This is a genomic window from Cupriavidus sp. 10L45 (genome assembly GCF_056395225.1).
Genome location: NZ_JBFTJC010000007.1, coordinates 56,326 through 111,628 on the forward strand (window position 1 = coordinate 56,326; position 55,303 = coordinate 111,628).

Annotated in this window: 53 protein-coding genes and 5 tRNA genes (2 of these 58 running past the window's edge); 27 read left to right on the forward strand and 31 right to left on the reverse strand. The window is 66.4% G+C overall.

Annotation, left to right across the window (positions count from 1 at the left end):
* The 6 genes in view from rnc to nagZ are tightly spaced (at most 30 nt apart) and all read left to right on the forward strand, a layout consistent with a single transcriptional unit that may run on beyond the window.
* Positions 1-109, forward strand: the end of a protein-coding gene (gene rnc / locus AC1DFU_RS14145; protein ID WP_092290014.1) for a ribonuclease III. The gene continues 662 nt to the left of window position 1, outside the view; the window shows 109 of its 771 coding nt (coding positions 663-771); its start codon lies beyond the left edge, outside the window; it ends in the stop codon at positions 107-109.
* Complete coding sequence (gene era, locus AC1DFU_RS14150) at positions 106-1,044, forward strand: GTPase Era (protein WP_092290013.1); 939 nt, start codon at positions 106-108, stop codon at positions 1,042-1,044. The genes rnc and era overlap by 4 nt, the downstream gene beginning before the upstream one ends.
* A 5-nt stretch (positions 1,045-1,049) precedes the next feature.
* Positions 1,050-1,934 carry a DNA repair protein RecO gene (gene recO, locus AC1DFU_RS14155; protein WP_092290845.1) on the forward strand — a complete coding sequence of 295 codons (885 nt, stop codon included), beginning with the start codon at positions 1,050-1,052 and terminating at the stop codon, positions 1,932-1,934.
* Between the two features lie 4 nt (positions 1,935-1,938).
* Complete coding sequence (gene pdxJ / locus AC1DFU_RS14160) at positions 1,939-2,721, forward strand: pyridoxine 5'-phosphate synthase (RefSeq protein WP_092290012.1); 783 nt, start codon at positions 1,939-1,941, stop codon at positions 2,719-2,721.
* Complete coding sequence (gene acpS, locus AC1DFU_RS14165) at positions 2,718-3,134, forward strand: holo-ACP synthase (RefSeq protein WP_092290011.1); 417 nt, start codon at positions 2,718-2,720, stop codon at positions 3,132-3,134. The genes pdxJ and acpS overlap by 4 nt, the downstream gene beginning before the upstream one ends.
* Positions 3,135-3,164: 30 nt before the next feature.
* Complete coding sequence (gene nagZ / locus AC1DFU_RS14170; protein WP_092290005.1) at positions 3,165-4,217, forward strand: beta-N-acetylhexosaminidase; 1,053 nt, start codon at positions 3,165-3,167, stop codon at positions 4,215-4,217.
* A gap of 72 nt (positions 4,218-4,289) precedes the next feature.
* Here the strand turns inward: nagZ and efp are convergent, their stop codons facing one another.
* Entirely contained in the window at positions 4,290-4,850 is a 561-nt protein-coding gene (gene efp, locus AC1DFU_RS14175) for an elongation factor P (RefSeq protein WP_092290000.1), read from the reverse strand.
* A gap of 124 nt (positions 4,851-4,974) precedes the next feature.
* Positions 4,975-6,144 (reverse strand): elongation factor P maturation arginine rhamnosyltransferase EarP, encoded by a 1,170-nt coding sequence (earP, locus tag AC1DFU_RS14180; protein WP_441590528.1) that lies wholly within the window; start codon positions 6,142-6,144, stop codon positions 4,975-4,977.
* Between the two features lie 108 nt (positions 6,145-6,252).
* On the opposite strand from earP, the gene uvrC reads away from it, so the two are divergent.
* The 5 genes from uvrC (at position 6,253) to AC1DFU_RS14205 (ending at position 9,574) form a co-directional block, all read left to right on the forward strand.
* Positions 6,253-8,298 carry an excinuclease ABC subunit UvrC gene (uvrC, locus tag AC1DFU_RS14185; protein WP_441590527.1) on the forward strand — a complete coding sequence of 682 codons (2,046 nt, stop codon included), beginning with the start codon at positions 6,253-6,255 and terminating at the stop codon, positions 8,296-8,298.
* 132 nt (positions 8,299-8,430) lie between these two features.
* Positions 8,431-9,030, forward strand: coding sequence for a CDP-diacylglycerol--glycerol-3-phosphate 3-phosphatidyltransferase (gene pgsA, locus AC1DFU_RS14190; protein ID WP_092289979.1), 600 nt, complete (start codon positions 8,431-8,433; stop codon positions 9,028-9,030).
* A 188-nt stretch (positions 9,031-9,218) separates the two neighbouring features.
* Positions 9,219-9,294 (forward strand) — tRNA-Gly (locus AC1DFU_RS14195).
* A gap of 62 nt (positions 9,295-9,356) precedes the next feature.
* A tRNA-Gly gene (locus AC1DFU_RS14200) sits at positions 9,357-9,432 on the forward strand.
* Positions 9,433-9,500: 68 nt separating this feature from the next.
* Positions 9,501-9,574: transfer RNA gene (locus AC1DFU_RS14205), tRNA-Cys, on the forward strand.
* A gap of 88 nt (positions 9,575-9,662) precedes the next feature.
* On the opposite strand, the gene AC1DFU_RS14210 is transcribed toward AC1DFU_RS14205, so the two are convergent.
* A complete protein-coding gene (locus AC1DFU_RS14210; RefSeq protein ID WP_092289977.1) occupies positions 9,663-10,580 on the reverse strand; it encodes a LysR family transcriptional regulator in 918 nt (305 codons plus the stop codon).
* Positions 10,581-10,677: 97 nt separating this feature from the next.
* Between AC1DFU_RS14210 and AC1DFU_RS14215 the strand changes: the two genes are divergently transcribed.
* Positions 10,678-11,763 (forward strand): YeiH family protein, encoded by a 1,086-nt coding sequence (locus AC1DFU_RS14215; RefSeq protein WP_092289976.1) that lies wholly within the window; start codon positions 10,678-10,680, stop codon positions 11,761-11,763.
* Positions 11,764-11,811: 48 nt separating this feature from the next.
* On the opposite strand, the gene AC1DFU_RS14220 is transcribed toward AC1DFU_RS14215, so the two are convergent.
* Positions 11,812-11,898 (reverse strand) — tRNA-Leu (locus tag AC1DFU_RS14220).
* Between the two features lie 178 nt (positions 11,899-12,076).
* On the opposite strand from AC1DFU_RS14220, the gene AC1DFU_RS14225 reads away from it, so the two are divergent.
* From AC1DFU_RS14225 to AC1DFU_RS14235, 3 genes are all read left to right on the forward strand, one after another.
* Positions 12,077-12,406, forward strand: a complete 330-nt coding sequence (locus AC1DFU_RS14225) for a hypothetical protein (protein ID WP_092289968.1) — start codon at positions 12,077-12,079, stop codon at positions 12,404-12,406.
* Positions 12,407-12,733: 327 nt separating this feature from the next.
* Positions 12,734-12,964, forward strand: coding sequence for a hypothetical protein (locus AC1DFU_RS14230; protein WP_092289967.1), 231 nt, complete (start codon positions 12,734-12,736; stop codon positions 12,962-12,964).
* 184 nt (positions 12,965-13,148) lie between these two features.
* Positions 13,149-13,556, forward strand: a complete 408-nt coding sequence (locus tag AC1DFU_RS14235) for a heme-binding protein (RefSeq protein WP_092289966.1) — start codon at positions 13,149-13,151, stop codon at positions 13,554-13,556.
* Positions 13,557-13,757: 201 nt separating this feature from the next.
* Here the strand turns inward: AC1DFU_RS14235 and AC1DFU_RS14240 are convergent, their stop codons facing one another.
* The 4 genes from AC1DFU_RS14240 to AC1DFU_RS14255 all read right to left on the reverse strand — a co-directional run bounded on the left by AC1DFU_RS14240 (position 13,758) and on the right by AC1DFU_RS14255 (position 16,191).
* Positions 13,758-14,084, reverse strand: a complete 327-nt coding sequence (locus AC1DFU_RS14240; protein WP_092289965.1) for a hemin uptake protein HemP — start codon at positions 14,082-14,084, stop codon at positions 13,758-13,760.
* Between the two features lie 225 nt (positions 14,085-14,309).
* Positions 14,310-14,723, reverse strand: a complete 414-nt coding sequence (locus tag AC1DFU_RS14245) for an ExbD/TolR family protein (RefSeq protein ID WP_092289964.1) — start codon at positions 14,721-14,723, stop codon at positions 14,310-14,312.
* 30 nt (positions 14,724-14,753) lie between these two features.
* Positions 14,754-15,485 carry a MotA/TolQ/ExbB proton channel family protein gene (locus AC1DFU_RS14250; protein ID WP_092289963.1) on the reverse strand — a complete coding sequence of 244 codons (732 nt, stop codon included), beginning with the start codon at positions 15,483-15,485 and terminating at the stop codon, positions 14,754-14,756.
* Positions 15,486-15,534: 49 nt separating this feature from the next.
* A complete protein-coding gene (locus tag AC1DFU_RS14255) occupies positions 15,535-16,191 on the reverse strand; it encodes an energy transducer TonB (protein ID WP_441590526.1) in 657 nt (218 codons plus the stop codon).
* A gap of 458 nt (positions 16,192-16,649) precedes the next feature.
* Between AC1DFU_RS14255 and AC1DFU_RS14260 the strand changes: the two genes are divergently transcribed.
* The gene (locus AC1DFU_RS14260) at positions 16,650-18,950 is read left to right on the forward strand and encodes an AAA family ATPase (RefSeq protein WP_441590525.1); all 2,301 of its coding nucleotides are present in this window, start codon (positions 16,650-16,652) and stop codon (positions 18,948-18,950) included.
* A gap of 20 nt (positions 18,951-18,970) precedes the next feature.
* Here AC1DFU_RS14260 and murI read toward each other — a convergent pair whose 3' ends face one another.
* The 3 genes from murI to AC1DFU_RS14275 all read right to left on the reverse strand — a co-directional run bounded on the left by murI (position 18,971) and on the right by AC1DFU_RS14275 (position 22,044).
* Positions 18,971-19,780, reverse strand: a complete 810-nt coding sequence (murI, locus tag AC1DFU_RS14265; protein WP_441590524.1) for a glutamate racemase — start codon at positions 19,778-19,780, stop codon at positions 18,971-18,973.
* Between the two features lie 74 nt (positions 19,781-19,854).
* On the reverse strand, positions 19,855-21,378 hold the full coding sequence (locus AC1DFU_RS14270; protein ID WP_477159764.1) for a fumarate hydratase: 1,524 nt from the start codon (positions 21,376-21,378) through the stop codon (positions 19,855-19,857).
* A 141-nt stretch (positions 21,379-21,519) separates the two neighbouring features.
* Positions 21,520-22,044 carry a TIGR00645 family protein gene (locus tag AC1DFU_RS14275; RefSeq protein WP_092289953.1) on the reverse strand — a complete coding sequence of 175 codons (525 nt, stop codon included), beginning with the start codon at positions 22,042-22,044 and terminating at the stop codon, positions 21,520-21,522.
* 294 nt (positions 22,045-22,338) lie between these two features.
* Between AC1DFU_RS14275 and acs the strand changes: the two genes are divergently transcribed.
* The 3 genes from acs to AC1DFU_RS14290 all read left to right on the forward strand — a co-directional run bounded on the left by acs (position 22,339) and on the right by AC1DFU_RS14290 (position 26,604).
* Positions 22,339-24,321, forward strand: coding sequence for an acetate--CoA ligase (gene acs, locus AC1DFU_RS14280; RefSeq protein WP_092289952.1), 1,983 nt, complete (start codon positions 22,339-22,341; stop codon positions 24,319-24,321).
* A 70-nt stretch (positions 24,322-24,391) separates the two neighbouring features.
* The gene (locus AC1DFU_RS14285) at positions 24,392-26,443 is read left to right on the forward strand and encodes a VC_2705 family sodium/solute symporter (RefSeq protein ID WP_092289950.1); all 2,052 of its coding nucleotides are present in this window, start codon (positions 24,392-24,394) and stop codon (positions 26,441-26,443) included.
* Positions 26,444-26,513: 70 nt separating this feature from the next.
* Positions 26,514-26,604: transfer RNA gene (locus AC1DFU_RS14290), tRNA-Ser, on the forward strand.
* A gap of 150 nt (positions 26,605-26,754) precedes the next feature.
* Here AC1DFU_RS14290 and AC1DFU_RS14295 read toward each other — a convergent pair.
* Both AC1DFU_RS14295 and AC1DFU_RS14300 read right to left on the reverse strand, forming a co-directional pair.
* Positions 26,755-27,930 (reverse strand): alginate O-acetyltransferase AlgX-related protein, encoded by a 1,176-nt coding sequence (locus AC1DFU_RS14295; protein WP_092289949.1) that lies wholly within the window; start codon positions 27,928-27,930, stop codon positions 26,755-26,757.
* The gene (locus AC1DFU_RS14300) at positions 27,930-29,414 is read right to left on the reverse strand and encodes an MBOAT family O-acyltransferase (RefSeq protein ID WP_477159863.1); all 1,485 of its coding nucleotides are present in this window, start codon (positions 29,412-29,414) and stop codon (positions 27,930-27,932) included. The genes AC1DFU_RS14295 and AC1DFU_RS14300 overlap by 1 nt, the downstream gene beginning before the upstream one ends.
* 552 nt (positions 29,415-29,966) lie before the next feature.
* Here AC1DFU_RS14300 and AC1DFU_RS14305 point away from each other — a divergent pair.
* Positions 29,967-30,512 (forward strand): hypothetical protein, encoded by a 546-nt coding sequence (locus AC1DFU_RS14305; protein WP_092289945.1) that lies wholly within the window; start codon positions 29,967-29,969, stop codon positions 30,510-30,512.
* 22 nt (positions 30,513-30,534) lie between these two features.
* A complete protein-coding gene (locus AC1DFU_RS14310; protein ID WP_255370660.1) occupies positions 30,535-30,663 on the forward strand; it encodes a hypothetical protein in 129 nt (42 codons plus the stop codon).
* 11 nt (positions 30,664-30,674) lie between these two features.
* Here AC1DFU_RS14310 and AC1DFU_RS14315 read toward each other — a convergent pair whose 3' ends face one another.
* From AC1DFU_RS14315 to bcsB, 14 genes are all read right to left on the reverse strand, one after another.
* On the reverse strand, positions 30,675-30,908 hold the full coding sequence (locus AC1DFU_RS14315; RefSeq protein WP_092289943.1) for a hypothetical protein: 234 nt from the start codon (positions 30,906-30,908) through the stop codon (positions 30,675-30,677).
* 167 nt (positions 30,909-31,075) lie between these two features.
* Positions 31,076-31,789: a GGDEF domain-containing protein gene (locus AC1DFU_RS14320; RefSeq protein ID WP_092290843.1), complete on the reverse strand. Its 714-nt coding sequence runs from the start codon at positions 31,787-31,789 to the stop codon at positions 31,076-31,078.
* A gap of 17 nt (positions 31,790-31,806) precedes the next feature.
* Positions 31,807-32,196: a DUF1987 domain-containing protein gene (locus AC1DFU_RS14325; RefSeq protein WP_092289941.1), complete on the reverse strand. Its 390-nt coding sequence runs from the start codon at positions 32,194-32,196 to the stop codon at positions 31,807-31,809.
* A 22-nt stretch (positions 32,197-32,218) separates the two neighbouring features.
* Positions 32,219-32,803: a SiaB family protein kinase gene (locus AC1DFU_RS14330; RefSeq protein WP_092289939.1), complete on the reverse strand. Its 585-nt coding sequence runs from the start codon at positions 32,801-32,803 to the stop codon at positions 32,219-32,221.
* Between the two features lie 43 nt (positions 32,804-32,846).
* Complete coding sequence (locus AC1DFU_RS14335; RefSeq protein WP_441590522.1) at positions 32,847-34,112, reverse strand: SpoIIE family protein phosphatase; 1,266 nt, start codon at positions 34,110-34,112, stop codon at positions 32,847-32,849.
* Positions 34,113-34,230: 118 nt separating this feature from the next.
* Complete coding sequence (gene bcsR / locus AC1DFU_RS14340; protein WP_092445137.1) at positions 34,231-34,500, reverse strand: BcsR/BcsP family cellulose biosynthesis protein; 270 nt, start codon at positions 34,498-34,500, stop codon at positions 34,231-34,233.
* Positions 34,497-36,059 (reverse strand): cellulose biosynthesis protein BcsG, encoded by a 1,563-nt coding sequence (gene bcsG / locus AC1DFU_RS14345; protein ID WP_441590521.1) that lies wholly within the window; start codon positions 36,057-36,059, stop codon positions 34,497-34,499. Before bcsG ends, bcsR begins: the two co-directional genes overlap by 4 nt.
* A gap of 47 nt (positions 36,060-36,106) precedes the next feature.
* Positions 36,107-38,680: a UDP-forming cellulose synthase catalytic subunit gene (bcsA, locus tag AC1DFU_RS14350; protein WP_477159864.1), complete on the reverse strand. Its 2,574-nt coding sequence runs from the start codon at positions 38,678-38,680 to the stop codon at positions 36,107-36,109.
* Entirely contained in the window at positions 38,677-39,450 is a 774-nt protein-coding gene (bcsQ, locus tag AC1DFU_RS14355) for a cellulose biosynthesis protein BcsQ (RefSeq protein WP_092289930.1), read from the reverse strand. Before bcsQ ends, bcsA begins: the two co-directional genes overlap by 4 nt.
* Positions 39,447-39,647 carry a hypothetical protein gene (locus AC1DFU_RS14360; protein WP_092289928.1) on the reverse strand — a complete coding sequence of 67 codons (201 nt, stop codon included), beginning with the start codon at positions 39,645-39,647 and terminating at the stop codon, positions 39,447-39,449. Before AC1DFU_RS14360 ends, bcsQ begins: the two co-directional genes overlap by 4 nt.
* A 6-nt stretch (positions 39,648-39,653) precedes the next feature.
* Positions 39,654-41,432 (reverse strand): cellulose biosynthesis protein BcsE, encoded by a 1,779-nt coding sequence (bcsE, locus tag AC1DFU_RS14365; RefSeq protein ID WP_441590519.1) that lies wholly within the window; start codon positions 41,430-41,432, stop codon positions 39,654-39,656.
* A 10-nt stretch (positions 41,433-41,442) separates the two neighbouring features.
* Positions 41,443-45,270: a cellulose synthase subunit BcsC-related outer membrane protein gene (locus tag AC1DFU_RS14370; protein ID WP_255370659.1), complete on the reverse strand. Its 3,828-nt coding sequence runs from the start codon at positions 45,268-45,270 to the stop codon at positions 41,443-41,445.
* Positions 45,240-46,415 (reverse strand): cellulose synthase complex periplasmic endoglucanase BcsZ, encoded by a 1,176-nt coding sequence (bcsZ, locus tag AC1DFU_RS14375; protein WP_441590518.1) that lies wholly within the window; start codon positions 46,413-46,415, stop codon positions 45,240-45,242. The genes AC1DFU_RS14370 and bcsZ overlap by 31 nt, the downstream gene beginning before the upstream one ends.
* Before the next feature lies 1 nt (position 46,416).
* Positions 46,417-48,702 (reverse strand): cellulose biosynthesis cyclic di-GMP-binding regulatory protein BcsB, encoded by a 2,286-nt coding sequence (gene bcsB, locus AC1DFU_RS14380; protein WP_441590517.1) that lies wholly within the window; start codon positions 48,700-48,702, stop codon positions 46,417-46,419.
* 338 nt (positions 48,703-49,040) lie between these two features.
* On the opposite strand from bcsB, the gene AC1DFU_RS14385 reads away from it, so the two are divergent.
* Together AC1DFU_RS14385 and AC1DFU_RS14390 are read left to right on the forward strand one after the other, a co-directional pair.
* On the forward strand, positions 49,041-49,892 hold the full coding sequence (locus tag AC1DFU_RS14385) for a D-amino acid aminotransferase (protein ID WP_441590746.1): 852 nt from the start codon (positions 49,041-49,043) through the stop codon (positions 49,890-49,892).
* A gap of 57 nt (positions 49,893-49,949) precedes the next feature.
* On the forward strand, positions 49,950-50,225 hold the full coding sequence (locus AC1DFU_RS14390; protein ID WP_441590516.1) for a hypothetical protein: 276 nt from the start codon (positions 49,950-49,952) through the stop codon (positions 50,223-50,225).
* A gap of 26 nt (positions 50,226-50,251) precedes the next feature.
* On the opposite strand, the gene dgcN is transcribed toward AC1DFU_RS14390, so the two are convergent.
* On the reverse strand, positions 50,252-51,490 hold the full coding sequence (gene dgcN / locus AC1DFU_RS14395) for a diguanylate cyclase DgcN/YfiN (RefSeq protein WP_092289903.1): 1,239 nt from the start codon (positions 51,488-51,490) through the stop codon (positions 50,252-50,254).
* The gene (gene yfiR, locus AC1DFU_RS14400; protein WP_369823367.1) at positions 51,487-52,053 is read right to left on the reverse strand and encodes a regulatory sequestration protein YfiR; all 567 of its coding nucleotides are present in this window, start codon (positions 52,051-52,053) and stop codon (positions 51,487-51,489) included. Before yfiR ends, dgcN begins: the two co-directional genes overlap by 4 nt.
* Positions 52,054-52,185: 132 nt before the next feature.
* Here yfiR and AC1DFU_RS14405 point away from each other — a divergent pair, with 132 nt between their 5' ends.
* The 4 genes from AC1DFU_RS14405 to AC1DFU_RS14420 all read left to right on the forward strand — a co-directional run bounded on the left by AC1DFU_RS14405 (position 52,186) and on the right by AC1DFU_RS14420 (position 53,618).
* The gene (locus AC1DFU_RS14405) at positions 52,186-52,401 is read left to right on the forward strand and encodes a hypothetical protein (protein ID WP_092289892.1); all 216 of its coding nucleotides are present in this window, start codon (positions 52,186-52,188) and stop codon (positions 52,399-52,401) included.
* Positions 52,402-52,540: 139 nt separating this feature from the next.
* Positions 52,541-52,963 carry a YXWGXW repeat-containing protein gene (locus AC1DFU_RS14410; protein WP_092289890.1) on the forward strand — a complete coding sequence of 141 codons (423 nt, stop codon included), beginning with the start codon at positions 52,541-52,543 and terminating at the stop codon, positions 52,961-52,963.
* Between the two features lie 87 nt (positions 52,964-53,050).
* Positions 53,051-53,275, forward strand: a complete 225-nt coding sequence (locus tag AC1DFU_RS14415; RefSeq protein ID WP_092289888.1) for a hypothetical protein — start codon at positions 53,051-53,053, stop codon at positions 53,273-53,275.
* Positions 53,276-53,339: 64 nt separating this feature from the next.
* Entirely contained in the window at positions 53,340-53,618 is a 279-nt protein-coding gene (locus AC1DFU_RS14420; protein WP_092289887.1) for a hypothetical protein, read from the forward strand.
* A 45-nt stretch (positions 53,619-53,663) separates the two neighbouring features.
* On the opposite strand, the gene AC1DFU_RS14425 is transcribed toward AC1DFU_RS14420, so the two are convergent.
* On the reverse strand, positions 53,664-54,047 hold the full coding sequence (locus AC1DFU_RS14425; RefSeq protein WP_092289886.1) for a hypothetical protein: 384 nt from the start codon (positions 54,045-54,047) through the stop codon (positions 53,664-53,666).
* 60 nt (positions 54,048-54,107) lie between these two features.
* Positions 54,108-55,303, reverse strand: partial view of a glycerol-3-phosphate dehydrogenase/oxidase gene (locus AC1DFU_RS14430; RefSeq protein WP_092289884.1) — the 3' portion only. It continues 433 nt past the right edge of the window; only the last 1,196 of its 1,629 coding nucleotides appear in the window; its start codon lies beyond the right edge, outside the window; its stop codon occupies positions 54,108-54,110.

The window sequence follows — 55,303 nt, forward strand, 5'->3', positions numbered from 1 at the left end:
GAAGCTCGTGCCCCAGCTGCTCAAGCGCAGCCGGGCCGAGCGCACGGGCAAGACCCGCAAGCAGCCGGTGCCACCGGATCCCCAGTTGTCTCTCAGGTTGAAGGAATGACCGAATCTACCCCTCCGCAGCAGGACGCCCAGGCACCCTCGGATGCCAAGGCGTTCCGCTGCGGCACGGTGGCCATTGTTGGCCGCCCCAACGTGGGCAAGTCCACGTTGATGAATGCACTTGTCGGCCAGAAGGTCAGCATCACGTCCCGCAAGGCGCAAACCACGCGCCATCGCATCGTCGGTATCCAGACCACCGATGACGCGCAGTTCGTTTTCGTCGATACGCCAGGCTTCCAGACCCGCCACGCCAGCGCGCTGAACCGCTCGCTGAACCGCGCAGTCACGTCCACGCTGTCTACGGTGGATCTGGTGCTGTTCGTCGTGGAAGCCGGCTATTTCAGCGCCGATGACGAGAAGGTGCTGTCGTTGCTGCCGAAGAACGTGCCGGTGCTGCTGGTCACCAACAAGCTCGATCGCCTGGGCGAGAACCGCGCCGAGGTGATGATGCCGTTCCTGGAAAAGATGGGACAGCTGTTCCCGTTCCGGGAAGTGGTGCCGATGTCGGCGAAGACGCACGATCACATCACGCGGCTGCTGGCCATCATCCGTCCGTACCTGCTCGAAGGCGAGCCGATGTACGACGCCGATGCGATGACCGACCGCAGCGAGCGCTTCCTGGCCTCGGAAATCATCCGCGAGAAGGTCTTCCGCTGGACTGGCGATGAGCTGCCGTACACGAGCACCGTGATCATCGACAAGTTCGAGACTGAAGGTCGGCTGCGCCGCGTGTTTGCGACGATCCTGGTCGAGCGCGACGCGCACAAGGCCATGATCATCGGCAACAAGGGTGCCAAGCTCAAGCAGATCTCCACCGAGGCGCGCCTCGACATGGAGAAGCTGTTCGACGGCAAGGTCTACCTGGAGATGTGGATCAAGGTCAAGAGCGGCTGGGCCGACAACGAAGCCGGACTGCGGGCCTACGGCTACGAGTGAGCAAGATGCCTGACGCGCCCCGAGCCGCGCCCAGGCGCGCGCGGAGCGCCGATCCCATCGCCGAGGAGGCCGCCGAACTGCTGGAAGTGCAGGGCGGTACCGGGCTGTCCCCGGCCGTGGCCGCCGGCCGCGAAATGATGGACCGGGCCATGCGGATCGTGCCCGCGCGCACCGAGCTGCGCGTGACCAACGAGTCCGGCTTCGTGCTCCACGCCTATCCCTATCGTGAGACCAGTCTCATTCTGGACGTCTTCACGCGCGACCACGGCCGCATGGCCATGGTGGCGAAGGGCGCCAAGCGGCCGCATTCGGCGCTGCGCTCGGTGCTTCAGCACTTCCATCCGATTTCGCTCTCCTGGACCGGCCGCGGCGAGGTCAAGACGCTGACTAAGGCCGAATACATGGGCGGCATGCTGCCGCTGGCCGGCGATGCGCTGCTATCGGGCTTCTATCTCAACGAATTGCTATTGCGCTTCTGCCCGCGCGAGGATGCACATCCGGCGCTGTTCAAGCACTACATGATCACGCTGACGCGGCTCGCGCATGGTGAGCCGGCCAGTCTGGTGCTACGCAGCTTCGAGCGCGTGTTGCTGCAGGAGACCGGGTTCGCGGTGGCGTTCGACCAGTGCGTGAGCACCGGGGAGTCGGTGCAACCGGGCCTCGACTACGTGTATCACCCCGAACGCGGCGTGCGCCGCGCGCAGCCGAGCGATCCGTCGAGTTGGCCCGTGGTGTCCGGCCAGACCTTGCTGGACATGGGGCGGGACGACTACGGCCGCGCCCAGACCGCCACACAAAGCCGCGCCCTGATGCGTTTCCTGCTGCATTATTATCTGCAGGGTGCGCCGCTGAAAACGCGGCAAATCCTTATCGACCTGCAATTTCTGTAAAGCCATGATTTTTCACGCGAATCCCGGCGTCATCGACCTTGGCGTCAACATCGACCACGTGGCCACGCTGCGGAATGCGCGCGGCACCGCCTACCCTGACCCGATCGAGGCCGCCCTCCAGGCGGAAATCGCCGGCGCAGACGTGATTACGCTGCACCTGCGCGAGGATCGCCGCCATATCCGCGACGCGGACGTGCGCGCACTGCGCCCGAAGCTCGCCACCCGGATGAATCTGGAATGCGCAATCACACGCGAAATGCTCGATATCGCCTGCGAAATCCGTCCGCAGGACGTCTGCCTCGTACCTGAGAAGCGCGAGGAAGTGACTACCGAAGGCGGTCTCGACGTCGCCGGCCATTTCGAGCAGGTCAGCGCTGCCTGCCGGCAACTGGCGGATGCGGGCATCCGCGTCTCGCTGTTTATCGATCCTGATCCGGACCAGATCGCGGCCGCTGCCGCGTGCAAGGCGCCGGTCATCGAGATCCACACGGGCCGTTACGCCGACGCCCATACGCCCGAGGAGCAGGCGGCGGAATTTCGTCGTGTGTCCGAAGGCGTGGACGCAGGCATCCGCCAGGGCCTCGTCGTCAATGCCGGCCACGGCCTGCATTACACCAATGTGCAACAGATCGCGGCACTGCCCGGCATCAAGGAGCTGAACATCGGCCATGCGATCGTTGCGCATGCGGTGTTCGTCGGTTGGCAGAACGCGGTGCGCGAGATGAAGGCCATCATGGTGGCCGCGCGCCTGGGCACCCGCTATCCCGTGCCGGGACAGGCGGCGTGATCTACGGCATCGGCACCGACATTATCCAGATCGATCGCGTGCAGGGCGTGATGGAGCGCACGCGCGGCCGTTTCGCGGAGAAGGTGCTCGGCCCGCGTGAGCTGAAGGTCTATCACGCGCGCAAGGCGCGCTCGGAGAAGCGCGGGCTGGCCTTCCTGGCCACGCGCTTCGCGGCCAAGGAGGCGTTCTCGAAGGCCATCGGCCTGGGGATGCGCTGGCCGATGACGTGGCGCGCCATGGAACTGCTGAACCTGCCGTCGGGCGAGCCCACGCCGCAATGCACCGGTGAGCTGGCCGACTGGGTGCAGGAACGCGGGCTGACCATCCGGGTCAGTGTCAGTGACGAACACGAGTACGCGGTGGCGTTCGCCATCGCGGAGCGGGGCGGCCAGCCGGCCGACACCGCATCCTGAACCTACGCAGCCTGAACTCAAGATATTCCTATGATCAAGAAAGTTTCCGGCAAGCATCCGGGCCCGGTGGTGCTCGACGTGGTTGGCAAGCAGCTCGACGCCGAGGACATGCGTCGCATCGCCCATCCGCTGACGGGCGGCGTGATCCTGTTCGCACGGAATTTCGAGTCGCGCGCCCAGTTGACCGCGTTGACGCGGGCGATTCGCGCGGTGCGCGAGGACGTGCTGATCTGCATCGATCATGAAGGCGGCCGCGTGCAGCGCGCCAAGACCGATGGCTTCACGCACCTGCCGGCGATGGCAAAACTCGGCGAATTGTGGGATCGCGATGTGATGACGGCCACCAAGGTCGCCATCGCGTGCGGCTACGTGCTGGCCGCCGAACTGCGCGCGTGCGACATCGACCTGAGCTTCACGCCGGTGCTCGATCTCGACCATGGCCGCAGCGCCGTGATCGGCGACCGCGCGTTCCACGCCGATCCACGCGTGGTGACGATGCTGGCCAACCATCTCACGCACGGCCTGCTGCTGGCTGGCATGAGCAACTGCGGCAAGCATTTCCCGGGTCATGGCTTCGTCGAGGCTGATTCGCACGTGGCCGTGCCGGTCGACGAGCGTGACGTCGAAGAGATTCTGGCCCTCGACGCGCGTCCGTATGACTGGATGGGCAATGCGCTGGCGTCCGTGATGCCCGCGCACGTGATCTATCCGAAGGTCGACCCGAACCCGGCCGGCTTCTCGCCGTTCTGGCTTCAGGATGTACTGCGTACGCGACTCGGCTTCGAGGGCGTGATCTTCAGCGACGACCTGAGCATGGAAGGCGCCAGCGTGGCCGGCACGGTGACCCAGGGCGCGCGAGCCGCGCTCGATGCGGGCTGCGACATGGTGCTGATCTGCAACCATCCGGAGCGCGCCGACCAGTTGCTGAAGGAACTGGACGATCTGAAGGGCGACAAGGTGTCGCAACGCCGCATCCGCAAGCTGTTCGGTCGCAAGCGTCCGCTGGACTGGAACAAACTGCAACAGGATGCCGACTATCGTGCCGCACTGCGCCTGCTGCGCGAGCATGACCTGATCGCCTGACACGTCGACGTCGGCGGGCAAAAACAAAAAGGGCAGCCGAAGCTGCCCTTTTTGCTGTCTCGCGGCGACGCCTTAGTTGGCGCGGCTGCGGTATTCGCCGGTACGCGTGTCGATTTCGATCTTGTCACCGATGTTGCAGAACAGCGGCACTTGCAGCTCGAACCCGGTGTTGATCTTGGCGCCCTTGAGCACCTTGCCCGACGACGTGTCGCCCTTGACGGCCGGTTCCGTGTAGATGATCTCGCGGACCAGCGTGGTCGGCATGTCCACCGAGATGGCCTTCTCGTTGTAGAACACCACTTCCACGTTCATGCCGTCTTCGAGGTAGTTCAGCGCGTCGCCCATGCTGTCCTGCTCGACTTCGAACTGGTTGTAGTCCGTGTCCATGAACACGTACATCGGGTCGGCGAAGTACGAGTAGGTGCATTCGCGGCGATCCAGCATCACCACTTCGAACTTGTCGTCAGCCTTGAACACCGACTCGCCCGGGGCGTCCGTCAGCAGGTTCTTGTACTTCATCTTGACGACGGCGGCGTTACGGCCCGACTTGTTGTACTCGGCCTTCTGCACGACCATCGGGTCGGAACCGATCATGAACACGTTGCCGACGCGGAGTTCTTGTGCGATCTTCATCTGAACTATCTTCCTGAAAAAAGTAATCCGGGGCGCTCATGACCCCGATTCGCGATATGCGGTATGGCGAAGGCGCGCGGCCGGCAGTTGCTCTTTTTGGCTCGCCATCATCAAAATCAACCCGTTATTTTACCCGATTTTCGCAAAAGACCACCAGATTTGCCGCGAGGTCGCCCAAGTGCTGCAATTGCCGCTGCCAGCGGTCCATGGCCGTAGCGAGAGCAGGCAATTGTGCGTGGAACTGCGCCCAGTCGGGCGCGTGCGGGGTGGCGCCATGGCCGTTCCAGGCATGGCAAAAGGCGGTCATGGCCTGGGCAGCCTCCGACGAAACGCCGCACCGGCTGAATCGCTCGAGCCACGCATCGAGCTTCACATGGTGCGCCACGTCGTCCTGCGGGTAGATGTGCCAGACCATGGGCCGCGCGGCCCAGTGCGCGCGCACGCAGGAATCCTCGCCACGCACGAAGTTCACGTCGCAGGCCCAGAGCAGTTCGTCGTAGTTTTCCTGCCTCACGAACGGAATCACCTGGAGGGTCAGGTTGCCTTGCGTCAGCGAGGTGCCGGGGGCCACCTGCTCCGCCGGGGCGCCGAACCACGCGGCCGCCTGCTGCGCTGCCGGGCCTTGCGGCACCAGGCACTGCACGGGCGTGGCGCCGTCGCGCCATTGGGCCAGCAAGGCGGGTAGGGCGGGATTCGTATAGGCGAACAGGCTTACGCGCAACGCATCTGGCAGGGGTTGCGTGCCGAGCCGGTACCAGAGTGTCGATTGCGCGGCGCGGCTGGATAGGAAGGCATCGCGCTGCGCGCCCAGCATTGACTCCCGCAGCAGCCCGCCCGTGCCGTGCGCAAAGCCGGGGAAGAAGAAGTACTTCACGAGCGGCAGCTTCGGATGGGGCGAGGACAGCGCATGGTGCTCGCTGACCCATGCCTCGGCGCTCAGGTATTCCAGGTTGATCCATACCGGCGGGCGCGGCGCGGCGGCCATCGCGGCCAGGAAGGGCTCGGGCAGGTGGCAGGCGAACGCCTCGATGACGAGGTCGTGCGGCGGTAGCGGCTCGAACGGGGCACCGGGAGAGGCATCCCAGCGACGCACCTCCACACCGCCCAGGTGCTGGCAGGCGCGCGCCGGGTCGATCTCCGGCGCCAGCCGCGCGAAGCTGCCCAGGTCATCCACCCAGAGCCGCACCGCGTGGCCGTGCTCCTGTGAGAGTTGGCGCGCCAGGCGCCAGCAAACGCCGATATCGCCGAAGTTATCGACGACCGTGCAGAAGATGTCGCAGGATTGAATGGGCATGGCGGCGTCCCGTTCCGCGAGGGCACGCGGAAGATTTGCTCTAAACTTGCGATTCTAGAGCGAGGCCAGCCCCAGCGCGCCTTGCCGCCCAAACTTTCTTGTCCCCCGATGCCCGAGCAGGAACCGGTTTCCCCGAACGACGCTTCGAACGATGCACCCGCCGAGGTCCGCGTGGATCTCCCGGCCGAGGCCCCCGCCGACATCCCGGCATTCGACCCCCGGCAGATCCTGGCGCGGCTGCCCGGCCTGCCGGGCGTGTACCGCTATTTCGACGCCGACGGCAACGTGCTCTACGTGGGTAAGGCGCGCGACCTGAAAAAGCGTGTCTCGAGCTACTTCAACAAGACCCAGCTGTCGCCGCGCATCGCGATGATGGTGGGGAAGATCGCTCGCATCGATACCACGGTGGTCCGGACCGAGGCCGAGGCGCTGCTGCTTGAGAACAATCTCATCAAGGCACTCGCCCCGCGCTACAACATCCTGTTCCGCGACGACAAGTCTTATCCATTCCTCAAGCTGACCGGCCACAAGTTCCCGCGCATGGCCTACTACCGGGGGGCGACGGACCGCAAGCACCAGTACTTCGGCCCGTTCCCGAGTGCCTACGCGGTGCGCGAAAGCATGCAGATCCTGCAGAAGGTGTTCCAGCTGCGCACCTGCGAGGACACGGTGTTCAACAACCGCACCCGGCCTTGCCTGCTGCATCAGATTCATCGCTGCACGGCGCCGTGCGTGAAGGCGATCAGCGAAGAAGATTACGCGCGCGACGTGCATAACGCCGCGCGCTTCCTCCAGGGCCGCGAGACCGAGGTGCTCGACGGCCTCCAGGTCAAGATGGAAGAGCACGCGGTGCAACTGCGCTTCGAGCAGGCCGCCGCTGTGCGCGACCAGATCGCCGCGCTCTCCACGGTGCTCAAGCGGCAGGCGGTGGAGGAGGTGGGGCAGGCGCGCGACATCGACATTCTGTCCGTGGCCGTGCAGGGTGGGCGTGCGTGCGTGAATCTGGCGATGGTGCGCGGGGGCCGCCATCTTGGCGACAAAGCCTATTTCCCCGCGCATGCCGACGAAGCGGCGATGATCGTCGAAGATAGCGACGATGCCGGGGAGGGCGAAGGCGAGCAGGTGGTGCCGGAAGCCGGGCCGCTGTCCGTGGACCGCATCGCGGCCCGCGTGCTGTCGGCCTTCATGGTCCAGCACTATCTCGATCAGGCGCCGCCGCCGATCATCGTGGTGAGCCATCTGCCAGCCGATGCCGCGCTGGTGGAGGCCCTGTCGATGCAGGCAGGCCGCAAGATCGCGCTGGTGCGGCAGCCGCAGGGCCAGCGCAAGATCTGGCTCGAGATGGCGACGCAAGGCGCGGCGCTGGCGTTGGCGCGCCGGCTGGCGGAGCAGGGCAGCCAGGAGGCGCGCACGCGTGCGCTTGCCGAGACCATCGCCCTGGATATGGAAGACCTGACGATGCTCCGCATTGAGTGCTTCGACATCAGCCACACGGCGGGTGAGGCCACCCAGGCATCCTGCGTGGTGTTCCACCACCATGAGATGCAGAACAGCGAATATCGGCGCTACAACATCCAGGACATCACGCCCGGCGACGACTATGCGGCCATGCGTCAGGTGCTCACGCGCCGGTACCAGAAGCTGGTGGAGCAGATCCAGGAAGATGGCGGCGAGTTGGGCGGAGAAGGCGCCCCGGACGGCGTGCCGCGCATGCCGCGCGTAGTGCTGATCGACGGCGGCAAGGGGCAGGTCGAGGTGGCGCGCCAGGTGTTCGAGGAGCTTGGGCTCGACATCGGCCTGCTGGTCGGCGTGGCGAAGGGCGAAGGCCGCAAGGTGGGGCTGGAGACACTGGTCTTCGCCGATGGCCGCCCGTCGCTGGAACTGGGGCAGGGCAGCGCAGCGCTGATGCTCGTCGCCCAGATCCGCGACGAGGCCCACCGCTTTGCCATCACCGGCATGCGGGCGCGGCGCGCCAAGGCGCGCAACACGTCGCGGCTGGAGGAAATCGAGGGTGTGGGCGCGCGCCGGCGGCAAAAGCTGCTGACGCGTTTCGGCGGCCTGCGCGGCGTCATGGCTGCCAGCATCGACGAACTTGCCAGCGTGGAAGGCATCTCGCGCACCCTGGCCGAGGAGATCTACCGCCAGTTGCATTGACCGGCCCGCCCGGCCGGTTGCCAGCCATTTCAGCCCGAAACTGGCGGGTTCGGCTGGAAATCGGCGACAATCGCGGCATTCGCCTTCCAGACCATCGCCGGATCGGCCCGTTCCTTTTCCAACGCTCCGCCCATGCCCCTGAATATTCCCATCCTGCTGACCTGGCTTCGCGTGGCCATGATCCCTCTCGTGGTCGGGGTCTATTACCTGCCTGAAACCTGGTTGCCGATGCATACCAAGAACGTGACCGCGGCCGCGTTCTTCGTCATCGCCGCGGCGACGGACTGGCTGGATGGCTTCCTGGCGCGACGCTGGAACCAGACCTCGTCGTTCGGCGCGTTCCTGGACCCGGTGGCCGACAAGCTCATGGTGACCGCGGCGCTGCTGTCCCTGCTGGCGCTGGGCCGCGTGGCGGACCTGATCGCGCTGGTCATCATCGGACGTGAAATCACGATTTCCGCGCTGCGTGAATGGATGGCGCAGATCGGCGCGTCCAAGAGCGTCGCCGTGAATTTCCTCGGCAAGCTGAAGACCACGGTGCAGATGATTGCGATTCCGTTGCTGCTGTTCAACGACTCGCTGTTCGGCATCGATGCCTCGTTGCTCGGCGGCTGGATGATCTATCTGGCGGCGGTGCTCACGCTGTGGTCGATGTTCTATTACATGAAGCTGGCGTGGCCGCAGATCCGCGAGCGCAGCAATGTCACGGGTAGTGCGGGCGCGCAGAAGTAAAAGTGAAGCGTTGCGCGAAAAAGTCCTTGACGCCCCGGCCCCCTCTTTGCAATAATCTCGTTCTCGCTGCTGACGACGAAAGACGAAAGCAGCAAGATAAGCGGTACTTAGCGCGAAATACCAGCACAAAGCTGCGTGTTTAAAAGAAGTTGCGCGATAGTCTGCTTTTCTGTAAGATGCAGGGCCCTGCGGGAGTAGCTCAGTTGGTAGAGCGCAACCTTGCCAAGGTTGAGGTCGCGAGTTCGAGACTCGTCTCCCGCTCCAGGTTTAGTAAAGTTCGACAGCGTTATCGTCGGGCTGGTAGTGAAGTAGTAGAAAGTTTGTACGCGGGAGTAGCTCAGTTGGTAGAGCGCAACCTTGCCAAGGTTGAGGTCGCGAGTTCGAGACTCGTCTCCCGCTCCAATCCCAAAGGGAAGCGTGGCTTCCCTTTTTGTTTGACAGGATTGTCGTACAATCCTGCATCGTCACCTGGCGGGGTGGCAGAGTGGTTATGCAGCGGCCTGCAAAGCCGTGTACGCCGGTTCGATTCCGACCTCCGCCTCCAGTTTTACCGACGTTTCAAGCCTACGGCGCCCATTGTGGCGCCGTTTTGCGTTCTAGCCGTTCAGTTGTTCTAACGCCGGTATCGCAGCTCAGGCACACAGCACGGGTGCCGCGCCGCGCAGGTATTCGGTAAAGGCGAGCAGCCCCTGAGTCGGGAATTTGTCCTGATGCACGACCAGTTGCAGCGGCCGGATCACGCGCGGCAGGCCGGCGCGCAGCGGTACTAACTCACCGCGCGCGATTTCATCGCCGACGACATGCAGTGACAGGCAACTGACGCCAAATCCGCTCATGACGGCGCGCTTGATGGCTTCGGTGTTGCCTAGCTCCAGCGCAAAGCGCAGCGCGCCCAGGGCGGGCACGAGGCGCGATTCGATGATCTCGCGCGTGCCGGAGCCCGGCTCGCGCACGATCCAGTCGGCCTCGCGCAGCATGTCGTGCAGCAACTCGGGCTGCTCGGCCACCATCGCCAGCGGATGCGCCGGCCCCACGATCACCACCATCTCGTCATCGCACCAGTGCATGCTGCGTAAGTCCCGCTCATGGCTGGTCCCTTCGATCAGGCCGATATCGGCCTCGAACTTGAGGAGGGCGTGCAGCACGTCCTGCGTATTGCCGATGCGCATGTCCAGTTCGCACGGCCCGGTCTGCGCATTGCGGAACCCCGCCAGCAGGGCAGGGAGGATGTAGCTGCCGATGGTGTTACTGGCCGCGATGCGCAGCTGCACGCCGCCTTCCGAGGCAAATCGCTCGAGTTCGTGCGCCTGGTCGAGCAGGGACAGCGCGCGCGGAAAGAATTGGCGCCCGGTTTCGTTGATGCTCAGGCGGCGCGCTACGCGGTCGAACAAGGGGCCGTTCAGCGCACGTTCCAGTTCGGCCAGCGACGCGCTGACGGCCGACTGGGACATCGCGAGCGACTCGGCCGCGGCCGTGGTGCTGCCGTGCTGGGCCACGGCCACGAAGACCTGCAACTGGCGCAAGGTAAGGCGAAGCGGGCGTTGCTCCATGGCTTTATCGATAATAACGGTAAGTCATAACGATATTACCCGTTTTACTGGTCAAGGCGGCATGCGTACCCTTCAGGCAATCCCTAGAAGAACTGCTATGTCCACGACCCCTGCCACCCCGCTCACGCTCGCCCCCACCGGTTTCAACCTGTGGCGTATCCGTCTCGTCACTTTGCTGCCGCTGGGTGCCATTGCGGGCTTGGCGCTGGTGCTGGCCGATCATCCCGCCGTGTCCCAATACGGGCTGTCCGCGTTGACGCTGGCGATGTGCGCCGGCATGGTCGCGGCCAATACGATGCCGAAGCACTGGCTGACGCCCCTGGCACCGGGGATGCAGTTCGCGCGCCATCATCTGCTGCGGCTTGGCGTGGCGCTGTATGGCCTGCGCCTCACGTTCGGGGCGATCGCGGCATTGGGCCTGGGCGGCGTCGTGGTGCCGCTCGTGATGCTGGTGGCCACGCTGCTCTTCGGTACGTGGGTGGGATCGGCGTTTTTCGGCCTGAGCCGGCGCGAGGCCATCCTGGTGAGCGCGGGCAGCGCGGTATGCGGCGCGGCGGCGGCCATCGCGGTCTCGTCCGTGGTGCGTACCGATGACAAGCAGACGGCGGTGGCCGTGGCCACCGTGGTGCTGTTCGGCACGGTCGGCATGCTGCTCTATCCGTGGCTCTACGAGCTGGCGACGCAACACTGGCATCTCCCCGTGACGGAACGCGCGTTTGGCATTTTTACGGGTGCCACGCTGCATGAGGTGGCGCAGGTGATCGCCTCCGGCAAGATGGTGAGCGATGCCACCGCTGACGCCGCCGTGGTGGCCAAGATGGTCCGCGTGCTGGCGCTGGGTCCGTTGCTGTTGATCATGGCGCTGTGGCCGCGTGCAAGCGGTGGCGACGCGGGCGGCAACGGCCGTCGCAACTGGCGCGCGCTGCTGAAGTCCGTGCCGTGGTTCGCGCTCGGTTTCGTCGCGGTGATGGCGGTGAACTCTGCCGGCATGGTGCCGGGCGAGTGGAAGCCTGGCCTGGTCGCCCTGGACAACTGGCTGCTGGCCTGCGCGATGCTGGCCATCGGACTCCATACCCGAATCGGTGATCTGCTACGTGCAGGACGCAAGCCGCTGGCGCTCGCCGCGGTGCTGTTTGTCTTCCTGATGGTGGTCGGCGCGCTGCTGTGCGCGTGGCTCGTCTGAGCGCTGCGCTGCGCGGTGTAGCGCGATGGGAAGCGATATGGAGCGCGCTGGTGCGGCCGACGGGACTCGAACCCGTAAGCCCGTAAGAGCGGCAGATTTTAAGTCTGCTGAGTCTACCAATTTCTCCACGGCCGCACGGCAAGCCCGGTATTGTGGTGGCTTCGTCCGCAGGACGCAAGCCAACACGCGCCACTTCGCCATGTGACGTTGCTGTTACCGCCGGTAACAATGTAGAACCCGCCGTTTCACCTCGAAAATCGCGAACCCCTACAATACGAGTTATCAGCTTGACCTAACTCAAAGAGGCACGATCATGAAACGTTGGTTGTTCGCAGCATTCGGTGTAGCCGCCGCGCTGGCGTCTGGCGCTGCAATGGCACGCGTGAACGTGGACGTGGCAATTGGCGTTCCGGGTGTGGTGGTGGGTGGTCCCGCCTACTATGCGCCGCCGCCGCCGGTGTACTACGCGCCGCCGGCTCCGGTTTATTATGGCCCGCCGCCTGTCGTGGTGCGTCCGGCGCCGGTCTACTACGGTCCCCGCTATTACCCGGGTCCGCGCTACTACTACGGCCCGCCGGGATATCGCGGCGACCATTACCATGGTCACGGCCACGGTCGGGGCCATGGCCGCTGGCGCGACTAAGACGCGAATCTCGTCCGGACGCAGTGGTGTAATCGTTCAGTAAGGTCGTTGAAAGGCCATCGTCGGAAAAAGCCCCTTCGTGGGGCTTTTTCTATTTCTGCGTGACGCTCTCTTGGCGGCTCGCCGGCGTTTTCTGACAATCGATGGTGGAAGATTGCGCCTGGGAGTTCCCGACGATTTTTATTGCTCAAAGAATTTGATGCGTCCGCTCAATGCGGCTGGACTTCGGCCTCAGGGTTTCCCCCTAAACTCCTTGGGTGACGCCGCTCCCACAAGCATCCGCCTGATGGCGCGACGCCCGCGACTAACATCAATAAGGGGATTCTCATGAAGATCAAGCAACGCATCGCTGCCGTCGCCGCCCTCGGCGCGCTTTCCGTGCTGTCGGTATCGGCCTTTGCCGCACCGGCCAAGTTCGACGTCTACAGCGGTGGCCAGCGCGTGACCGATCAACGCGATGCCTATACCGATGGTGCCCGCGCCAACGATAAGCGCGATGTCTACACCGACGGCGCACGCGTGACCGATCCCCGCAGTTCCTTCAGCGACGGCGCCTGACCGGCTCGTCTCAACCGGATCCAGAAAAGCCCGCCGCCTGCGGGCTTTTTCTTTGGCGGCCGCTCGACAAGGGCTGCGGGATAACCGTCAAGTCAAAAGTCCTTGTACTGGTCATGTCACCATTGTTGCCCCGGACGGCGCGATATACTGCGGCCTCACACTGATGAACAGACTGGAGAGAGGTATGCAGCAAAAAACCGTACTGACGGCCGATGACGTGAAGAAGTTGCTGGCGGCTGCCGAGGTCGAAGCCAAGGCCAACAACTGGGCTGTCACGATTGTGGTCGTCGACGACGGTGGCCACCCGCTCGGCTCGCTGCGCCTGGACGGCGTGGCCCCGATCTCGGCCTACATCGCCACGGAAAAGGCCCGCACGGCTGCGATGGGCCGTCGTGAGTCGAAGATCTACGAAGACATGATCAACAACGGCCGCTACTCGTTCATGACCGCTCCGCACCTGCAGGGCATGCTCGAAGGTGGCGTGCCCATCGTCGTGAACAGCCAGGTCGTGGGCGCCGTAGGCGTGTCCGGCGTGAAGTCTACCGAAGACGCGCAGATCGCACGCGCTGGTATCGCTGCGCTCGGCGTCTGATTGCACGGCGGGATCGCATTGCGAGCCCGCCAATGCAAAAGCCCCGCAGGCGCAACGCCTGCGGGGCGGTATAAAAAGGCGGCATGGCTGGCATCGGCCTGACAGGCAAGGGGTTTGGAAATCTTCCCTGTCAGCGTGTTCCGATCGTCTGGCTACTGCCCAACACCCCGCGAAGGGGTGGTCCCCACAAAAGACTGTCGATTATTTGGTCAGGATCAGCTTGCCGTAGCGCGTCACGCGCAGCGTGTACACGTCGCCGTTATGCAGGATCGGCAGCGTCGTGGCGCCGCGCATGATGGCGTCCAGCGGCACGGCTTGCGCGGTGTTGCCTTCGGCCGGTGCATCGGCGCGCATCAGCGCTTCCAGGCGGGCGGGCAGGCCGGCTACCGCCGACTTCACGGTCTCGATAGCCGACGATGCCGTCGACGGTTCGCGGCGCGCCTGCGAGGCAACCTCGACGCGGCGCAGGGACAGGCGGCGGCGCGTGACTTCACGCGGTTGCGACATCGGCAGGCTGATTGTGCTCATGGTCTTCTCCGTGGAAGCGCTTCACGTAGGGGAAGCGATGCGTGTTGGTTACGATGAAGAGGATCATAAATGAGAATTGTTATCATTACAAGTGATCTTCACTAACCGTTACACCTGTGCCAAGGCCGTCACGGATCGACAGGAAATCGCAACCTGGCTCGCTGCCGGGCGCCAACAAAAAGGGCACCCGGTGAGGGGTGCCCTTCATGTTCGAGGCGGGGGAGATCAGTGCTTCGGTTCCGTGATGAAGCCGATCTTGCCGAGCCCGCCGTGCTGCGCGGCGGCCATGACTTCAGCCACGCGCTCGTAGCGGACCTCGCGGTCCGCGCGCAGGTGCAACTCGGGTTGCGGCTCCTGTTGCGCGGCTTCCGCGATGCGTTGTTCCAGCGCAGCCTCGTCAACTTCCTGCTGGTTCCAGAACACCTTGCCCTGCGCGTCGACCGAGACGTTGATGTTCTGCGGCTTGGTGTCGTTCGGTTGGTTCGTCGCGCGCGGCAGATCAATCTTCACCGCGTGGTTGATGACGGGAATCGTGATGATGAAGATGATCAGCAGCACCAGCATGACGTCGACCAGCGGCGTCATGTTGATCTCGCTCATCACCTCGTCATCGTCACCGTCGAGCGTGCCGAATGCCATGATGCGTTCCTTCTGGCGCGAGTGTCGCGCTTAGTTCTTGACAGCCAGCCGCACCGAGCCGTCGTCGGCCGTGCGGGCGGAGGAGCCCGGGCGCACGCGGGCGCCGGTCACGAAGTAGGCGTGCAGGTCGTGCGCAAAGCGGTTCAGCTTGTTGATGACGCCCTTGTTGCCACGGCTCAGTGCGTTGTAGCCGAGCACCGCCGGGATCGCCACGGCCAGGCCGAAGGCGGTCATGATCAGGGCTTCGCCCACGGGGCCGGCCACCTTGTCGATGGTCGGCACGCCCGAGGCGCCAATGCCGATCAGCGCGTGGTAGATGCCCCACACCGTGCCGAACAGGCCGACGAACGGCGCGGTGGAGCCCACCGAGGCCAGCACCGCCAGGCCCGACTGCATGCGCGACACCGCCTCGTCGATCGAGCTCTTCAGCGAGCGGGTCAGCCAGTCGGAGATGTCGAGCTGGTCGTGCAGTTGCGGCTGGCTGGCGCGGTGGTGCTGCGCCGCTTCCTTGCCGGTCATGGCCAGCGTGCGGAACGGATTGGCATCGCTCGCGCCGAGTGTTTCCAGCGCGTGGTCGAAGTCATCCGAGTGCCAGAAGCGCTTTTCCGCGCCATTTGCCATCTTCTTGAGGCGAACCAGATCCCACGCCTTGGTGAGAATCACGATCCACGACAACAGCGACATGATGAGCAGAATGATGGCGGTCGCTCGCATGACGAAGTCGCCTTGCGACCAGAGGTGGGAGAGTCCGAGGTCCTGCATGGTGGTTCCTGGTGTCAGTGTTTGGGAAAGATCGGAAAATTCCGGGAAATCAGTTCAGCTCGAAGTTGATCGGCTGCTGGGCGGTCACGGCCACGGCGCGGCCATTGTCCAAATAGGGCTTGCAACGCATGCGCTGCACGGCATCCACTGCAGCCTGGTCCAGTCGGCTCGAGCCGCTCGACGTGACCACCGCGGTCTTGACCACGCGGCCAGACTCATCGGTCGTCAGACGAACAACAGCCTTGCCGGTTTCACCCATTCGGCGCGATTGCGACGGATAGGCCACTTGCGGCGGCGAACAGGCGATCTCGCCGATGCCGACAGCGCGCGGCGCGGCATTGGCCGATACGGGCGGCGAAGGCGGTTCGGCAGGCGCCGGCGGGGCAGGGGGGGGCGGCGGGGCTTCGATGGCCGTCGGCGAGGGCGGCAGCGAGGCTACGGGTTCCGGGGTCGGCTGCGGCTTCGGCGGGGTCGGGCGCGGTGTTACCACCTTCACCTGCTTCGGGGGCGTCTGCGGTTGCGGCTTGGGCGGCTCCGGCGCCGGAGGCTGCTTGGGCGGCTCCATCGGGATGATACGGGCGATGATCTCGGGCGCGATGACCGCTTCGGTCAGTTTGCGCGCCAGGCCGCTCTGGATCAGGTAAAGCAGCCCGACGTGGAACAACAGGACAGCAACAGTGATCTTGAGGAAACGTTGATCGAACATGAGAGATACGACAGGTATTCGAAATGGGCAGGCGGCGCGCGTCTGTACTCGCTCACTTGCGATAGAACAGGATCAGCGAGATGCCACATCCGACCAGCAGGCTCAATAGCAATTCCATGATAACGCTCCTGATGTACAGCCACGTGAACCGGAGAAAACCGTGAAACGGGGTTGCTGGGGAGCGCCACTCTTGGGCAGCGTAGCGGCACAGTATAAACGATAATGATTCTTATTTGTTGCGCATTGTGCAATGCAATCGTCGAATTACGATATCCGATTGCGTGAGGTGGGTGCGTGGGCGCCCGCGCGTCGGTGGGTGTCTGCAATGCCCCATCGGCGGCAAACCGCGCTAGGATGGAAGAAAGCAGCGTGATAACAGCGTGACAAACATCGGCAGCCTGGTACTGGTGGCGCCCCCGCGGTCCGGACGCCCGCCAGCCCAAGCGAAGGGAATGGCCATGGACTTCACCCGTTTTGCTGAAGACGACCGCCCGACGCTCCTGCGTGCCGCGCCCGGCGTGGCGGGGACCTCGGCCCTTGACTGGATGTGCGCCCAGTTCGCGCTGCGCGTGGTCTGCGCGCTGGGGCCGCGCTTCAATCTGCGCAGCAATATCAACGACGTGCTGACGGTCAGCGCCCAGGAAATGGTCTGGCCCTATGGCGTGGTGCTGCGCGTCCAGCGCTTCCTGTCCGCGCGCTGCGCGGACATGCCCGCGTGGAAGGGCGCCTCGCGGCTGACCCCAGAAGAGTTCCTCGAGCGGCATGGCCAATGGAATAGCGCCTTCGACGAAAGTGCGCTGTTTTACTATCTCGATGAGTACGTGAAGCACCATGCCAAGGACATGTTCGCCGTGTTCGATGCGTCGGCTGCCGCGATTGCCTCGCGCCTCCACGGCGAGCGGGTGCTGCTGGTGCGCAACATCGACATGCTCAGCCATGTGCTGAACCTGCCCGAGCATGAACGCAAGCTGCTGCTGTATGCCGCGCTGGCCAAGTACAAGCGCGACCTGCGTGCGGTGATGGTCGATTGCAAGGTCGCGCACAGTCAGGAGGCGTTCCAGATCCTGGCCGGCCTGACCGGCGCCAGCCCCGCCGATATCGCTGTTTCACTACGTCCCGGCTCGCGGCTCGAGACGCTGAACCTGATCGAGCAGCCGCTGCCCGAGAACAGCGTCACGGACCTCGGCGACCTGATGCGCCTGTCCGATCGTCTGCTGCACGTGCTGCTCGGCAACTACGCCAGCGACGCGGAGATGATGGCCGTGTTCACGCGGCCCGCTGCGCCGCCGACGCTGGGCACGAGCGACTATCCGCATGTGGAGACCGACGCGCGCTACCTGTCCGCGCTGCTGGGCAACGCCACGCGCCAGAACGCCGCAGGGGTGAACGTGCTGATCTACGGCCCGCCGGGCACCGGCAAGACCGAGTTCGCGCGGCTGCTGGCGCGCGAGGCGGACTGCGAACTCTACGAGGTGGATTGCTTCGACCGCGACGGCAACTCGCTCTCAGGCAAGGACCGCTATCGCTCCCTGCAGGTGTCGCAGGCCTTCCTGCGCGGCCGGCCGCGTACGGCCTTGTTGTTCGATGAGGTGGAAGACGTATTCCCAGGCAGTGCGCGCGAGCTGATGAGCCTGTTCGGGCAGGAGGACACGCGCGGCTCGGTCAACGGCAAGGCGTGGGTCAACCAGACGCTGGAGCAGAATCCGGTGCCGGTGATCTGGATCTCGAATTCGATCCGCCAGATCGATCCCGCGTACCTGCGGCGCTTCCAGTTCCATCTGGAATTAAAGATTCCGCCACCTCTGGTGCGCGAGAACATCATCCGCAAGCATCTGGGCGGACTCGATGTCAGCGACGCGTTCATCGCCACGCTGGCCGCGCGCAAGACGCTGACGCCGGCGCAGGTGCAATCGGCGGCGCGGTTCGTGGAACTGGCGCGCAGCGACGTCGATGAACCCGTGGAGGCGCTGATCCTGCGCCAGCTCGAACACGCCGACCGCGCGATGGGGCTGCGCCCCGAGGCCGAGGCGCGGCCCGTGGTGACGCGCTACCGGCTCGACAACCTCAATATCGAATCGCGCTACGCGGTGGAAAAGATCGTCCAGGCGCTCGGCGCGCGCCAGCGCGGCACGCTGTGTTTCTATGGGCCGCCGGGCACTGGCAAGACGGCGCTGGCCGAGCACATCGCGGCGGAACTGGACCTGCCGCTGATGATCCGCCGCGCTTCTGACCTGATGAGCAAGTACGTCGGTGAGACGGAGCAGCAGATCGCGGCGATGTTCGCGCGTGCAGAAGAGGACGGTGCGGTGCTGTTGCTCGACGAGGCCGACAGTTTCATGCAGAGCCGGCAGCAGGCGGTGCGCAACTACGAGGTGTCGGAAGTCAACGAAATGCTCCAGGGCATGGAGCGCTTCAATGGCATCTTCCTCTGTACGACCAATCTGTTCGACCGGATTGACGAAGCGGCGCTGCGGCGGTTCTCGTTCAAGATCCGCTTCCTGTCGCTCAAGCCGCAGCAACGCGTGACGATGTTCGTGGATGAGGCGCTCGAAGGCGATCCCGCGCGCATGACCGAGACGATCCAGCGCGAACTCGATTCGATGGATTGCCTGACGCCGGGCGACTTCGCCACGGTCAAGCGGCAGTCGGTGGTGCTCGGCGAAGCGCTGACCCCGGACGAGTTTCTGGCGCAATTACGACAGGAACACGCGATCAAGCCCGAGGTGCGGCATCACAAGCCGCTGGGGTTCATCCAATAGCCGGCAAGGCGTCGCCGGGATCAGAGCGGCGGCGCTGGCTCGATGACTACGGTTTCTGCGAGGGTATCCACGTTCAGCAGCGTCGCCGCCATCGCACGCAGGTGCGCGGCGTCGCGTGTGGACGCATAGCGGTCTTGCGGCACCGCATCGGGTGCGGCGGCGAGGTCGTGTTCAACGAGCTTGCGCGCAAGTTGCCGGGCGATGGCACTGCCGGTGTCCACTAGGGCGAGACGATTGCCGACCATCGCGCGGATGGTGTCGGAGAGAAACGGATAGTGGGTGCAGCCGAGTACGAGCGTGTCGGCGCCGGCGTCCAGCATCGGGGTCAGCAGGCCTTCGAGCCGCGCGCGCACCGCAGGGCCAGAGACATCGCCCTGTTCGATACGGGCGACGAGGTCGAGACCGGCCGCGCACAGATAACGGCTTTCGCCTTCCAGCGACGTCAGCAATCGATTGAACTTGGCGCTGCGCAGCGTGTTGGCCGTGGCGAGCACGCCCACCACCTTGCTGCGGCTGGCCGCCGCGGCCGGCTTCAGGCCGGGTTCGACGCCGATGATCGGCAGCGGCAATGTCTCGCGCAGGGTTTGAACGGCATGCATCGTGGCCGTATTGCAGGCAATGACGAGCGCCTTGCAGCCCTGTGCCACCAGCCATTCGCAGACTTGCAGCGTGCGCGCCTCGACGAAGCGTTCGGGTTTTTCGCCATACGGCGCGTAGCGCGAGTCGGCCACGTAGAGCAGGGACTCATGCGGCAGCAGCGCGCGGATTTCGCGCAGCACCGAGAGGCCGCCGAGGCCGGAATCGAAAACGCCGATGGGAGAGGGATTCACGGAAGGGAGGAGAGTGGCGTTCCCCTTCTATATATAGAGGGGGAACGCCGGCAGGGCCGCAGGGCCCTGGCCGGTTATGCCGCAGCGACCGGAATCTTGCCGATCTTGGCTTGCCACTCGGCGGGGCCGGTCTTGTGCACCGACGTACCCGAGCTGTCCACGGCCACCGTCACGGGCATGTCCTTGACGTCGAACTCGTAGATGGCTTCCATGCCGAGATCTTCGAAGGCCAGCACCTTGGCGCCGCGAATCGCCTTCGACACCAGGTAGGCCGCGCCACCCACGGCCATCAGGTAGGCCGACTTGTGCTTCTGGATCGATTCGATCGCCACCGGGCCGCGCTCGGCCTTGCCGATCATCGCGATCAGGCCGGTCTGGGCCAGCATGGTCTCGGTGAACTTGTCCATGCGGGTCGCCGTGGTGGGGCCGGCCGGGCCGACCACCTCGTCACGCACCGGATCGACCGGGCCGACGTAGTAGATCACGCGGTTGGTGAAGTCGATCGGCAGCGATTCGCCCTTGGCCAGCATGTCGGCGATGCGCTTGTGCGCGGCGTCGCGGCCGGTCAGCATCTTGCCGTTCAGCAGTAGCGTCTGGCCGGGCTTCCACGAAGCGACTTCCTCGGGCGTCAGCGTGTTCAGGTCCACACTCTTCGACGTCTCGGTGTTCGGCGCCCATTCCACCTGCGGCCAGGCCGACAGGTCCGGGGCTTCCAGCTTGGCCGGGCCGCTGCCGTCCAGCGTGAAGTGCACGTGGCGCGTGGCCGCGCAGTTCGGGATCATCGCCACGGGCTTGGAAGCCGCGTGGGTCGGGGTAGCCATGATCTTGACGTCGAGCACGGTGGCCAGGCCGCCCAGGCCCTGCGCGCCAATGCCGAGCGCGTTGACCTTTTCGTACAGTTCCACGCGCATTTCCTCGACCCAGTCCTGCGGGCCGCGGGCGATGATGTCCTGGATATCGATGGACTCCATCAGCGATTCCTTGGCCATCAGCATGGCCTTCTCGGCCGTGCCGCCGATGCCGATGCCCAGCATGCCGGGCGGGCACCAGCCGGCGCCCATGGTCGGCACGGTCTTCAGGACCCAGTCGACGATGGAATCGGACGGGTTCAGCATCACGAACTTCGACTTGTTCTCGGAGCCGCCGCCCTTGGCCGCGACCTGGATGTCCACGGTGTTGCCCGGCACCACCTCGTAGTGGATCACGGCCGGCGTGTTGTCCTTGGTGTTCTTGCGGGCGCCTTCGGGCGGGCTCACGATCGACGCGCGCAGCACGTTGTCCGGGTGCGTGTAACCGCGACGCACGCCTTCGTTGATCATGTCCGACAGGCCCATCGTGGCGCGATCCCAGCGCACGTCCATCCCCACCTTGACGAAGATCGTGACGATGCCGGTGTCCTGGCACAGCGGACGCTTGCCTTCGGCGCACATGCGGCTGTTGGTCAGGATCTGCGCAATCGCGTCCTTGGCGGCCGGACTCTGCTCCAACTCATAGGCACGGCCCAGGCTGGTGATGTAGTCCATCGGGTGGTAATAGCTGATGTACTGCAGCGAGTCGGCGACGCTCTGGATGAGGTCTTCTTGCTTGATGACGGTCATTTTTGTGGGGGAGGGCAGCGGTGAAACACAGCCCGGGATGATACACCGTGGCGGCGCCGGCTGCGGGAATGCATACAGCCGTCGACACCCGGAAAGCGGCACCGAAAGTGGCGAATACGCCATCTGGTGCGAGGGGGAGCGTTAGTGCGCCTGCTGCGGCACGTGCGGTTGGGACACCATGCGGTCCACCCATGCCATGGCCAGTGCCGAAGCCAGGAAGGCCACGTGGATGATCACCTGCCACATGATGGTGTGGTGAGAGCGTTGTTCGGCGTCGATGAAGGTCTTCAGCAGGTGGATCGACGAAATGCCGATCAGCGCCATCGACAGCTTCACCTTCAGCACGCCGGCATTGACGTGGTCAAGCCACTCGGGCTCGTCGGGGTGATTGTCGATGCCCAGGCGCGAGACAAAGGTCTCGTAGCCGCCCACGATCACCATGATCAGCAGGTTGGAAATCATCACCACGTCGATCAGGCCGAGTACCACCAGCATGATCTTGGTCTCGTCGAACGTGGTGACATGGGACAGCAGGTGCCAGACTTCGACCAGGAAGTGATAGACGTAGACGCCCTGCGCGACGATCAGGCCGAGGTAGAGCGGCAGCTGGAGCCAGCGGGAGGCGAAGATGATGCGGGGGATGGGGCGGAGCGGGGTGTATGACATGGGGTGCGCAAACGTGAAGTAAATGTCATCAGACAATCAAAGGCAGGTCTGATTGTACCTTGTGCGTCCCATCGTCCAGATGACAGGTTTGCGCTGCGGCACGTGCCGGTGCTAGCCTAGTAGAGCCGGCTGCACTTGTGGCCAGGTTGCGCCCCCGCCTCCCTCCGATCTGATTTGCTGCATCGCAGCACTGCATGCGCCGTCGCGCATGGCGACTCCGTCAGGTTTAAGTAAGCCGCCGGGCGTACCTTCCAGCCAAAAGCAAGCAGTCCTAAGCCAAACAGGAGACAAGCCATGTCGGCCATCGAATCGGTGATGCAGGAGCATCGCGTTTTCCCACCCCCTGAGTCGTTCGCCAAGACGGCGGCTATTCCCAGCATGGCGGCCTATCAGGCCCTGTGCGACGAAGCCGAGCGCGACTACGAGGGGTTCTGGGCGCGCCACGCCCGCGAGCTGCTGCACTGGGACAAGCCGTTCACCAAGGTGCTCGACGAAAGCAACGCGCCGTTCTACAAGTGGTTCGAGGACGGCCAGCTCAATGCCTCGTACAACTGCCTGGAACGCAATATCGAGCAGGGACTTGGCGAGAAAATCGCCATCGTCTTCGAGGCGGATGACGGCACCGTGAGCCGCGTCAGCTACAAGGAACTGCTGGCCAAGGTCAGCCGTTTTGCGAATGGTCTCAAGGCGCTCGGCGTCAAGAAGGGCGACCGCGTGGTCATCTACATGCCGATGTCCGTGGAAGGCGTGGTCGCCATGCAGGCCTGCGCCCGCATCGGCGCCACCCATTCGGTGGTGTTCGGCGGATTTTCGGCCAAATCGCTGCAGGAGCGGCTGGTTGATGTGGGCGCCGTGGCACTGATCACCGCCGACGAACAGATGCGCGGCGGCAAGGCGCTGCCGCTCAAGGCCATCGCCGACGAAGCCCTGGCGCTGGGCGGCTGCGAGGCCGTCAAGCACGTAGTGGTCTATCGCCGCACCGGCGGCAAGGTGGCCTGGACCGAAGGCCGCGACCGCTGGATGGAAGACGTCTCCGCCGGCCAGCCCGACGCCTGCGCCGCCGAGCCGGTGGATGCCGAGCATCCGTTGTTCGTGCTCTACACCTCCGGATCGACGGGCAAGCCGAAGGGCGTGCAGCACAGCACGGGCGGCTACCTGCTCTGGTCGCTGATGACGATGCGCTGGACCTTCGACATCAAGCCGGACGACCTGTTCTGGTGTACCGCCGACATCGGCTGGGTCACTGGCCACACCTATATTGCCTACGGCCCGCTGGCGGCCGGCGCCACGCAGGTGGTGTTCGAGGGCGTGCCCACGTTCCCGAACGCCGGCCGCTTCTGGGACATGATCCAGCGCCACAAGGTCAGCATCTTCTACACCGCGCCGACGGCCATCCGTTCGCTGATCAAGGCCGCCGAGGCCGACGAGAAGATCCATCCGAAGCAGTACGATCTCTCCAGCCTGCGCCTGCTGGGCACGGTGGGCGAGCCGATCAACCCGGAAGCGTGGATGTGGTACTACAAGAACATCGGCGGCGAGCGTTGCCCGGTGGTCGACACCTTCTGGCAGACCGAGACCGGCGGCCACATGATCACGCCGCTGCCGGGCGCCACGCCGCTGGTGCCGGGCTCGTGCACGCTGCCGCTGCCGGGCATCATGGCGGCCATCGTCGATGAAACCGGGCAGGACGTGCCGAATGGCAGTGGCGGCATCCTGGTCGTCAAGCGTCCGTGGCCGTCGATGATCCGCACGATCTGGGGCGACCCGGAGCGCTTCAAGAAGAGCTATTTCCCCGAGGAACTGGGCGGCACGCTGTATCTGGCTGGCGATGGCTCCATCCGCGACAAGGAAACTGGCTACTTCACGATCATGGGCCGGATCGACGACGTGCTGAACGTGTCGGGCCACCGCATGGGCACGATGGAGATCGAATCGGCGCTGGTGTCGAACCCGCTGGTGGCCGAGGCCGCCGTGGTCGGTCGCCCGGATGACATGACCGGCGAGGCGATCTGCGCCTTCGTCGTGCTCAAGCGCACGCGCCCGACCGGCGACGAGGCGGTGAAGATCGCCACGGAGCTGCGCAACTGGGTCGGCAAGGAAATTGGACCGATTGCGAAGCCGAAGGACATCCGCTTTGGCGATAACCTGCCGAAGACCCGTTCGGGCAAGATCATGCGCCGGCTGTTGCGCTCGCTGGCCAAGAACGAGGAAATCACGCAGGATACGTCCACGCTCGAGAATCCGGCCATCCTCGATCAACTGAAGCAAGCGCAATAAGCGCCCCCGCCCGTGCGGGTTTCCTCCCATCCGATGCCGGCCGCGTGCCGGCATTTTCTTGAGTTCGCCCATGGCTGATGCCCAGTCGCGCTTCCGGCGCCGGCTGTTGCTCTACTACGGTCTGTTCACGCTCGGGCTGTTCGGCTTCATCGGCATGATGGGGCTGCTCGAGCATTCCAACGCCGACGCGCTGTGGCTCGGCTATGTCTTCCTGTTCGTCACAATTGCGATCTACGCCTGCATCGGCCTGATCTGCCGCACCTCGGACCTCAACGAGTATTACGTGGCGGGGCGACGGGTGCCGGCGCTGTTCAACGGCATGGCCATCGCCGCGGACTGGATGAGCGCGGCGTCGTTCATCGGCCTGGCCGGCATCCTGTTCGCCTCCGGCTACGAGGGGCTGGCCTACGTGATGGGCTGGACCGGCGGCTACTGCCTGGTGGCGTTCCTGTTGGCGCCGTATCTGCGCAAATATGGCGGCTATACGATCCCGGACTTCCTTGCGGCGCGCTACGGCAACGGAAAGCCCGGCGGCAACCTGCCGGTGCGGGCGATTGCGGTGCTGGCGGCCTCGCTGTGCTCCTTCGTCTATCTGGTGGCGCAGATCCAGGGCGTGGGGCTGATCGTCACGCGCTTTATCGGCGTGGAGTTCGCCGTGGGGGTGTTCTTCGGGCTTGCCGGCATCCTGGTCTGCTCGTTCCTGGGCGGCATGCGCGCGGTCACGTGGACCCAGGTGGCGCAGTACATCATGCTGATTGTGGCGTTTTTGCTAACCGTGTCGATGATTGCGTGGAAGCATCATCGCGAGGCGCTGCCGCAGGTCAGCTATGGCTCGCTGCTGGGCCAGATCGAACAGGCCGAGAAGCGGCTTGAGCACGATCCCGCGGAGCGGCAGGTGCGGGAGTTGTTTCGCCAGCAGGCGGTGATGCTGCAGGAGCGCATCGCGCGGCTGCCGCAGTCATTCGACGAAGAACGGCGCGTGCTGGACGATCGGCTCCAGGAACTGCGCACGCGCAACGCGCCGCTGCGCGAGATCAAGAGCGTGGAGCGCGAGCGGCTGGCGTTTCCCGTGGATATCGCCGACGCCCAGCAGCAGTGGAGCCAGATGCGGGAGGAGGCGCTGGCGCGCAGCCATGCCGCCACGCCATCGACCGAGCCTTACCCGGCGGCGTCCGAGGCGGAGCGGAAGACCAAGCGGCTCAACTTCGTCCTGCTGGTGTTCTGCCTGATGCTCGGCACGGCCAGCCTGCCGCACATCCTGACGCGGCTGTACACCACGCCGTCGGTCCGGGAAACGCGCAATTCGGTGGCCTGGGCCGTGTTTTTCATCGCGCTGCTCTATGTGTCGGCACCCACGCTGGCGGCGCTGGTCAAGGCCGAGTTCTTCCAGCACCTGGTCGGCACGCCGTTCGCGGAGCTGCCGCAGTGGGTGGTGCAATGGCGCAAGGTCGACCCGCCCGTGTTCGGCATCCGCGATGTGAATGGCGACGGCATCGTCCAGTGGGCGGAAATCCTGATCCAGCCGGACATGATTGTGCTGGCGGCGCCCGAGATCGCCGGGCTGCCGTACGTGATCTCGGGGCTGGTGGCGGCCGGCGCGCTGGCGGCGGCGCTGTCCACGGCGGACGGGTTGTTACTGACGATTGCCAACGCGCTGTCGCACGACGTCTACTACCACATGATCGACCGCCAGGCGAGCCACCAGCGCCGCGTGACGACCGCCAAGATCGTGCTGCTGGCGGTGGCGCTGTTCGCCTCCTACGTGACCTCGCTGCGGCCTGGCAACATCCTGTTCCTGGTGGGGGCGGCCTTCTCGCTGGCGGCGTCGAGCTTCTTCCCGGTGCTGGTCCTGGCCATCTTCTGGCGCCGAACCACGGCGGCCGGGGCGGTGGCGGGCATGGCCACCGGGCTGGGCGTGGCGATGTACTACATCTTCGTCAACTACCCGTTCTTCACGAAGATGACCGGAATCTTCGGCAACCGCTGGTTCGGCGTGGACCCGATCGCCTCCGGCGCCTTCGGCGTGCCGGCCGGGTTTGCCGTGGCCATCCTCGTGAGCCTGGTCACGCCGAGGAACGCACCGGTCATCGACCGGCTCGTCAATTACCTGCGAAAAGGGTAGGGCAGGTCACAACCACATCCCCGAGGGGGCTGGACAGCCCGAACGGCTCTGCTATAATCGCCGACTTCCCGGAGAGATGGATGAGTGGTTTAAGTCGCACGCCTGGAAAGCGTGTATAGGTTAATAGCCTATCCGGGGTTCGAATCCCCGTCTCTCCGCCAGTTTTTCTTGTCACTTCAGGGCTTGTGGCCGATTTTCCCGGCCATCGCCCTCGGCAATAGCCTTCCCCCAGTTAGAATCGAGAGCCAGAGACCCGGTAGGTCTCCGCCAACGTTCGTTCGCCTCGCTTCGGCCTGCACATGGCCGGCGCATTATTTCCCGGACATTCCTAGCACGACGCTTTGCGTCTTCTGTAGCGTCGCTGCCATCGTCGGCTCAGGGGTAGCTTCCATGAAGCGCTCCACGCGTTCTTCAATGACAACGTCCGGCTTTTCCTGCAAGACCATACGCACGAACAGTTCGTCGGTCGGCGTACCCCAGATGGAAACTACCCGGCCGAACGTCGCACTGAAGTAGGGGCTGATGGCCGATCCGAACGAATCGTGGAAAATCAGCAATGTCTTCGTGCGTGATGGGCAATCATTGCCGGCGAACTGCAGGATTCGGCTGACGTCGACGCCGGCCGGAGGCTGGACCTCCACGGCGTGACCGCAGCGTTGGAGCGTGGCCGCTATCTTTTCGGTTTCCTTTTTCGGACTGCGGCTCATGACGGCCAGGTCGCGCGGAAGCGGCAATTTGTCGTCAGCGAATTCCGTATCGGCGATTTGGAGCGTTGCGGGACGATACGCGTCGCCGAGCGAACGCATAATGGTGCGATATCCGATGTAGGCGCCGTATCCTGTCCAGTGCGTGTCTGTCTCGAAATAGAGACGATCGGCACCGGCCTTTTTCTCTTTTGCCAGGTCGGGAAGCAGATCCACTAGCGGCACGGAAGCTGAGACGTGCTGCTTGATCCGAGCAAAGCGGGAATCGCCGTCCCATTGGAAACGGCTGGGCAGCTTCTCCGGGAAAACGCTGTGCTTATCAGGCGCCGTGACAAACCGGTAGGTGATGCCTTGATGGTCCAGCCATGCAGCGCGGTCCGCCAGCGATTTTCTCCAGTTTTCCAGGCTCGCCTGCGTCGGGCTGCTCACCCGCTGCATATCGGCGAGCGAGTTATCGCCCGTGTAGAACAGCCAGCCGCCAGACCCCAGGATGACCCGTGTCGATCCCGACGTGCCAAAGACGTTTCGGCTGATATCGGCATGCAATGTCAGGAAACGGTCCCGTAAGCCAAAGTTGTCATTGACGAACGCTTCCATCTTGGGCGGATAAGCGACCACCTCCTTGAATGACGCAGGCAGCGACGGCATTGCCGTGAGCGTGCGCTTTTCCGCACTACTGTCATGGCTGCGCCAGAGGCCCACAAATGGAACGGCGACGGTCGCCGCGAAGAACGTGGTCAGCACCGCGTTAATGATGTTTCTCGAGTCGATCGATTGCATCATCAGAACCTGAAATAGATGAAGGGGTTATACGTGCTGAGCGCAAGCTGGGAGATGCTGATAATCAGAATCAGCGATGCGATGGTGCCGCGTGCGGTCAGCATTGGCAGCGACTTCGCGTCCGTGKGTTGAATCCGGATGCACCAGTCGGGCAGGGGTTCATTCGCGTGGGAAGGGAACCGGCGTGAGCGCCAATCCCGCGCGAAGAAGGTGAACATCGGCGTGGCGAGCACAATCCCAGCTACGAGTGTCGTCATGGCAACCGGGTCCATGGCGGCAACCAATTGCGGCGGCAAGCCTTGACCGTGGCCCTGGAAGAACATGGCCTTGAGGTAGGCGGTGGCACCGGCAAGCGTTTCGGCTCGGAAGAAGACCCATCCCACCATGACCACCAGAATCGTATAGGCACTCGACACCGATCGTGGTGCGGCATCGATCCAACGGCCCAGTCTGCCGCGCTCCAGTACGAGCATCACCCCATGGAATATGCCCCAAATGGCGAAGTTCCAGCTCGCGCCATGCCAGAGGCCGCAGAGGAAGAACACAGCAAACAGGTTCATGCGTACCCGGAAGCCCGATCCCCGATTACCACCGAGAGGAATGTAGAGGTAGTCGCGGAACCACGTCGACAGCGACAGGTGCCAGCGGCGCCAGAACTCGCGGATGGATCGCGCGATATACGGATAGTTGAAATTCTCGGTCAGTTCGAATCCGAACATACGGGCCAGACCGATGGCCATGTCGGAGTATCCAGAGAAATCAAAATAAATCTGGAGGGTATAGCAGGCAATGCCTAGCCATGCCGCGCTGGTGGAAAGTGTCCCGGGTGGGGTGCTGAATGCCTGATCTGCGATTTGCCCGAGGGTGTTGGCAATCAGGACCTTCTTCCCCAAGCCGAAAGCGAACCGTTCGACACCCGAAGCAAACCGCTCCACCGTGTTGCCACGACGGAGAATCTGGTCAGCAACATCGTAATAACGAATAATTGGCCCCGCCACGAGTTGGGGGAACATCGAAATATAGAGCCCCATGTCGAGTGGGCTTTTCAACGCTTCCGCTTCGCGGCGATAGATGTCCACCAGATAGGAAATAGCGTGGAACGTGAAGAATGAGATGCCTACAGGCAGCGGCAAGGCTTTTGTCTCGAAGGTCCGATGAAGCAGGGGCCCGAGCAATTCATTGACGATGGAAACCAGAAAGCTGGTGTACTTGTAATGCGCCAGCACCATCAAATTGATCGCTACCGCAAGCGAGAGGATGCCAAATTCTATCCGCCGCGACCGCGCGGATGACATGGCCAGGCCCACGCCCCAATTAAAAAGTATGGAAATAAGCATTAACCCGATATAGACGGGTTCGCCCCAGGCATAGAACAGCAGGCTGGCAGCCAGGAGCAACAGATTCCGATACATCGGCGCCAGCAAATAGTAAAGCGCTAGCGTGACGGGAAGGAAAAGGAACAGGAAGGCAGTCGAGCTGAAAACCACGAAATTGTCTCTTCTATTTTTCCTGGTGGTTTAAAGGCCACATGGATGTTCTTTGGATTTCGGATTTTAGCCGAGTCCGGTGAGAGTGGCGAAAATGGATGTCGATCGCCCCCCCGCACGGGTGCAACGAAATCAGCACTACTGTGCGATCAGACAGACAAGAAAAATGCGGAACCCGCTTGAAATTTCAGGAACGGCAGACCGGGTGTGCGTCGAGACTTGACGCAGTGCAAGCGCTACAGAGAGCACTTCCCGCTGTATTGCGGATGCGCTGATGACCACAAAACGCAGCTCGTATAGTTGTCGTAGCGGTTCGCAGCGTAGATCGCGCCAACGGTGGCCAACATCAAAAGTGCCAGGGCAACACGGTGAGTCATGCTCATGATCAGCCTCGTGTTTGGATGTTGGAAGAGGTGGCTGAGGCCGGAGGGACATCGTGACCTCCAAAGCAATGTAGTACATGTTCCGGACAATTCCAATGCACGATCTTGCCGCATTTATCCGGGCGGATTCCTGCATAAAGTCAAAGGAACCGCTCATTGGAGGCGCGTTATGCCGACCATCGCCCGTACCATCCTCCCCGCACTGCTCCTCCTCACCCCCTCCGCCCATGCCGACGACCTCCAGAATCGAGGTAACGATCCCTTCTTTCAAATCTCGTCAGCGGTTGCCAACTGCCCCGAGCCGGCCGGGCCGCGCGTGAGCGAGGCCGAGTGGAAGCGCGATGCGCATCATCGGATCGAGCATGGCAACCACTGCTGGCTGGAAGGGCGTTGCCGTCTGCCGAATGCATTTGCCTACGATGCGGAGATTGCCGATAGCGCGCGTCGCCGCTTGCAATGGCTGTCCGCCAACCTGCCGGCGTGGCGGCAGAGCACGTTGTGGGTGACGGTGTGGCAGCGTTGGGTGCTGGTGCAGGGCTGCGTGGCGCCGGGATTTCCGCTGGCGTCGTTCATGGCTGCGATGCGGGAGGTGCCCGATGTCGAGCGCCTGATCGACCAGACCACGGCGCATACAGAGCGCGGCGTGCCCTATGCGCGCTTCCACCCGGCGACGTCGGGTCAGCAGCCGGCGCCAGGCCGGGCTACCATACCGTGACCATTCGTCCGAGGAGTCCCGCATGTCCAAGGAAAAATCCGGCGTCGCCTTTCCCACGCTGATCGCCTTTGCCGTGGCCGGCATGGCGTTCACCGCGTCAGTCATCCTCGCGTACTACGCGACCCATCCCCAGCGCATCACGAAGTCATAGCCCGCGCGGGCTCAGGTTCGCTGGGCCTTCCGTTTCTGCACCTTGGCCGCCACCGGCATGACCGGGGCGCGCCGCGTGACGACTTCCACCAGCAGGAAGCCGTCCATCTCGGTTTCGTAGACGGTGCGCCCGCAGATGGGGCAGGGTGCGTGTTCCTTGCGTGGGGTCCTCACAAGGCCCAGCCGGTATTCGCGGATGTGGAGCGTCGCGCCGCAGACGCATTCCACTGGCTCGATGTGGTGCATGCCTCTCCTTGTCCTGGCCGGCGAGGTGACCTGCGCCGTCCTGATATCAGGGATCACTCTGGATAGTAGTCAAGGCTTGCCTTATCGGAAACGTTTGGCTTCGCGAGGGCAAACCACCGTATTCCAGATGACAGTGTCCGACCAGTCAATGGATCAGCAAAACAGGGTCATGCGGCGGCTTGCATCACGCGGTTGCGGCCGTTGCGCTTGGCGTCGTAGAGCGCCTCGTCGGCGCGGCCATATGCGTGCTCGAAGGTGCGGCCCTGGGCGGACCAGCTCACGCCGAAGCTCGCCGTGACCGGGCAGTCCACGGGGGAGGGGAAGCGATGCGTGGCGATGGCATGGCGCATGTCCTCGGCCAGCGCCAGCGCGTCTTCGAGCGGCACGCCTGGCAGCAGCGCGGTGAACTCCTCGCCGCCCACGCGCCCGATGGCGCCCTCGGCATCCACCGTGTCCTTGAGGCAGGCGGTCACGCCGCAGATCACCGCGTCGCCCACCGGATGGCCATAGGCATCGTTGAGCCGCTTGAAATGGTCGATGTCGAGCACGATCATCGAGAGGCTCCCGCGGGCCAGCGCCGCCGTGGCGCGGTCGATCACGGCGCCACGGTTGAGCGCGCCAGTCAGCGTGTCGTGCGTGGCGCGGTATTCGAGTTCCTGAGCCAGTTCCTGGAGCCGGTGGTTAAGCCGGTTCATCTCCAGTTCCTCACGGTCGCTGCGGCGGATCAGCCGGCGCGTCTCGCGCATCAGCCGCTCGTAGTAGCTGATGAGCTGCCCCAGCGTATGCCGATACGATTCCTCGCCGGCATCGACATCGCAGAACACGGCCTTGGCATGCGCCAGGACGCTGTTCTCCGATTCGAACAGGTCGGGCTCGGACATGATGGCGGCGGGCGGGTTCAACTGCCGGTGGTCGCTACGTCGTGGAACGCAATCGCAGGGAAGTCGTCGTGCAGTTCCTGGCCGAATTCGAGGATGGTGTCGTCGTCCTCGTCATGGAACCAGTGCAGTTCGATGCGGTTGCCGCGCTCGGCGGCGTCGTTCAGCGCGTCGAAGATGCTGAACAGCATCTTGGTGCTCGAGCTGTTGAAATAAGTCAGCGCCACGTTGACCGTGACCGAGACCCCGTCGCACGCCGCCAGGTACTTGCGCAGGCGGGCGATGGCCTCGCCGTAGAACACGGCAGCGTTCTCGGGGTAGGACTCGCCCTTGAGCGAGAGGATGTGCCGCTCGAAGTCGAAGCTCACCTCGGGCGAGGAGGGCGTGGCGGCGATAAACAGGTTTTCCATGGCAGAGGCTCTTCCCGATAGGTCAGATCGTGGCGACGAGCTGGAACATCGTCGATCCCGGATCCGTGTCGATCGGTTGAAAGTTGTATTCGAGGGGCGCGCTGGCATCGCGCGCCATCGTCAGGAAGCCGAGCCCGGCGCCCTTGCTGCCCTCCGGCGCCTCCGCGCGCAGGGTCTGCTTGTAGGCTTGCTTGATCTGGTCCAGCGTCATCGTGCGTAGCGGCTCCAGCGTGGCGCGCAGCTGGTGCACACGCACCGTCGCCACCGGATTGGAACACATCAGGCGGTAGTGCTCGTCCACCATGCTGATGCACACCGAGCCATGGCGCAACTGGCCGCGCTGCTGCTCGCTCTCCGGCGTGGGTGCGGTCAGGGCGTCCGAGGAGTAGTGGACGATGTTCTGCGCCATTTCCACGAAGGACGAGAACAGCTTGCGCCGCGTGGTGCCATCGACCCCGCTTACGGCGAGCTGCAGGCGCACCGCGTCGGACATGGCGGCGATGATGTTCTGCGAAAAGTAGCCGACGTAGTAGAAGATCACGTTGCGTTCCCGAGCCATCGCGAAAAACGGCTCATATTCCTTGTCAATCGATTGTGCGGCGTTCATGTGTCGTGCGGCCGGTGGGGCGCTGTAAGAGTCTGGCGCGGTGTTATCGGGCGCGGAAGCAGAAGAAGGTCAGGTCGTCGCGGCGCCGGTGCTGGCCCTGCCAGGCGCGATGCACCTCGAGCACCGCCTGGCTGATCTGCGCCGCCGATGCCGCGCGGCTGGCGCAGATGGCTTCGCGCATGCGGCGCTTGCCGAACGAGATCTCGCGCGGGCCGCCGATCTGGTCGATCAGCCCGTCCGTGGTCACGAAGGCCACCGTGTCGGGCGGCATCGGCACGGCCGCGTTCTGCCACGCGTAGTCCATGCCGGTGTCGACGTAGCCGACGCCCATGCGGGCGCCGTTGATCATCTGGCCCTCGGTGTCACCGGGCTGCAGCACGAACAGCGCGCACTTGGCGCCCGCGAAGGTCAGCGTGCGCGTGGCGTTGTCGAACCAGAAGAAGGCAGCGTCCATGCCGTCGTCGGATTCGGCGATGCCGCGCTCGCCCCGCTGGCCGTCCTGCCCGTCGAGCGGTCCGTCGATCTGCCCGAGCATCTGCTTGATGCCGCGATTGACGGCCGCCAGCAGCGCGCCGGGGTCGCGCGGGCCCTGCTGCTCGATGGCCTGCGTCAGCAGCGACGAGGCAATCAGCGTCATGAACGCGCCCGGCACGCCATGGCCGGTGCAATCGGCCAGCGCGGCGAACCAGCCGTCGTCGAATGCTGCGAAATGATAGAAGTCGCCGCCCACCACGTCGCGCGGCTCCCAGACCAGTGCGGCGTCCGGCAGCGTGGCGGCCAGCGTCTGGCGTGAGGTGCGCAGCATCGCCCGCTGGATCGTGCTGGCGTAGTCGATGCTCTGCATGATCTGCCGATTGCGCTCGGCCTGCATGTCGGCCACCACGCGCATCAGTTGCAGGCCGTGCCCCAGACCGATGAACTTGCCGTCGCGGGCGATGATGAAGCCTTCCGCCAGCGCCTTCTCGCCATACTCGACCGCGCGGAACGTCAGCGCGTCGATGCTCATGGCGGCGTCCACGATCAGCGGCTCCTTGTCCATGAACGCGATGCAGCTTTTGCGGTTGTAGAGTTCCTGATGGTACGGCTTGCTCATCTGCGACAGGAAGATCGACCGGTTGATCAGGCCGATGGGCTTGTCGCGCTCGGTCACGGGCAGGCAGTTGAGGTCGCGGTGTAGCGCAAAGACCTCGAGCACGTCCTGATTCGTGTGGTCGGTCGTCACGGAAGGCGTGATGACGGCCAGATCCTCGGCACAGGGCTGCCGGAAGCGCAGGCGGGCAGCGGAGGGATCAACCAGGACGCCAGACATGACCGAAGGAACCAGGGTGGGGAAAGTGGCCCAGAGTCTACGGCGGATGCATGTCGGCTATGTGACGGTTTTCCTTGTAAATCAATGGTTAAAGCCCCACTCGAGTGGGGTGGCGGCATTAGCGCTCGGCGCTGGTCGACGGGCCGTCCGCGTCGGTCGCCGCGTGCCCAAGCGTGTGCCCCAATGTGTGCCCCAGCGCGCGCCCCAGCAGCGGCCAGCGCTGCGCCGCCGCCCGGGTCTGCACCGCGTCCTGCTGGTCGAAGTATTGCCGCGCGTCGAAGCCCTCGACATGCCGGTCCAGGGCGTCGATGTCGCTGTAGGCGCCAGGGGTGCCGCGCGGCACCGGCGGGGTTTTCTGGGGTTTTGGGGACTTCGGGGGCTGGCTCATTTCTGCTCCACCCAGACGCCATCTGGCGTATGAATCACATAACCCTTGCTCAGCTTCATGGTCACGGTGCCTTCGTTCTCGCCGACCATCATCGTCTGCGGCAAGTTCTCGCTGTAGCTGGCGGTGGGCGGCGCGCCCTGGCGGAACGGGCTGTCTGCCACGAGGTTGAACAGCAGCTGCGACAGCGCCAGGAAGCTGGACGGCGCGTCGATCGTCACCATGCCGCCCGTGGCTGTGGTCGGCAGGCCCACCAGCTTCACGCCCACCGGCACGTGGACGATGCGCGGCGTGGGAATCTCGCGCAGCCCGGAGATCTGGTTTTCGTCGCCCCGCAGCGCCGCGCCATGCTCGGGCACGAACACCACCACCGCCTTGCGGCCGGACTTGCTGATGGTCTCGATGATCCGGTCGACGTCCTCGAGCAGCTTGGCCAGCCGCAGCGGATAGGACTCCAGGCTGGTCAGCCGCTTGCCCGGCAGCCGGTTGCCGTCGTGCAGCGTCACCGTGTTGTAGTAGAGCGCCACGGGGCCGCTGTTCTGCTGGAGGCGGCGCTTGTACCAGTGGTCGAAGGTGTCGTAGTCGCCCAGCACCGGGGAGTCGTCGAAGGCGCGCATCGCCACGGGCACGCCTTCGTTGGACTCGGGCTGGATGCCCGCCACGCCCACTTCCTTGTCGACAAAGCTCCGGAAATTGTCGAAGCGGCCATCGTGGTTCAGCAGCACGTGGGGGCCGAAGCCGGCCTGGGCGAGTGCCTCGAACAGATGGCATTCGGCCGGCGCCGGCGAGTACAGGCTGGCGTGGGGTTCCTGGCCGCACGAGGCGCGCAGCAGCCGGATGGCCGCCGGCCCGCTGTAGCTCGCGGCGGAGCTGAAATTCTTGAACAGGTAGTCGAAGCGCGTGAACAGCGGGTGGTTGCTGGCCTTGGCGGCGTCCATGTCGTCCCAGGACAGCGAGCAGATGTGCAGCACGATGATGTCGAACTGCGCGTCGGGCGTGGCCGTCAGCGGCTGGGCGGTGGCTGAGCGGGTCGATTCCTGCTCGCGGAAGGCGGCCAGCTGGGCATCGTAGCCGCCGCGCACCGCGAAGTCGGCGCGTGGGGTGTCTGCCGCGCGCGCGGTCATCTGGTTGAGCCGCGTCGGCGGGTTGCCGTCGCCGGTGCCGTGCCAGAACGGGATGGCGATCAGCGCCAGCAGCACGAAGGTGGTCACCCGCACCCAGCGGTTGATGATCAGGTAGAGCAGCACCGCCAGCACGATCGCCACCACCATCTGCAGGGAGACGATGCGCTGCGCCAGTTCGAGCAGGTACTCGGGCGTGAAGGCGCTCACGTTCGAGAACTGCGACACCACGCGCGCGAACGGCGGCAGCGTCGATTCCCGGTAGGCCAGCATCGCCCCGACCACGATGGCGATGAGCTGGCGCAGCACCCGCAGCGGCCGCGACTCCATCGGCACCGCCAGGAACAGCGCGAACACCAGGTTCGTCAGCCAGTGCGGCTGGAGGTGGCCCGTGTGAAACAGCCAGAGCTTGGCGAGGAAGTAGAGGTTCCAGATTCCCATGGCGATGTGTGGTGCGGCTCCTGCGGCGTGATGGCCGGCGTGATGAATTAAGGCTGGCGGGGGCGGCGGCGCCCGATCAGCAGGTCGACCGCTTCCGCGCAGGCGTCGTAGAGGCGCAGCAGGCCCTGGTAGCCCATCTCGATCACCTCCTTGAGGCTGCGCAGCGGGGCGTCGGCGTGTTCGTCGTCCAGCCAGTCGATCCAGGCGTCGGCGCGGCCGAAGGTGCACTGGATCAGTTCGATCTCGCGCTCGGCCGTCAGGCCCTCCATGCGCACGCCGAGGTGGCGGTTGACGTTGCGCGTGACCAGGCCGGGGAAGTGGTAGGTGCGCGTGCCGCGCGCCAGGCAGACGCCCACGCGCGCGCCTTCGTCCAGCATCACCTCCACCGGCAGCAGCAGGCCGAGGCCGCCCATCGAGTAGTTCTCGGTGCGGCAGGCGAGCGTGGCGCCGTCCGGCAGCAGCAGCGTGGCCGGCACGCGCATCGGAATGCGGTGGGAGACCCGCACCTGCCGCGCCTCCCGCGCCACGCCCACGGCGGCGCCAAGCATGATCAGGTTGGCCAGCGCCCAGCCCATGTTCATCAGCACCGTGGCCGGCTCGTCGGTGCTACCGAACAGCAGGTGGCCGACGCCAACCGCCAGCCCGATCACGTTGAGCGCCAGCAGCACCAGGTAGGGCTTGGAGATGGTCCAGTCGAGGTAGTCGTCGGCAATCTGCCCGCCCTTGGCGGTGACGTTGAACTTGCCCAGGCGCGGGTTGATGAAGGCCACCGTGGTCGGCAGCACGATGTACCAGGCCAGCACCGATTCGTAGACTTCGRCCCAGAACGAATGGCGGTAGCGGCCCTGGAGCCGCGAGTTGGTCACGTTGGCCACGAACAGGTAGGGCAGCACGTAGGCCATGATCAGCAGCGCCGAGGTGTTGATCACGTGCAGGCCGAAGTACAGGTAGGCGATCGGCATGGTCAGGAAGATCAGCCGGGGAATGCCGTAGAAGAAGTGCAGCATCGCGTTGCTGTAGCAGATGCGCTGGAACAGGTGCAGCCCGCGCCCGAGCAGCGGGTTGTCGATGCGGAAGATCTGCGCCATGCCGCGCGCCCAGCGGATGCGCTGCCCGATATGGCCGGACAGGCTCTCGGTGGCCAGCCCGGCCGCCTGCACCGTGCGCAGGTAGGCGCTGTTGTAGCCGAGCCGGTGCAGCTTGAGCGCCGTGTGGGCGTCCTCGGTGACGGTCTCCACGGCAATCCCGCCGATCTCCAGCAGCGGCGCGCGCTTGATGACCGCGCAGGAGCCGCAGAAGAAGGTGGCGTTCCAGAAGTCGTTGCCGTCCTGGATCAGGCCGTAGAACAGGCTGCCCTCGTTCGGCACGCGCCGGAAGGTGTCGAAGTTGCGCTCGAACGGGTCTGGAGAGAAGAAGTGGTGCGGCGTCTGCACCAGCGCGCACTTCGGGTCGGCCAGGAACTCGCCCATGGTCATCTGCAGGAAGGAGCGCGTGGGGATGTGGTCGCAGTCGAAGATGGCGATGTACTCGCCGTCCGTCTTCGCCAGCGCCTTGTTGATGTTGCCGGCCTTGGCGTGGAAATTGTCTTCCCGCGTGAGGTAGCCCACCCCGGCCGCCGCCGCGAACTCCCGCATCGCGGGCCGCCGGCCATCGTCGAGGATGAACACGCGCAGCTTGTGCGCCGGCCAGTCCATGCTCAGCGCCGCGTACACGGTGGGTTGCAGCACAGCCAGCGACTCGTTGTAGGTGGGGATGTAGACGTCCACCGTCGGCCATGCCTCCGGGGCGGCCGGCAGCGCCTTGGGCTGGCGGTTCAGCGGCCACGCCGTTTGCAGGTAGCCCAGCCCCAGCACGATCCAGGTGTAGACCTCGGCCGCATAGAGGAGGTAGCCCACGGCGGCCTCGGTGGCCGTGGTGAACTGCAGCGTCTGCGTCGAGCGCCACCAGATATAGCGGCCCGCCATCAGCGCGGAGAGCACCATCATCGCCAGCGTCGGCAGCCGGCCGGGAATGCGCCGCAGCACCATCAACCCGATCCAGACGATGGCGAACAGCAGTAGCTGGCTCGAGAACGTCAGTGGCGTGGTGCTGATGACCGCGCCGGCCAGGCAGGCGAGCACCAACGAGGTGGGCACCGCGAACGGGATGCGTCCCACGCGCGTGGCGACGGCCTCCACGCCATCGCCCGCGCGCGCCCAGTCCACGCGGGGCAGCCGCGCGGCAATGCGGCGCCGCATGCGCGTCACCGCGTAGTAGATCGGCCCGAGCAGGCGGTCCAGCCAGCGCCGGAACGGTGTGACCCCCGGCGGCGCGGCAACCTGGCGACGCTTGCGGAGGTCGGCGGCCAGCCGGTAGCGCGGACGAGGCGGGCGGATGAACAGCCGCCACAGCCACGCGGCGGGGTCGCGGCGGCGGCCCATGCCGAGCCGGGCCAGCGCGCGCCGGTACAGCAGCGCGGCCCATTCCGCAGGAATATCGGGCTTGCCGGGGCGGGGCGGCTGAAACACGGCGCGCAGCACCCAGATGCCGCCGTGCGCCGGCGCGGTGACGCCAAGGTGGCGCGCCAGCCGGTCGCGCGCGATGGCCAGCCAGCGGTGGAGTCGGGCGGGCTTGTCGCTCATCGTTCGCGCTCCTGTGGCGGGGCGCCGATCCAGTGGGACACCCACGACGCCAGCCCTTGCAGGTCGTGCGCCGCCTGCGAGTGTGGCGCGCTGCGGCAGAAGTTCTCGCTGCGCGCGAAGGCTTCCGGAATGCCGCTGTCCTCGTGGACGGGGCAGGCCAGCATCGCATTGCCGAGCGTGGCGCGCAGCAGCGTGACGATATCGGCATGCAGCCGCCGTGCCGGCTGGAGTCGCGTGGCCACGTAGCAGGCGGTGTGGCCGCGCCGCGCCAGCGCATCGGTCAGCCGGCCCAGCCCGACGCAGACTTCGGGCTGCGGCGGCAGCAGCACCAGCACGAGGTCGGCCGCGGCGATGGCCTGGCCCGCGTGCGGCGAGGGCCAGGGCGGCGTGTCGATCAGCACCGCGCCGTGCGCCGGCATGGCCACCTGGGCGATCAGCCCGCGCAGCCAGTGCGGCCCCGCGCGCAGCAGCTTGCCGGCCTGGATGTCATCGTCGTCGCTGTCCTGCTCGCCCCAGGGCACGAACAGCACGCCATCGTCGCTGCGCAGCCCGGCCTGCGCCCACGCGGTGGGCGATCCGTCGGCCAGGCAGCCGGACAGCCCCGCGCGCGCCGCGTCGCGCAGGCCGAAGTGGTAGCCCAGCAGATTGCGCGGATCGCATTCGAGCGCCAGCACCGGGTGCCCGCGCCCGGCCAGCAGCGAGGCCAGCGAGGCCGTCACCATGGTGCGTCCGGCGCCGCCGGCGGGGGAGACGATGGCGATGGTCTTCATCGCGGCGGCTCGCGGTCCGGGCGGCGCTTGCCGCGAATCACCATGCCGTGCAGTTGCGGCGGCAGGCGTACGGTGCGGCGTGGGCGCGGCGTGGTCCATTGCGGGAACCAGCGCAGCAGGTCGAAGCGCCAGATCACGAACGCCAGCGGCGCCGCCAGAATCAGTCCCCAGATGAAGTAGCCAAGGAAGATGGACATGTCGCGTCAGTCCTGTCGAAGCAGCGGCACGGGGTGCGGCTGCGGCATGGCACGCGGCTGCGCGGGCGGGGTGTCGCGCAACGGCAGCGTGGGGATCTCCGCCACCGGCGGGGCGTCGCCGCCGTCATGCGCAACCAGCGCGGCGGTGGTGTCAGGCATCGGCGCCGGGCGGGGCGCCTCTTGCTGGCGCGCGAGCCAGCTGCTGTAGTCGGGCGGCGGCACCTCGGCGATCTCGGCCTCGAAGCGGCCCAGCGTGGCGCCGATGGACTCCAGGTCGCCATTGCGCACGTCGCCATGGAACAGCTCGCCCAGCGGCTGCTGGAACACGCGCCGGCACACGGCATCCACGTCGTCCATGCGGCAGGCGAAGAAGAAGGCGTAGAGGCTGTCGCTGCCGGCCGTGCAGAGATCGCCTGCGCGGTTCATGCGGCAGGCGCGCAGCGCCTCCACATGGGCCACTTCGGGCAGCAGCGGCAGTTGCAGCAGCACGTGGGGCAGCCGGATCATGCGGCTGCGCTCCACGGCGTCGCGCACCAGCGAGACGAACTCGGCGGGCGGCACGTAGCCGCTGGTCGAGGTGGTCAGCACGGCGGACAGCGCGTTGCGGTAGTCGGCAAGAATCGGCCGCGAGAACACCTGCCCCTGCAGGCCCTCGATCATGGCCTGCACCCGGGCGAACGGCGTGCGCTGGGCGATGACGAGATTGGCGCCGAGGTTGAGCATCAGCAGCTCGTAGTGCTGGCGCATGGCCTCCTTGTCCTCGCGCACGGCAATCTTCAGCGCGCGCCCGGCGCTGCGCCGCAGCCGGTGCACCTGCTCGGCCAGCGCCTCGAGTTCGCGCCCGCCGCCGTAGTGCAGCAGGACCGTGGCCGCCACCGCGCGGGCGGCGCTGGCCACGGCGGCTTCGTTGCTGTCCACTACACGCCAGTGCTCGGGGATGTAGCGCTCGCGCAGCACCGCGTCGCGGCTGACGATCACGCGCTGCTCGTCCGGCGCGAGCATGCCGGCTTCCTCGATCGTGTCGGTGAAGGTCTGCGCGGCCACCATCAGCCGGTGCTCGTGCGGCGCAAAGCGCAGCGGCACGATCTCGCCTGCCACCACGGCCTGGTTGTCGCGCCAGAACGCCACCTCCCAGGTGTACTGCCCCTGCTGCTGCGAGAGCTGCACCGCGCCGGCAAAACGGCCGTGGAAGCCCTGCAGGTCTGGCGCCGGCTGGCCCGGCTCCGGCGCCGGCGGCCCCATCACCAGCAGCACCGCGCAGCGGTGGCGCGCGCACCATTCGCCCAGGCGCTGGCCTTCCTGAGCCAGCCGCCCCGCATCGTGCCAGGCGAAGAACCCCTCCGCCCCTTCGATCAGCACCATGCTGCCCTGCGCCCCGCACTGGTCCACCAGCGCCTGGAGCGCCTCCATCAACCCGTCGATGGCGGGCCGGCTGGCGTCCGTGGGCGGGCGCAGCGCGCACAGGTTGGCGCGGCCGTGGAGGGCGCGGTTCGCGTCGATGTCGAGCCCATGGGCGCGTAGCTGGGCGGCGATGTCGGCGGCGTCGCGCGTGGAGAGTACCGTGGCCGGCGCGCGCAGCGCCGTGGCGGCGGTCTGCCAGAACAGCGCGTCGCGGGCGGGCGAGGGCTCGGCATAGACCACATGCGCGCGGGCCGGCGTGAGCGTGGCCAGCGCCGGCGACAGGCCGTCGATGGCCAGCCCCGTGCGCGCCTGGAAGCGCGCGCGCAGGCCCGGCAGGGCCGTGGCGGGGATGGCGGGGGCAGCAGTGCGGTCGGTGTGCTTCATCGATCCCCCATCAATAGGCCGAGTACGGCCGCACCGGGTTCGGCGGGAACGGCACCGGGTCGCGGCGACGATCGAACAGGTAGCGCAGCCAGACCATCGCCCGGTTCGGCGCGTAGTCGCGCGAGCGGTCGATCTGGAAGCCTGCGCCGGCCACCCAGTGCGGTGCGAAGGTGTATTCCACCGTGGCGCCGAGCGTGTAGCTGAAGCCGCCGCCCGAACCGCCCGTGTAGATCGGATTGCCGGCGAGCTGTTGCAGGTCGGGACGGGTGGGGAAGTAGGGCGCGTCGTCCTCGTAGGTGAACGACCAGCCGGCCGAGCCCTGCAGCCGCCACGACCAGCGCGCGTAGCGCCCGGTCCAGTCGAGCGGGATGCCGAACGAGAGGTAGCGCTGCGGGCTGTAGTAGCCGCCATGGCCGAACGAGTAGAAGCGCTGGTTGTCGCTGTAGCGCCAGTAGTTCAGCACCAGCCCGCTGGTCACGCGCTGGTCGCGCTGGGCGTAGACGGGCAGGTCGAAGCCGGTGCGGACCGTGAACTCGCGGTTCGTCACCACGTTGTGGCCGGTGTAGAGCCCGGCGCCCACGTCGCCGAATACGCTTACGCGGCCGATGTCACGCGCGTAGCGCAGGTGGATGCCGTTGCGCACCACGCCGCCCCAGGTCTCGCCGGTGACGGGGTCGGTGGCGCCGCCGTAGGAGATCAGCGAACTGGTCACGGCCCGCCGCGAGACATCGACGGAGGCGGACGAGACGCCCAGATCCGCCCGATAGCGGAAGCCGCCCACCACGGTCTGTTCGGTAAAGCCGAGCGGCGTGGTACCGAGGTCCGCCCGCCAGCTGTTGTCGGCGCCATCGAACTCGTAGCCGGCGGCCAGCGCCACGCCACGGTCGGTCTGGCCGATGGTGCCGAGGCCCGTGTTGCCGAGCGCGGCGATCTTGCCGAACTCGGACGCCTTCGAGAAGTTGCTCGCCTGCAGCGTGCCGGCGTCGAGCAGCACGGTGTCCGCATGGAAGAACATGTGGCCGGTGTAGCCCTGCGGAATGCGCACGAACAGCGGGATCTCGGTGGCGTGCAGCCGCGAGATGCCGGCATCGCCGGATTTGTTCGACTGCATCACGGCGGTCGCCACCTCACCCTGGCGGCGCGCCTCCAGCCCGGCCAGGGCGCGGCCGGCCGGCGTGCCTTCGGGGCCAGCCAGGACGCCTTCGCGCTGCTCCAGCCCCTGTGCGGTGCGATAGTGCGCCGCCGCGTCGTTGAAGTCGCCACGCGCCTGGGCGATGCGGCCCTGCTGCACGGTGATGTCGGCGCGGTCCGGGTAGCGTTGGGCGAGGTCGTCGACCACAGCGCTGGCCTCGTCCGTGCGCCGCATCGCCGTGAAGCGCCGCGCCACCGAGAGCCGGGTGTCGATGTCGTCGTCGGGGGTATCGGCCAGCACCGCGCGCACGATCTCCAGCGCCTGCGCCTCCTTGCCCTGCCGTTCGAGCATGCGCGCGAGCGTGAGCCGCGCGTCGGCATCCTTGGGATCTTTGGCGAGCACCGCCTGCGCGGCCTCAGCCGCACCCCGGTAGTCGCCGCCGGCCTCGCGCAGATCGGCCAGCGTCAGCAGCCAGCGGCGGTCGGCCTGCTGGGCCTCGGGCACGGCGTACAGCGTCTGCCGTGCCCGCGTCAGGTCGCCGTCGGCCATGAGCCGGTCGGTGCGGCGCAGCGCCAGCCGCAGTGACTGATCGTCGAACGATGCCTGCTGCTCGGCGGTGATGCCGGGCAGGGCGCGCGATTCGGCGATCCACGCCTGCAGCGCGTCGTCGCGGTCGGCGGCGGCCAGCAGTTCGCCGTAGCGCAGGCGGATGTCGAGGTGGGGATCCTCGGGGTGCGCGGCCAGCCAGTCGCTGACCAGCCGCAGGCCCTTGTCGGTCTCGCCCAGTCCGATCCATTCACGGCCGATGGAGGCGAGCATGTGCGGTTCGTCGCGCGCCGCGATGGCGGCCTGGTCGAGCAGCGCCCGGGCCTCGTCGTCGCGGCCTTCGGCCAGCCGCAGTCGTGCCTCGCGCAGCAGCTTTTGCGCCGCGAGGTTGCTGGCGAGCCCGCGCATGCCTTCGCTGCGTTCGGCCTCGGGCACCGCCGCCAGCACGGCTGTGGCGGCGTCGATGTCGTCCACGGCATTGAGATAGAGCGCCGTGGCGTAGCGCATCTCGGCGGTGGGCGCGGCGGCGACCCCATCTTCCATGACGCTGCGGCCCAGCACCGGCAGGTTGAGGTCGCGATAGAGACGGGCCAGCGTGTAGCGTGTCCACGCGGCATCGGGCGCCAGCCGGATGGCATCTTCGAGCCGCTGCAGCGCCGGGCTGCGCTTCTTCTGCGCGATGAGCTGGTCGGCCTGCACGGACAGCAGGTCAGCCCGCAGCGCGCGCAGTTCCGACTCGGAGCCCTGCATGCGGTGCGACGCGTCCGCGATCAGCGGGCCGATCTCGTCTTGCCGCTGCTGCGTCTGGAGCAGGGCGACGAGGCTGCGCAGCGCGCCCATGTCCGGCTTCGGCCGGGCCAGCATCTGGCGCAGCAGCGTCTCGGCCTCGGCATCCTTGTGCTGGGCGATTAGCGCGTCGGCCAGAATCGCCTGCGCGTTCTCATTGCCGGGCTGCAGGGCCAGCGCCTCGCGCGCCAGCGCTTCGGCCTGCACCGGCTTGCCCTGGGCGTTGGCCTCGCGCGCACGCGCCACGGTGCCCCAGAACGTGGCCGTGTCCCGCAGGCTGCGCCATTTATTGCGATTGTCCGGATCGAGCGTCATCGCCCGGGAAAACAGTTCGCGGGCTTCATCGTGGCGGCCTTCGCGCAGCCGCACCAGGCCGAGCCCGCCGACCACCTCGCCGTCCTGCCGGCGCTTCTGGTACGCCTTCTGGAGGGCGATGTCGGCCTCGTTGAGCTGCCCGCGCTCCAGCTGGGCCAGCCCGCGCTGCCGCGCCTGCCAGGCGGGATCGGCTTCGAGCTTGCGCTGGGCTTCGCGCTGGGTGCCGAGGCTGGCGAGCGTCTGCTTGGCGGCCTCGTCGTCGGGCACTTCCTTGAGGTAGCGCTCGAACCACACGTAGTAGGCCGGATCTTCGTTGACGCTGTACAGCGTGCGCCGCCAGATGTCGAGCGCGCTCTTGCGGTCGCCATCGGGCCGCTGGGTGAGGTCGTAGAGGATGGCGAGCCCTTCCTGCCGGGTGGCCTCGCGGTCGGTCAGCAGGCTGCCCAGCGCCAGCGCGAGGCGCGAATCGTCCGGCTCCTGCTTCACACGGCGGCGCAACTCGGCAATCGCGCGCGGGCGGCCGGCGGTGGTGCCGGCCAGGATGCGGTAGTAGTCCACCGCCAGCTCGCCGCCCGGCGCGCCGCGCGGGAACAGCGCCTGCAGCCGTGTGGCGGCTTCCTCGGACTTGCCGCTGCGGGCGAGCAGCCGCACCTGCGCCATCTCGCGCTTGTCGCGCGTGGCGATGCGGTAGGCGTCTTCGAGGTCGCGCGTGGCGGCGCTGTCTGGCGCCACCTCGCGCATGCGCCGCAGCACCTTGTCGGCTTCGGCGGGGCGATTGGAACGGATTTCGATCAAGCCCAGCATCTTGAGCGCCTCCGGTTGGCGCGGATCGATCAACAACGCCTTCTCCAGCACGCCGCGCGCCATGTCCGCACGGTTGCGTGCCTCCCACATGCGTGCCGATGCCAGCAACTGCGCCATCTCCCGGCGCGTGGTGGCGCTGGCGGCGGCTGGGGCCGATGCGGCGTCGGCAGCCGCTGCCTCCCCCGGCAGCGCGGCGCTGGCCAGCAGCAGCCACAGCGTGGGAGCTAGCGCCTTGCCGGGCATGCGGTGTTCCACGCCGGCACCAGCTTGCCGTCCGCCTCGAACCGGTACAGGCCATCCACATGCCCCAGCCCGAACAGCGTCAGCACCTGACTGTAGTAGCCGGAGGGCGACTGCGCGGCCAGCGTGCGCGTGCGGTGGGCCTGGGTGCGCGCGGCGTCCGGCTGGCCCTGCGCCAGCATGAATGGTGCGATGGCCGCCGAGAAGCCCGCATTGCCCGCGTTCGGCCCGAACGTGCCCGCCTGCGTGTCCACCCGCTCGGGCGGGTGGCCGTTGGCGAGCACGTAGTCGGCCATCGGATGCAACGTACGCAGCACACCGGCGCGCAGCGGGTCGCCCGCAGCGGTCATGCCGGCCCACAGGTAGACCCGGATCGAATCATAGGAGCCCGTGGCCTGCGTGTCCGTATCGGGCCGGAAGCCGGCGCCTTTCTGATACAGCACCCAGTCGGGCGAGAAGCCGCGCGGCGCGGTGTCCACGATCAGCCGCCCCGCGCTCTCGACCATGGCCTGCCAGCCGCGGTCCTCGGTCAGCACGGCGGCCAGCCGGCGCATCACCGGCAGCGGCACGTAGCTCGGGTTCAGCCGCCAGCTATCCGGGGTGGGATGAAAGCCGACCGGGCCCGGCAGCAGCGTGCGGCCCAGTCCGGGCAGCACGGCCGATTCCTCGCGCAGCGCGCGCCGGGCGACCAGCGTGCCCAGCGCCGTGAAGCGGCGTTCGCGCCAGAGCCGGCCGGCTTCGAGCAGCGTGTAGGCGATCCACAGGTCGGCGTCGCTGGCCGCGTTGGTGTCGATCACGCCCCAGGTGCCGGCCTCGGGGCCGCTGTCGCGCTTGCCCCAGATCCACGCGGGCAGGTGGGCGCTCAGGTCGCCGCGCGCCAGGTTGTTCTCGGTCCAGCCGAGCAGTTTGTCGAAGGTGGCGCGGTCGTTGGCCACGAGCGCGAAGAACAGCGCGTAGGCCTGCCCTTCGGAGACCGTGGCCTGGCGCTCGGTGCTGGCATCGACCACGCGGCCGTCCGGGCTGATGGTGTCGCGCCGGAAGGCATCCCAGTCCGGCCACGGGCAGGTGGCCGCCAGGCTGGCGAGCGATAGCCCCGCCAGCGTGGTCATCACCATGCCGCGAGCGATCTGCCTGAGCCAGCGGGGCAGCGCACGCCGCATGTCACCCTCCGTTGCGGCGTGCCGCGATCCGGCCCAGCGCCCAGAACAGGGTCAGCGCCACCAGCAGCCCGGCGACGAGGCCGGCGATGGCCAGCAGCGCCGGGTGGTCCGCCATGCGCACCCACACGCGCGCATACCAGGGCAGGGTGCCGACGTAGTAGCGCTCGCCCAGGCGCAGCCCCTCTACCTCGCGCTGGCGGACCACGGTGAGGTCGCCGCGGATCTGGGCGACCTTGCCGGCGTCCTCGAGCACATCGAGCACATCGCGCACGTTCTCCGGCGCGGTGGCGGTCACGGCGACCACGCTGCGCTGCGCCGCGTACGGTGACTCGAAGCCGATCAGCGCCGCCAGCGGGCCATCGGCAGAGAGGATGGCGCGCCCGGCGGGTGACACGTTGTGGTCTGCCTCGCCACTGAGCCAGTTGGTCCACGCCCCGCCGCGCTGGTCGCGCAGCGTGATTTCGGTGCGGCCCTGCTGGACCAGGATCGGCAGGGACTTGCCCCACTGCGCCAGGATCTCGCCGGCGCTGCCCGTGCCCACCATCAGCAGGTTGCGGTCCTTCACGGTGTCGATGGCCTTGGCCGGCGCCACCGCCACGCGCAGCGCCGGCAGGCCGGTCCACTTGCCCATGTGGCCGAGCAGCGTCAGCATCGCCTCCTGGTCGAGCGCGCTCGGGGCGTCCGGCATGACCACGGCGGTATCGGCCAGGTCCGCCAGCCGGGTGAACGGATAGCCGCTGTTGGCGAAGAAGGCGAGGTTGGGCAGCGCGGCGTAGTGGGAGAAGCCGCTGAAGTCGATCGACGAATCGGGGTCGACCGCCGCGCGCGCCACGTTGGCCGCCGTGGACGCGCACAGGCCGGTCTTCTGCGAGTCCATGTGGAAGCGGAACTGCATCTGGTTGTTGCTGCCCACGCGGAAGGCCGGGATCAGGATTTCGTTGCTGACGGACGCGCTGCCGCCCGAGATCAGCGGCACGCTGACCAGGCTCTCGTCGTTCTGCGCGGTCAGCGGCTTGAGCCGGTACGAGCGCACGAGCTGCTCGTTGATATCGACGCTGAGCACCGAGTCGTTGTAGGTGGACGGCGCGGTGTAGCGGTACCTCACGTTCATCGGCACGGCGCGGTCGTTCCAGCCGTACAGGTCGGCCGGCACGCGCAGGTTCACCCGGATCGGCTCGGGGCTGGCGCCGCCTACCTGGAGCTGCTGCGGGTCCGTGACGAGTTCCTTGAACAGCACGGGGCGGTCCACCGGCGCCCAGGCCGGCGCGTCGTAGGGCTTGCGCGGTTTGCCGAGTTCCACCGACTGCACGCCGGCGCGGTTGCCCGCCATGGCAGCCTTGCCGAGCACCAGCGCATTGGCCGCCACCTGCAGTTCCTGCGGATTGCGGCCCGCGAGCACCAGCAGCTTGCGCGCCGGATTCGACGGATTCGGCATCACGCTGACCGAGGCGCCCTGGATCTCGGGCAACTGGAGACCCGCCGGGATGGCGTTCGGCATCGCAAAGACAATGGCGTGGGCATCGGCGGGCGGCTGGCTGCGTGACGGGAAGCGCAGCTCCCGATAGCTGGCCAGCGCGCCGAGCCAGGACGACACCACGCCGGCGGCCTGCAGCGTGGCCGCATCGGCATTGGCTGGCAGCACGAAGGGCACGGTGACGCGGCTGTTGTCACGGCGGTCGAAAAACGGGGCGGGCAGCAGCGCGAGGTTGTCCGGCAGCGTGACGGGCAGCTTGGTCAGCGTCAGCGTGGTGGCCGGGCTGATGTCCGCCCAGAGGCTGGAGTGGTAGGGGTCCTCGCAGTGATCGACCGTGTAGTGGGCGATCATCTGCACGTTCAGGCGATTGAAGTCCGTGAAGTAGCGCGGGTCGAGGTCGATCTCGCGCGTGATCTGCTGGCCCGCCTGCTCCTTCTCCAGCGGCAGGGTGGCCACGACTTCGTCGTTGAGGCGGATCTTCAGGTGGGAGAGCGGATAGACCAGCGAGGGCGAATACGTGAAGACCAGCTTGAGCCTGGCGGCCGTGACCACTTCATCGAGGCGCACGCCGATGTTCAGTGTGCGGTCGGGGTCCACGCCGCGCAGCGGGATGGGCTGGTTGGCGCCCATCTGGGCCAGCGTGAGCACCTGGGTGCGGCCCGGGGCCGGTGCAGCGGCTGCCGGGCTCGAAGCTGCCGTTGCCGCAGGGGCCGGGGCTGGCGTTTGCGCCATCGCGGACGCGGCACCTGCGGCCATGCACAGCATGGCGAGCCGTTTGCCGCCACAGCGCAGGTCTGACACGAGAAGAGTCATATCGAGTGCCCTGTGAAGGTGGCGCAGCCGCACCATCAAAGAAGACCGAAGCGCCGCGCTCACGGGACTGCGTGACGAATATAGCACGCAGTTTTCGGCGAATTACGAGGTGGTGCGGGGCGTAGATCGTGAATTAAAAAGAATTCAATTCACATCGCCGCATTCGGGCAAAAGATTGAATTCAGTGGCTCCTGTTTGCGCGAACGGGTCAAGCGTTTGGCGTCACACGGGCGCGGATTGGCGAGAAATGGTGCAGCGTCGATGCACAATTTGCATAAGGGGAGGAAGCGCCATGTGGAAGAATGACAATCTCCTACCCTCATCGCCGTCATCGCGCCATGTCCGAAGCCATCGTCTACCTGAACGGGGACCTGCTCCCGTTGTCCGAAGCCCGCATTCCCGTCCTCGACCGCGGGTTCATCTTTGGCGACGGCATCTATGAAGTGATCCCGCTCTACAACGGCAAGCCGTTCCGGGGCGCGCAGCATCTGGCGCGTTTGAAGCGCAGCCTGGCGGCCATCGGCATCGACGATCCCTATACCGAAGCCGAATGGCTCGCGCTGATCGGCCGCGTGGTCCAGGCCAACGGCCTGTCGGACCAGATGGTCTACATGCAGGTCACGCGCGGCGTGGCGAAGCGGGCACATGCGTTCCCGAAGGAAGCGGTCACGCCGACCGTGCTGATCATGACCAACCCGATGGCGCTGCCACCGGCGTCGGCGGTGGAGCAGGGCGTGGCCTGCGTGACGATGGAAGACCGCCGCTGGCTGAACTGCCAGATCAAGTCCACCTCGCTGCTCGGCAACGTGCTGGCTGCGCAGGAAGCCGCCGCCAACGGCGTGACCGAGGCGATCCAGTTCCGCGACGGCCAGCTCACCGAGGCCTCGGCGTCGAACGTGTGGCTGGTGCAGCAGGGCCGCGTGGTGGCCCCGCCGAAGGACAACCTGATCCTGGAAGGCATCCGCTACGGCCTGATGGAGGAACTCTGCGCCGCCATGGACATCTCGTTCACCTCGCGCCGCATCTCGCGCGACGAGGTTTTCGCGGCGGACGAAGTCATGCTGTCGTCGGCCAGCAAGGAGCTGCTGCCGGTGGTCACGCTCGACGGCCGCGCCATCGGCAACGGCAAGCCCGGCCCGGTGTTCCAGCGCCTCTACGCGACCTACCAGGCGGCCAAGGCAGCGCTATAACGCACGGCGTGCCCGTGCTAGGATGGCCGCGGACGAACCACCGAGAGGAGGCCAGTCATGGCCAAGCGCGAGCGCAGCCGGCGCGTCATCATGGAAGAGGTGAGCCGGCGGGTCCAGCAGATCGACGAGATTGCCGACGAAGGCCGACACATCCAGGTGCCGGACCCGCAGCCGCACCCGCGCGATGTGCGCGGCCGGAACTGGGACATGGCCCGCTTCGGCAATGCACGCGGCTTCGAAGCCGCCATCCGCAATGTCGTGGATGACGTCCGGGACGAGTTCGACCTGACCGACGAGCCGGTCTCCACCGCGCCGAACCCGTTCGGCGACTGAGGATTGTGGATGGCGGATGGTGCGGCTCAGGCCGGCGCCACCGCCTCTGCGTAGCGCCAGGTGGCGCCGGACTGGCGCTTGGCGCCGTACATCGCGGCGTCCGCCGCATGCAGCAGCGCGGTACCGCCGCGCGCGTGCACCGGATAGACCGCCACCCCGATACTGAGCGTCGCCCCGATGCTCGCCCCGCCCGCCACGCCGAACGGCTCGGTCATCGCCGCCAGGATGCGCTGGGCGGTCAGCACGGCGTCGTCGGCCTCCCGCAAGGTTCCCAGCAGCACCGCGAACTCATCGCCGCCCAGCCGGGCCGCGCGGTCGGTCTCGCGCAGGCAGGCCCGGATGCGCTGGGCGATGCCCACCAGCACCGTGTCCCCCACGGCATGGCCGTGGCGGTCGTTGATGCCCTTGAAATCGTCACTGTCCAGATAGAGCACGGCCACGCGCTGGCCCAGCGCCGCCGCGCTGCGCACGGCCTGGTCGAGCGCCTCGGTGAAGGCGGCGCGGTTCAGCAGGCCGGTCAGGCTGTCGTGCGTGGCGCGATGTGCCAGCGAGCGGTTCTCGTGCTGCAACTGTCCCTGCCAGGCCTCCAGTTCGTCGAGCAGCACGTTGAAATCCTCGCCCAGCGCATTGAGTTCGTCGATGCGCGCCGGCGGCACGCGCTGGCCGAACGCGCGTTCGGATCGCACCGCATGGGCCACGCGCATCAGGCTGCGCACCGGATCGATGATGTGCACGAGCATGCGGCTGGACAGGTAGTGCGCGCCCACCGCCGTCAGCAGCAGGCAGGCCATCAACCCGAGCATGCCTTTGAGCAGGAAGTGGAGCAGCGCCACGGGGTCGCCGACCACGCGCACGCTGCCCACCTGCTGGGATTCGTGGAAGACCGGCTGGTCCACCGGGCCCGAGGTCAGCAGGTCCCGGGCGAACTGGTGCAGGTCTGGGAAGCGCGCCGAACCATGGCGATGCCAGCTGGCCACCGGCTGGCTGTCCCGATCGAAAATCCAGGCCGCGGTCACGTCTTCGCTGGCGGCGATCATCGCCAGGGTCTCGGCGGCGGCGGCTTCATCGCGGAACACGATCGGCGCCTCCACCGTATAGGCGATGGAGCGCGCCACCAGCCGCAGGTTGTGGTCGGCATAGTCGCGCAGCGCGGTCAGGCCCAGGCCGGTGAGCGTGGTGCCGGCCGTGAAGACGGCGATTAGCGCCACGCTCAGGTGGAAGCGGCGCAGGGTGCCATAGAGCGACGGCCGGGCGGCGCGGGTCATGATGCCGGCGCCTTGCGGCGACCCAGTTGCAGCACGCCGGGGTGAACGTGGATGCCGCTGCGGCCGAGGGCATCGAGGTTGACGCGGAACGAGACCTGCCGCTCGCGGACATTGAGGCAAAACATGCTGCCTGCGTCACATTCGAAGTCTTCCTCGGCGATGATCAGTACCGGGCGGCCGGTCAGGTCGGCCGAGATCTTCTCGCGACGCGGGGCGGACATCGCGCCGACATAGAGCGCGTCGCAGTCGGGCGCCGGGTTGCTGGCCATCGGATCGAGCTGCCGCGTGGCCACCAGCCGGCCTGTGGAGAGCGCGCCGCCCTCCATCAGCTTGCCGGCATAGCGCGCGAGGGGGTCCACGCAGAGCCGCAGGGTGTCGCGCTCCACGGGCCAGCGCGCGTAGCCGAGCAGGGACATGACCACGCGCGCCACGGCCTCCGGGCGCGGCAGCGCCGGGGCGGCCGGTGCCAGGTCGTGCGCGGCCAGCCGGGGCGTGGCCAGCAGCAGCGCGGCGAGCATCGGCAAGGCGGGCAGCAGGAGGGACAGAGACTTGGCGCGCGGCACGGGCAGGGGTGGGGGTGGGGGCCAGTAGGGTGGGGTCCATTGGGATGTCGGCACCGGGCCGGCAAACTGTAGCGGGCGCGCCCATGTGGATGTGCTAGAGTCGTCTGAACGCGTTTGTCCACGGAGGGCACCATGGCAACCGAATCCCAATCGCAACAAAAAGGGCAAGTGAAGGCGTTCGTGCAGACCGCGCCGCAGGCAGGGCGCTATGTCTGGATCATTGCGCTGGTGGACTTCAGCGCCCAGCAGGTCCGGCGCACCATTGTGTCCGACGACACGTTCACCACGGCCGACGCCGCGCGCGTGGCCGGCGACGCCCAGCTCAAGGCGATGGCCGCCGATCACTGACGGTCGCTCATCCGGCGTGCCCGGTGACTGTCACGCCACCTCGTTTCCCGATATCCTTTCGCAAGGCGGGCCCCATCGGTCCGTGCCCGCTGCTGCCTGTTTGCCATCGAAAACCCGAAGACAGATAGAAGGAGAAGGAATGCCCAGGCTTCAAGACCAGGTCCAACGCCATCTCGTCCGCGCCATGACAGGCGCGACGCTGCTCGCAGCCACCCTGGCGTTCGCGCCGGCGGCGATGGCGCAGGTCAATATCAATATCGGCATCGGCACCCCGCCGCCGGCCCCGATCTACGAGGCCGTGCCCGCGCCGCGCCCCGGCTATGTCTGGCAGCCCGGCTACTGGGCCTGGGACGACCACGGTCACAAGCACAAGTGGAAGCAGGGCAAGTGGGCCAAGGATCGGCCGGGCTATGTCTACGAGTCGCCGCGCTGGGTGGAGGCGAGCAATGGCTGGGTGATGCAGCCGGAGCGCTGGAACCAGGGGCCGGGCGACCACGGCAAGCACAAGGACAAGGGCGGCAAGGGCTGCCCGCCGGGCCACGCCAAGAAAGGCGAGTGCTGAGTCACGGTCTTCTCATCATGCGGTAACTGCCGCGCGGGGCGCCATGCTAGGATTTCCGCGAGATGATTCCACCCGGAGGCATGAGACATGGCAAAGCAGGTCTTCTCGCGTGCGCAGTATCTCGACATCCTCAACGACAGCCTGCGTCGGCATCCGGGCTGGCAGCCCGGCATGGCGTTTGTGTTCCTGCCCCCGGGCGCGGATGCGGGCCAGGCCTCGGGCGTAGGCTGCACCGGGCCGCTGGAGGCGCTGCCGGTCTATTGCGAGATCGAACGCGTGGCGTCGGGCCTGATCACGGTGCAGCCGGAATAAACCGGCCACCCGGCCCGCCCCGGTACAATGGCGCCCTTACTTAATTCCCCTCGGACAAATTCCCGTGAAGAAGACGGACCTGGAAAAGAACAAAGGCCTCAAGATCGCCCATGAGATGAAGCACGCTGCGGCGGTGCGTGGCGGTGGCGCGGGTCAGGCGGCAACGCTCGCCCGGCGCGAGCAGCGCAAGCTCGACCAGCAGGCCGGCCTGGTGCCGTTTGCATGCAAACTGGAAGGGAAACTGGCGACGCGCCTGCAGGAACTCGCCAAGGAGCACCCGGGCGGCATGAACGGCCTGATGGCCGAAGTGCTGGAAAAGGGGCTGGCGGGCGTGACCGCCTGAAGCTGGGATGGCCCCTCTCCCTGTGGAAGAGGGGCGCTGAAGGCTTTAGCCTTCGTCTTCCTCGTCGTCGAGGAAATCGCGGCGCAGCAGCCAGTTGGTGATGGCTTCGTCGCAGACCTTCTTGAGCTTGCCTTTCTCGGGCAAGCTGTCAAACAGCTGGAAGTTCACCAGCGCCAGCCCGGCGTCGGTGATGTAGAACAGGCGGTCCGGCTCGTCGTAATGCACGAGGCGGCCGTCGATGCCGGACTCCTCGCTGTCCGCCGGCATGTCCTCCAGCTCCACCACACGGCACGTGAAGCGCGGGCTGCGCGTGTGGGTCAAATATTCAAATTCGTCATGCATGATCTCGCCGCCCTTGCCGGCGATGACAGCGAAGCCCCAGATGAACCGGGGCATCGGCAGATCGGACAGATCGTCAATCTCGTCCATGGTGTTCTCCCTGATGCGATACCCGGCATTATCGCCCAAGTCTTGGCGCCAGCTGCGCCTTTATAGCAGGTACCCCTTCGCCAGCGCGCCAAAGCTCTCCAGTTCGCGCGCCTGCCAGGCCGCGTCGTGCCCGAGTTCCTCGGCCAGGATGGCGGCCACGCGCGGGGCGCCGGCCAGTGCTGCGCGGGCGTCCAGGAACAGCGCGCGGTTGCGGCGGGCCAGCACGTCTTCCACGCGCCGGGCCAGTTCGTGGCGGGCGGCAAAGCGGACGTGGGCCTCGGTCAGGCCGGTTTCGGGCACCACCAGGACGTCGGCGCCGGGCAGCGCGTGCACCAGCGGCAGGTCGGCGCCGTAGTAGCGGTCTGGCGACCCGGAGCCCGGCGCGGGCAGGTCCGCCGGCAGGCCGGTGGCGCCGTGCAGCGGCAGATCGGCCGTGCGGCCCGGTGCCGCGGGCAGTAGCTGGCGCTGGATCGCCGTTTCCACCACGTCCTCGGCCATCTTGCGATAGGTGGTCCACTTGCCGCCGGTGACCGTGATCAGGCCAGCCTTCGACACCAAAATCGTATGTTCGCGCGACAGCGAGGCCGTGGACGCCTCGCCAGTCGCCTTGACCAGCGGCCGCAGGCCGGCCCAGACGCTGGTCACGTCGGCGCGCGTGGGGTCGCGGGACAGGTAGCGCGCCGCCGTCTCCAGGATGAAATCGACGTCATCGGCGCCCGCGCGGGGCTCCAGCGGCAGGTCGTGGCGCGGCGTGTCGGTGGTACCGACGATGGTGTGGCCGTTCCAGGGCACGACGAACAGCACCCGGCCGTCATCGGTCTTCGGAATCAGGATCGCGCGGTCGCCGGGCAGGAAGCTGCGCGGGATGGTCAGGTGCACGCCCTGGCTCGGCGCCACCATGGTCCGCGCCTGCCCGTCCTCCATCTGCCGCACGGCATCGACCCACACCCCCGTGGCATTGATCACGCAGTCCGCGCGCAGCGGGAAGGTCTCGCTGCCTTCGCCGTTGCCATTGCCATTGCCATCGAGGGCATCCTGCGCGGTCACGCCGGTGATCACGCCGTTTTTCTGCGAGAGCCCGGTCACGCGCATGTAGTTGACCGCCGTGCCGCCCACGTCGAACAGCGTGCGCATCAGCGCCACGGCCAGCCGTGCATCGTCGAACTGGCCGTCGAAGTAGAGGTTGCCGCCGCGCAGCGGCCGGCCGCCGACGTGTTCGGCCAGCGTGGGCGCGGCCTCCAGCGTCTCCCGATGGT

What these genes read in the sequence shown, in the direction of transcription:
- AC1DFU_RS14210 (WP_092289977.1), bottom strand. Translation starts at nt 10,580, where the DNA reads ATGGAGCAACGCCCGCTTCGCCTTACCTTGCGCCAGTTGCAGGTCTTC.
- nagZ (WP_092290005.1), top strand. Translation starts at nt 3,165, where the DNA reads ATGATCAAGAAAGTTTCCGGCAAGCATCCGGGCCCGGTGGTGCTCGAC.
- AC1DFU_RS14330 (WP_092289939.1), bottom strand. Translation starts at nt 32,803, where the DNA reads ATGAACGCCGCACAATCGATTGACAAGGAATATGAGCCGTTTTTCGCG.
- AC1DFU_RS14360 (WP_092289928.1), bottom strand. Translation starts at nt 39,647, where the DNA reads ATGTCCATCTTCCTTGGCTACTTCATCTGGGGACTGATTCTGGCGGCG.
- AC1DFU_RS14255 (WP_441590526.1), bottom strand. Translation starts at nt 16,191, where the DNA reads ATGTTCGATCAACGTTTCCTCAAGATCACTGTTGCTGTCCTGTTGTTC.
- AC1DFU_RS14240 (WP_092289965.1), bottom strand. Translation starts at nt 14,084, where the DNA reads ATGAGCACAATCAGCCTGCCGATGTCGCAACCGCGTGAAGTCACGCGC.
- AC1DFU_RS14250 (WP_092289963.1), bottom strand. Translation starts at nt 15,485, where the DNA reads ATGCAGGACCTCGGACTCTCCCACCTCTGGTCGCAAGGCGACTTCGTC.
- AC1DFU_RS14225 (WP_092289968.1), top strand. Translation starts at nt 12,077, where the DNA reads ATGAAACGTTGGTTGTTCGCAGCATTCGGTGTAGCCGCCGCGCTGGCG.
- dgcN (WP_092289903.1), bottom strand. Translation starts at nt 51,490, where the DNA reads ATGACCCGCGCCGCCCGGCCGTCGCTCTATGGCACCCTGCGCCGCTTC.
- bcsB (WP_441590517.1), bottom strand. Translation starts at nt 48,702, where the DNA reads ATGACTCTTCTCGTGTCAGACCTGCGCTGTGGCGGCAAACGGCTCGCC.
- AC1DFU_RS14385 (WP_441590746.1), top strand. Translation starts at nt 49,041, where the DNA reads ATGTCCGAAGCCATCGTCTACCTGAACGGGGACCTGCTCCCGTTGTCC.
- earP (WP_441590528.1), bottom strand. Translation starts at nt 6,144, where the DNA reads ATGCCCATTCAATCCTGCGACATCTTCTGCACGGTCGTCGATAACTTC.
- AC1DFU_RS14215 (WP_092289976.1), top strand. Translation starts at nt 10,678, where the DNA reads ATGTCCACGACCCCTGCCACCCCGCTCACGCTCGCCCCCACCGGTTTC.
- bcsG (WP_441590521.1), bottom strand. Translation starts at nt 36,059, where the DNA reads ATGGGAATCTGGAACCTCTACTTCCTCGCCAAGCTCTGGCTGTTTCAC.
- AC1DFU_RS14325 (WP_092289941.1), bottom strand. Translation starts at nt 32,196, where the DNA reads ATGGAAAACCTGTTTATCGCCGCCACGCCCTCCTCGCCCGAGGTGAGC.
- pdxJ (WP_092290012.1), top strand. Translation starts at nt 1,939, where the DNA reads ATGATTTTTCACGCGAATCCCGGCGTCATCGACCTTGGCGTCAACATC.
- acs (WP_092289952.1), top strand. Translation starts at nt 22,339, where the DNA reads ATGTCGGCCATCGAATCGGTGATGCAGGAGCATCGCGTTTTCCCACCC.
- AC1DFU_RS14305 (WP_092289945.1), top strand. Translation starts at nt 29,967, where the DNA reads ATGCCGACCATCGCCCGTACCATCCTCCCCGCACTGCTCCTCCTCACC.
- AC1DFU_RS14310 (WP_255370660.1), top strand. Translation starts at nt 30,535, where the DNA reads ATGTCCAAGGAAAAATCCGGCGTCGCCTTTCCCACGCTGATCGCCTTT.
- uvrC (WP_441590527.1), top strand. Translation starts at nt 6,253, where the DNA reads ATGCCCGAGCAGGAACCGGTTTCCCCGAACGACGCTTCGAACGATGCA.
- AC1DFU_RS14245 (WP_092289964.1), bottom strand. Translation starts at nt 14,723, where the DNA reads ATGGCATTCGGCACGCTCGACGGTGACGATGACGAGGTGATGAGCGAG.
- AC1DFU_RS14390 (WP_441590516.1), top strand. Translation starts at nt 49,950, where the DNA reads ATGGCCAAGCGCGAGCGCAGCCGGCGCGTCATCATGGAAGAGGTGAGC.
- AC1DFU_RS14410 (WP_092289890.1), top strand. Translation starts at nt 52,541, where the DNA reads ATGCCCAGGCTTCAAGACCAGGTCCAACGCCATCTCGTCCGCGCCATG.
- pgsA (WP_092289979.1), top strand. Translation starts at nt 8,431, where the DNA reads ATGCCCCTGAATATTCCCATCCTGCTGACCTGGCTTCGCGTGGCCATG.
- recO (WP_092290845.1), top strand. Translation starts at nt 1,050, where the DNA reads ATGCCTGACGCGCCCCGAGCCGCGCCCAGGCGCGCGCGGAGCGCCGAT.
- AC1DFU_RS14405 (WP_092289892.1), top strand. Translation starts at nt 52,186, where the DNA reads ATGGCAACCGAATCCCAATCGCAACAAAAAGGGCAAGTGAAGGCGTTC.
- AC1DFU_RS14275 (WP_092289953.1), bottom strand. Translation starts at nt 22,044, where the DNA reads ATGTCATACACCCCGCTCCGCCCCATCCCCCGCATCATCTTCGCCTCC.
- AC1DFU_RS14335 (WP_441590522.1), bottom strand. Translation starts at nt 34,112, where the DNA reads ATGTCTGGCGTCCTGGTTGATCCCTCCGCTGCCCGCCTGCGCTTCCGG.
- bcsR (WP_092445137.1), bottom strand. Translation starts at nt 34,500, where the DNA reads ATGAGCCAGCCCCCGAAGTCCCCAAAACCCCAGAAAACCCCGCCGGTG.
- AC1DFU_RS14425 (WP_092289886.1), bottom strand. Translation starts at nt 54,047, where the DNA reads ATGGACGAGATTGACGATCTGTCCGATCTGCCGATGCCCCGGTTCATC.
- AC1DFU_RS14315 (WP_092289943.1), bottom strand. Translation starts at nt 30,908, where the DNA reads ATGCACCACATCGAGCCAGTGGAATGCGTCTGCGGCGCGACGCTCCAC.
- AC1DFU_RS14285 (WP_092289950.1), top strand. Translation starts at nt 24,392, where the DNA reads ATGGCTGATGCCCAGTCGCGCTTCCGGCGCCGGCTGTTGCTCTACTAC.
- era (WP_092290013.1), top strand. Translation starts at nt 106, where the DNA reads ATGACCGAATCTACCCCTCCGCAGCAGGACGCCCAGGCACCCTCGGAT.
- AC1DFU_RS14230 (WP_092289967.1), top strand. Translation starts at nt 12,734, where the DNA reads ATGAAGATCAAGCAACGCATCGCTGCCGTCGCCGCCCTCGGCGCGCTT.
- AC1DFU_RS14320 (WP_092290843.1), bottom strand. Translation starts at nt 31,789, where the DNA reads ATGTCCGAGCCCGACCTGTTCGAATCGGAGAACAGCGTCCTGGCGCAT.
- efp (WP_092290000.1), bottom strand. Translation starts at nt 4,850, where the DNA reads ATGAAGATCGCACAAGAACTCCGCGTCGGCAACGTGTTCATGATCGGT.
- bcsZ (WP_441590518.1), bottom strand. Translation starts at nt 46,415, where the DNA reads ATGCGGCGTGCGCTGCCCCGCTGGCTCAGGCAGATCGCTCGCGGCATG.
- AC1DFU_RS14415 (WP_092289888.1), top strand. Translation starts at nt 53,051, where the DNA reads ATGGCAAAGCAGGTCTTCTCGCGTGCGCAGTATCTCGACATCCTCAAC.
- AC1DFU_RS14235 (WP_092289966.1), top strand. Translation starts at nt 13,149, where the DNA reads ATGCAGCAAAAAACCGTACTGACGGCCGATGACGTGAAGAAGTTGCTG.
- bcsQ (WP_092289930.1), bottom strand. Translation starts at nt 39,450, where the DNA reads ATGAAGACCATCGCCATCGTCTCCCCCGCCGGCGGCGCCGGACGCACC.
- AC1DFU_RS14260 (WP_441590525.1), top strand. Translation starts at nt 16,650, where the DNA reads ATGGACTTCACCCGTTTTGCTGAAGACGACCGCCCGACGCTCCTGCGT.
- bcsE (WP_441590519.1), bottom strand. Translation starts at nt 41,432, where the DNA reads ATGAAGCACACCGACCGCACTGCTGCCCCCGCCATCCCCGCCACGGCC.
- AC1DFU_RS14270 (WP_477159764.1), bottom strand. Translation starts at nt 21,378, where the DNA reads ATGACCGTCATCAAGCAAGAAGACCTCATCCAGAGCGTCGCCGACTCG.
- AC1DFU_RS14295 (WP_092289949.1), bottom strand. Translation starts at nt 27,930, where the DNA reads ATGATGCAATCGATCGACTCGAGAAACATCATTAACGCGGTGCTGACC.